Source organism: Streptomyces rhizoryzae (assembly GCF_023155275.1).
In the GTDB taxonomy this organism is placed as follows: domain Bacteria; phylum Actinomycetota; class Actinomycetes; order Streptomycetales; family Streptomycetaceae; genus Streptomyces; species Streptomyces rhizoryzae.
In genome coordinates this window covers 57,231-103,595 of the sequence record NZ_JALMUV010000028.1, presented here as the reverse complement: position 1 = coordinate 103,595, position 46,365 = coordinate 57,231, and the positions used below count along the sequence as shown (strand labels likewise).

At 74.9% G+C, this 46,365-nt stretch carries 39 protein-coding genes (1 of these 39 cut by a window edge); 26 read left to right on the top strand and 13 right to left on the bottom strand.

Annotation, left to right across the window (positions count from 1 at the left end; translation table 11 throughout):
• The first annotated feature begins 721 nt into the window (after window positions 1–721).
• The 5 genes from MUU72_RS21950 to MUU72_RS21930 all read left to right on the top strand — a co-directional run bounded on the left by MUU72_RS21950 (window position 722) and on the right by MUU72_RS21930 (window position 5,958).
• Window positions 722–1,561: an ABC transporter permease gene (locus MUU72_RS21950; RefSeq protein WP_248015058.1), complete on the top strand. Its 840-nt coding sequence runs from the start codon at window positions 722–724 to the stop codon at window positions 1,559–1,561.
• Window positions 1,534–2,478 carry an ABC transporter ATP-binding protein gene (locus tag MUU72_RS21945; RefSeq protein ID WP_248015057.1) on the top strand — a complete coding sequence of 315 codons (945 nt, stop codon included), beginning with the start codon at window positions 1,534–1,536 and terminating at the stop codon, window positions 2,476–2,478. The genes MUU72_RS21950 and MUU72_RS21945 overlap by 28 nt, the downstream gene beginning before the upstream one ends.
• Entirely contained in the window at window positions 2,475–3,572 is a 1,098-nt protein-coding gene (locus MUU72_RS21940) for an ABC transporter substrate-binding protein (protein ID WP_248015056.1), read from the top strand. The genes MUU72_RS21945 and MUU72_RS21940 overlap by 4 nt, the downstream gene beginning before the upstream one ends.
• A 1-nt stretch (window position 3,573) precedes the next feature.
• Window positions 3,574–4,779: an LLM class flavin-dependent oxidoreductase gene (locus tag MUU72_RS21935; protein WP_248015055.1), complete on the top strand. Its 1,206-nt coding sequence runs from the start codon at window positions 3,574–3,576 to the stop codon at window positions 4,777–4,779.
• Window positions 4,780–4,845: 66 nt separating this feature from the next.
• Window positions 4,846–5,958 carry an NAD(P)-binding domain-containing protein gene (locus tag MUU72_RS21930; RefSeq protein WP_248015054.1) on the top strand — a complete coding sequence of 371 codons (1,113 nt, stop codon included), beginning with the start codon at window positions 4,846–4,848 and terminating at the stop codon, window positions 5,956–5,958.
• An 85-nt stretch (window positions 5,959–6,043) separates the two neighbouring features.
• Here the strand turns inward: MUU72_RS21930 and MUU72_RS21925 are convergent, their stop codons facing one another.
• Entirely contained in the window at window positions 6,044–6,814 is a 771-nt protein-coding gene (locus tag MUU72_RS21925; RefSeq protein WP_248015053.1) for a GntR family transcriptional regulator, read from the bottom strand.
• Window positions 6,815–7,380: 566 nt separating this feature from the next.
• Window positions 7,381–8,694 carry an MFS transporter gene (locus MUU72_RS21920; protein ID WP_248015052.1) on the bottom strand — a complete coding sequence of 438 codons (1,314 nt, stop codon included), beginning with the start codon at window positions 8,692–8,694 and terminating at the stop codon, window positions 7,381–7,383.
• Window positions 8,695–8,902: 208 nt separating this feature from the next.
• Between MUU72_RS21920 and MUU72_RS21915 the strand changes: the two genes are divergently transcribed.
• From MUU72_RS21915 to MUU72_RS21900, 4 genes are all read left to right on the top strand, one after another.
• Window positions 8,903–9,700 carry a (Fe-S)-binding protein gene (locus MUU72_RS21915; RefSeq protein ID WP_248015051.1) on the top strand — a complete coding sequence of 266 codons (798 nt, stop codon included), beginning with the start codon at window positions 8,903–8,905 and terminating at the stop codon, window positions 9,698–9,700.
• The gene (locus MUU72_RS21910) at window positions 9,697–11,196 is read left to right on the top strand and encodes a lactate utilization protein B (RefSeq protein WP_248015050.1); all 1,500 of its coding nucleotides are present in this window, start codon (window positions 9,697–9,699) and stop codon (window positions 11,194–11,196) included. Before MUU72_RS21915 ends, MUU72_RS21910 begins: the two co-directional genes overlap by 4 nt.
• On the top strand, window positions 11,193–11,849 hold the full coding sequence (locus MUU72_RS21905; RefSeq protein WP_248015049.1) for a LutC/YkgG family protein: 657 nt from the start codon (window positions 11,193–11,195) through the stop codon (window positions 11,847–11,849). The genes MUU72_RS21910 and MUU72_RS21905 overlap by 4 nt, the downstream gene beginning before the upstream one ends.
• Window positions 11,850–11,983: 134 nt before the next feature.
• A complete protein-coding gene (locus tag MUU72_RS21900; RefSeq protein WP_248015048.1) occupies window positions 11,984–13,162 on the top strand; it encodes an SGNH/GDSL hydrolase family protein in 1,179 nt (392 codons plus the stop codon).
• A 191-nt stretch (window positions 13,163–13,353) separates the two neighbouring features.
• On the opposite strand, the gene MUU72_RS21895 is transcribed toward MUU72_RS21900, so the two are convergent.
• Window positions 13,354–15,201 carry an ABC transporter ATP-binding protein gene (locus MUU72_RS21895; RefSeq protein ID WP_248015047.1) on the bottom strand — a complete coding sequence of 616 codons (1,848 nt, stop codon included), beginning with the start codon at window positions 15,199–15,201 and terminating at the stop codon, window positions 13,354–13,356.
• Between the two features lie 157 nt (window positions 15,202–15,358).
• Between MUU72_RS21895 and MUU72_RS21890 the strand changes: the two genes are divergently transcribed.
• On the top strand, window positions 15,359–15,823 hold the full coding sequence (locus MUU72_RS21890; protein ID WP_248015046.1) for a MarR family winged helix-turn-helix transcriptional regulator: 465 nt from the start codon (window positions 15,359–15,361) through the stop codon (window positions 15,821–15,823).
• A gap of 50 nt (window positions 15,824–15,873) precedes the next feature.
• Window positions 15,874–18,828, top strand: coding sequence for an FAD-binding and (Fe-S)-binding domain-containing protein (locus MUU72_RS21885; RefSeq protein WP_248015045.1), 2,955 nt, complete (start codon window positions 15,874–15,876; stop codon window positions 18,826–18,828).
• 13 nt (window positions 18,829–18,841) lie between these two features.
• Here MUU72_RS21885 and MUU72_RS21880 read toward each other — a convergent pair whose 3' ends face one another.
• The gene (locus tag MUU72_RS21880) at window positions 18,842–20,239 is read right to left on the bottom strand and encodes an alpha-amylase (protein WP_248015044.1); all 1,398 of its coding nucleotides are present in this window, start codon (window positions 20,237–20,239) and stop codon (window positions 18,842–18,844) included.
• 326 nt (window positions 20,240–20,565) lie between these two features.
• On the opposite strand from MUU72_RS21880, the gene MUU72_RS21875 reads away from it, so the two are divergent.
• Window positions 20,566–21,999: a Gfo/Idh/MocA family protein gene (locus MUU72_RS21875; RefSeq protein WP_248015043.1), complete on the top strand. Its 1,434-nt coding sequence runs from the start codon at window positions 20,566–20,568 to the stop codon at window positions 21,997–21,999.
• Window positions 22,000–22,137: 138 nt separating this feature from the next.
• Here MUU72_RS21875 and MUU72_RS21870 read toward each other — a convergent pair whose 3' ends face one another.
• Entirely contained in the window at window positions 22,138–23,541 is a 1,404-nt protein-coding gene (locus tag MUU72_RS21870) for a cation:dicarboxylate symporter family transporter (protein WP_248015042.1), read from the bottom strand.
• Window positions 23,542–23,679: 138 nt separating this feature from the next.
• Window positions 23,680–24,429 carry a hypothetical protein gene (locus MUU72_RS21865; RefSeq protein ID WP_248015041.1) on the bottom strand — a complete coding sequence of 250 codons (750 nt, stop codon included), beginning with the start codon at window positions 24,427–24,429 and terminating at the stop codon, window positions 23,680–23,682.
• 398 nt (window positions 24,430–24,827) lie between these two features.
• Between MUU72_RS21865 and MUU72_RS21860 the strand changes: the two genes are divergently transcribed.
• Window positions 24,828–26,876: an ABC transporter transmembrane domain-containing protein gene (locus MUU72_RS21860; protein WP_248015040.1), complete on the top strand. Its 2,049-nt coding sequence runs from the start codon at window positions 24,828–24,830 to the stop codon at window positions 26,874–26,876.
• Entirely contained in the window at window positions 26,873–28,657 is a 1,785-nt protein-coding gene (locus MUU72_RS21855) for an ABC transporter ATP-binding protein (RefSeq protein ID WP_248015039.1), read from the top strand. Before MUU72_RS21860 ends, MUU72_RS21855 begins: the two co-directional genes overlap by 4 nt.
• Window positions 28,658–28,869: 212 nt before the next feature.
• Here the strand turns inward: MUU72_RS21855 and MUU72_RS21850 are convergent, their stop codons facing one another.
• Window positions 28,870–29,661 carry a metal-dependent hydrolase gene (locus MUU72_RS21850; RefSeq protein WP_248015038.1) on the bottom strand — a complete coding sequence of 264 codons (792 nt, stop codon included), beginning with the start codon at window positions 29,659–29,661 and terminating at the stop codon, window positions 28,870–28,872.
• A 271-nt stretch (window positions 29,662–29,932) separates the two neighbouring features.
• On the opposite strand from MUU72_RS21850, the gene MUU72_RS21845 reads away from it, so the two are divergent.
• The 3 genes from MUU72_RS21845 (at window position 29,933) to MUU72_RS21835 (ending at window position 33,735) form a co-directional block, all read left to right on the top strand.
• Window positions 29,933–32,446, top strand: a complete 2,514-nt coding sequence (locus MUU72_RS21845) for a DEAD/DEAH box helicase (protein ID WP_248015037.1) — start codon at window positions 29,933–29,935, stop codon at window positions 32,444–32,446.
• A 52-nt stretch (window positions 32,447–32,498) separates the two neighbouring features.
• Entirely contained in the window at window positions 32,499–33,416 is a 918-nt protein-coding gene (locus MUU72_RS21840) for an acyl-CoA thioesterase (RefSeq protein ID WP_248015036.1), read from the top strand.
• Window positions 33,417–33,489: 73 nt separating this feature from the next.
• Window positions 33,490–33,735 carry a hypothetical protein gene (locus MUU72_RS21835; RefSeq protein ID WP_248015035.1) on the top strand — a complete coding sequence of 82 codons (246 nt, stop codon included), beginning with the start codon at window positions 33,490–33,492 and terminating at the stop codon, window positions 33,733–33,735.
• Between the two features lie 37 nt (window positions 33,736–33,772).
• Here MUU72_RS21835 and MUU72_RS21830 read toward each other — a convergent pair whose 3' ends face one another.
• Both MUU72_RS21830 and MUU72_RS21825 read right to left on the bottom strand, forming a co-directional pair.
• Window positions 33,773–34,678, bottom strand: a complete 906-nt coding sequence (locus tag MUU72_RS21830) for a DUF6397 family protein (protein ID WP_248015034.1) — start codon at window positions 34,676–34,678, stop codon at window positions 33,773–33,775.
• A 73-nt stretch (window positions 34,679–34,751) separates the two neighbouring features.
• Entirely contained in the window at window positions 34,752–35,171 is a 420-nt protein-coding gene (locus MUU72_RS21825; protein WP_248015033.1) for a roadblock/LC7 domain-containing protein, read from the bottom strand.
• A 166-nt stretch (window positions 35,172–35,337) separates the two neighbouring features.
• On the opposite strand from MUU72_RS21825, the gene MUU72_RS21820 reads away from it, so the two are divergent.
• Window positions 35,338–35,766, top strand: a complete 429-nt coding sequence (locus tag MUU72_RS21820) for a PPOX class F420-dependent oxidoreductase (protein ID WP_248015032.1) — start codon at window positions 35,338–35,340, stop codon at window positions 35,764–35,766.
• Between the two features lie 43 nt (window positions 35,767–35,809).
• On the opposite strand, the gene MUU72_RS21815 is transcribed toward MUU72_RS21820, so the two are convergent.
• A complete protein-coding gene (locus MUU72_RS21815) occupies window positions 35,810–36,424 on the bottom strand; it encodes a GTP-binding protein (protein WP_248015031.1) in 615 nt (204 codons plus the stop codon).
• A gap of 257 nt (window positions 36,425–36,681) precedes the next feature.
• Here MUU72_RS21815 and MUU72_RS21810 point away from each other — a divergent pair, with 257 nt between their 5' ends.
• Together MUU72_RS21810 and MUU72_RS21805 are read left to right on the top strand one after the other, a co-directional pair.
• The gene (locus MUU72_RS21810; RefSeq protein WP_248015030.1) at window positions 36,682–38,169 is read left to right on the top strand and encodes a purine-cytosine permease family protein; all 1,488 of its coding nucleotides are present in this window, start codon (window positions 36,682–36,684) and stop codon (window positions 38,167–38,169) included.
• Window positions 38,166–38,777, top strand: coding sequence for a class I SAM-dependent methyltransferase (locus tag MUU72_RS21805; protein WP_248015029.1), 612 nt, complete (start codon window positions 38,166–38,168; stop codon window positions 38,775–38,777). The genes MUU72_RS21810 and MUU72_RS21805 overlap by 4 nt, the downstream gene beginning before the upstream one ends.
• Before the next feature lie 24 nt (window positions 38,778–38,801).
• Here the strand turns inward: MUU72_RS21805 and MUU72_RS21800 are convergent, their stop codons facing one another.
• Window positions 38,802–39,719: an oxygenase MpaB family protein gene (locus MUU72_RS21800; protein WP_248015028.1), complete on the bottom strand. Its 918-nt coding sequence runs from the start codon at window positions 39,717–39,719 to the stop codon at window positions 38,802–38,804.
• Between the two features lie 92 nt (window positions 39,720–39,811).
• Between MUU72_RS21800 and MUU72_RS21795 the strand changes: the two genes are divergently transcribed.
• Together MUU72_RS21795 and MUU72_RS21790 are read left to right on the top strand one after the other, a co-directional pair.
• Window positions 39,812–40,135: a hypothetical protein gene (locus MUU72_RS21795; protein ID WP_248015027.1), complete on the top strand. Its 324-nt coding sequence runs from the start codon at window positions 39,812–39,814 to the stop codon at window positions 40,133–40,135.
• A gap of 137 nt (window positions 40,136–40,272) precedes the next feature.
• Window positions 40,273–41,079 (top strand): hypothetical protein, encoded by an 807-nt coding sequence (locus tag MUU72_RS21790; RefSeq protein ID WP_248015026.1) that lies wholly within the window; start codon window positions 40,273–40,275, stop codon window positions 41,077–41,079.
• Window positions 41,080–41,152: 73 nt separating this feature from the next.
• Here MUU72_RS21790 and MUU72_RS21785 read toward each other — a convergent pair whose 3' ends face one another.
• Window positions 41,153–41,335 carry a tail-anchor membrane protein gene (locus MUU72_RS21785; protein WP_248015025.1) on the bottom strand — a complete coding sequence of 61 codons (183 nt, stop codon included), beginning with the start codon at window positions 41,333–41,335 and terminating at the stop codon, window positions 41,153–41,155.
• A 433-nt stretch (window positions 41,336–41,768) separates the two neighbouring features.
• Here MUU72_RS21785 and MUU72_RS21780 point away from each other — a divergent pair, with 433 nt between their 5' ends.
• Window positions 41,769–42,560, top strand: coding sequence for a YceI family protein (locus tag MUU72_RS21780; RefSeq protein ID WP_282504428.1), 792 nt, complete (start codon window positions 41,769–41,771; stop codon window positions 42,558–42,560).
• Window positions 42,561–42,586: 26 nt separating this feature from the next.
• A complete protein-coding gene (gene mmuM, locus MUU72_RS21775) occupies window positions 42,587–43,522 on the top strand; it encodes a homocysteine S-methyltransferase (RefSeq protein ID WP_248015023.1) in 936 nt (311 codons plus the stop codon).
• A 160-nt stretch (window positions 43,523–43,682) separates the two neighbouring features.
• On the opposite strand, the gene MUU72_RS21770 is transcribed toward mmuM, so the two are convergent.
• Entirely contained in the window at window positions 43,683–44,558 is an 876-nt protein-coding gene (locus MUU72_RS21770) for a septum formation family protein (protein WP_248015022.1), read from the bottom strand.
• 184 nt (window positions 44,559–44,742) lie between these two features.
• On the opposite strand from MUU72_RS21770, the gene MUU72_RS21765 reads away from it, so the two are divergent.
• Window positions 44,743–45,711, top strand: a complete 969-nt coding sequence (locus tag MUU72_RS21765) for an acetylxylan esterase (RefSeq protein ID WP_248015021.1) — start codon at window positions 44,743–44,745, stop codon at window positions 45,709–45,711.
• A gap of 175 nt (window positions 45,712–45,886) precedes the next feature.
• Window positions 45,887–46,365: the beginning of a xylulokinase gene (gene xylB, locus MUU72_RS21760; protein ID WP_248015020.1), read on the top strand. Its footprint extends 952 nt past the window's final position; only the first 479 of its 1,431 coding nucleotides appear in the window; it begins with the start codon at window positions 45,887–45,889; its stop codon lies off the right edge, out of view.

The following is a 46,365-nucleotide window of genomic DNA, read 5'->3' as shown; positions in this document are numbered from 1 at the left end:
GGTGGGAGGGGCGGGCCGGTCGGAGGGAAGGGAGTGCCGGGGCGGAGAGGTGGGGTGTGGAGGGCGGCTGGGGTGCGTCATGGCTGGTCAATGCTGTGGCAACAAAGGTCCAGCAGCCGAGACGGGGGTTTGACCGGGTCGGCGCCCGGCATTACGTTCGGCGGCATGTCTACGTCAGCCCTGCTCACCACGCGCGGTCACATCGACCTGCTGCGGGTGGCGTCTGCCGCGTGTCGCCGCGGCGGGCGCCGCTGTTGCTGACGTTCGGTTCCCCGCCCGCGAACGGCCGCGTTCGCGGAGCCGCGTTGCTGTCCTGATCTGCCGTGGGGCCGGTGGGGCCGCCGCCTCCGTTCCCACGTGAGTCCGGTGTGAGTCCGGCATGAGTCCGGCTTCCTTCCGGCGTAGGGCCGGTGTTGGTCCTGCGTGGGTTCGGCTTCGGTCAGGCGTGAACTGGCCTCCCTGCGGCGTTGGTTCGGCGTGGGTTCGGCTTCCTTTCGGCATTGCGGCATCGGTCGCTGTTGGCTCAGGGCCGGTTTCGGTCAGCGGGTCCGGGCGGGTTTCTGTCGTTCGGTGCGGGTTTCGGTGCGGGTTTCGGTGCGGGCTCGGGGCTGTTGGCGGTTCTGGGCTCGGGGGCTCGTTTCTTCGGTGTGGTTGTTGGCGGTTCGGGTGGCCGGGTGGCTGTCCGGGTGGTTCGGGGCCGGGGTGTGTGGGGTTGTGAGCGATGAGTGGTGAGCGGGTTGTGGTGGCGGGCGGGGGCGTGGAGTTGGCCCGCGTGGTGCCGGTGTCGGCGCGGCGGGGAGTGGTGCCGCGGTGGGTGCGGCGGGCGGTGGCGCCGGTCGGGCTGGTCGTGCTCTGGCAGGTGCTGAGCGCCGGCGGCGTGCTGCCGGCGGATCTGCTGGCGTCGCCGGTGACCATCGCGACGACGGGCGGCGGGCTGGTCGCGGACGGGACACTGCCGTCGGCGATGGGGGTGTCGTTGCAGCGGGTCCTGGTGGGGTTGGTGCTGGGCGGGGTCGCCGGGACCGTGCTGGCGCTGGTGTCGGGGCTGTCGCGGCTGGGTGAGGACCTGGTCGACGCGACCGTGCAGATGCTGCGGTCCGTTCCGTGGGTGGGGGTGATCCCGCTCTTCATCATCTGGCTGGGCATCGGCGAGGCCCCGAAGATCGCGCTGATCGCCGTCGGGGTCGCCTTTCACCTGTATCTGAACGTGTACGCGGGGATCCGGGGGGTCGACGCGCAGCTGGTGGAGGCCGGGAACGCGCTGGGGCTGGGGCGGTGGGGGCTGGTGCGGTACGTGGTGCTGCCCGGTGCGCTGCCGGGCGCCATGACCGGGCTGCGGTACGCGCTGGCGACCTCCTGGCTGGCGCTCGTCTTCGGGGAGCAGGTCAACGCCGATGACGGGCTCGGGTTCCTGATGAACCAGGCGCGGGAGTTCTTCCGCACCGATGTGATCGTCGTCTGCCTGGTGGTCTACGCGCTGCTCGGGCTGCTCGCCGATTTCCTTGTCCGCACTCTCGAAAGGCTGTTGCTGCAGTGGCGACCGACGTTCACGGGGCAGTGAGCCCCACCCCCTCCCCCGCGACGGCAACCACCACCGCACCCGCACCCGCAACGGCAACAACCGCAACGGCACCGGAGCCGGCGTCGGCGGGGGCCGCGGCCGGCGGGGCCGGTTCCGGGGCAGCCGGCTCCGGTGGGCTCGCGGTGCGGGTCGACGGGCTGGTGCGCGACTTCGCCGGCCGGCGGGTGCTCGATGCGCTGCAACTCGACATCAGGGCCGGGGAGTTCGTGGCGCTGCTGGGGCGCAGCGGATGCGGGAAGTCCACCCTGCTGCGGGTGCTGGCCGGGCTCGACCGGGAGATCGCGGGCGAGGTGCTGGTGCCCCGGCGGAAGGCGGTGGCGTTCCAGGCACCCCGGCTCATGCCGTGGCTGCGGGTCTGGCGCAATGTGCTGCTGGGCCTCCCCGGGCGGCCCCGGCGCGCCGTCGCGGCCCGGGCGCTGGCCGAGGTCGGGCTCGGGCACCGGGCGGACGCCTGGCCGAAGACGCTCTCCGGCGGCGAGGCGCAACGGGCTTCGCTGGCGCGGGCCCTGGTGCGCGACCCGGACCTGCTGCTGCTCGACGAACCGTTCGGCGCGCTGGACGCGCTGACCCGGATCACCGCCCAGCGGCTGGTGGCCCGGCTGTGGCAGGAGCGGGGCTGCGCGGTGCTGCTGGTCACCCATGACGTGGAGGAGGCGCTGCTGCTGGCCGACCGCGTGCTGGTGATGGAGGGCGGCCGGATCGCGTACGAGACGGCGGTGGAACTGCCCCGGCCGCGGGACGTCACCGACCCGCGGTGGGCGGAGCTGCGCGCCCGGCTGCTCGGCCGGCTCGGGGTGGCCGGGGACGGCACCGGTGCCGCGCCGGACCTCCCGCACCGGGCCCCCTCCGCACCGAAGACCCCCCGATACCAGGACACGAGGACGGACACCGTATGAGAGCGCTGCGTTCCACCGGACAGGCGGCCGGGCGGCGACGGCGGCGGGCACCCGGCCGGGTCGCACTGCCCCTGGCCCTGGCCCTGCCGCTGGCCCTGCTGCTGACGGGCTGCGGCGGTGCGTCGCGGGCCGACGGGGCCGGCGGCGGGATCGGCGGGCACACCGACGGGAAGGGCGCGCTGACGCTCAACGTCGGCGACCAGAAGGGCGGTTCGGAGGCGATGCTGCGGGCGGCGGGCGAGCTGGCGGGCCTGCCGTACCGGATCAGGTGGTCGACGTTCACCTCGGGGCCGCCGCTGCTGGAGGCGATCAACGCGGGGGCGGTGGACGTGGGCGCGGTCGGCAACACCCCGCCGGTCTTCGCGGGGGCCGCGCGCTCGAAGATCAAGGTGATCGCGGCGTCCCACAGCCGGTCGGACGGTGAGGCGATCCTGGTGAAGAAGGACTCGCCGCTGACGTCCCCGGCGCAGCTGAAGGGCGCCTCGATCGCGGTGGCGCAGGGCAGTTCGGCGAACTACCAGCTGCTCGCGTCACTGAAGGCGGCGGGGCTGTCGCCGTCGGACGTCAAGCTCAGCTACCTCCAGCCGGCCGACGCGCTGGCCGCGTTCACCCGGGGGAAGGTCGATGCCTGGGCGGTGTGGGACCCGTACACCTCGCAGGCGCTGGACCAGGCCGGCGCCCGGGTGTTGACGACCGGTCAGGGACTGGTGAACGGGCTGAGCTTCCAGGTCGCCGCGCCCGCCGCGCTGGACGACACCGAGAAGGCCGCGGCGCTGAAGGACTACACGGACCGGCTGCGGCGGGCCCAGGACTGGGTGTTCCGGCACCCGGCGGACTGGGCGACGGTGTGGTCGAAGGCGACCGGGCTGCCACAGAAGGTGGCGCTGGACGCGGTGCGGCGCACCCGGGGGACGGCGGTGCCGGTCGCGGTGGACAAGGAGGCGGTCGCCTCCGAGCAGCGGATCGTGGACGCCTTCGCCGCGCTGAAGCTGATTCCGCGTTCGTTCGACTTCGGGGAGTTGGTCGATCCCCGGTTCAACGGCGGTCTGCCGCCCTCGGGGACGGCGCCGCGCAGCTATGGAAAGGGCCTGTGACATGTCCGTACACCTGCATTGGTTCCTGCCGACCGGCGGGGACGGCCGGACGCTCGTCGACCGGCACGCCTACACCGACGGCGGGATCCGCCGGGACCGGATCACCCCGGTGAGCGGGGTGCGCGCGCCGGACGTGGAGTATCTGGCGCAGATCGCCAAGGCGGCCGAGCAGCTGGGGTTCGAGGCGGTGCTCACGCCGACCGGGACGTGGTGCGAGGACGCCTGGCTGACGACGATGGCGCTGACCCAGGTCACCGAGCGGCTGAAGTTCCTGGTGGCGTTCCGGCCGGGGGTGGTCTCGCCGGTGCTGGCCGCGCAGATGGCGGCCACCTACCAGCGGATCTCGCGGGGGCGGCTGTTGCTGAACGTGGTGACCGGCGGCGACTCGACCGAGCAGAAGCGCTTCGGGGACCATCTCGGCCACGATCAGCGGTATGCCCGCACGGACGAGTTCCTCCAGGTCGTGCGGGGCGTGTGGAGCGGGCAGCCGTTCGACTTCCGCGGTGCGCACTACCAGGTCGAGGGCGGGCTGACGGCGCTGCCGCCGGACCCGCTGCCGGAGATCTTCTTCGGCGGGTCGTCGGCGGCGGCCGGACCGGTGGCGGCCCGGAACGTCGATGTCTATCTGACCTGGGGCGAGCCGCCGGAGCAGGTCCGGCGGAAGATCGACTGGATCCGGGGGCTGGCGGAGCGGGAGGGGCGGACGGTCCGGTTCGGGATCCGGCTGCACACCATCTCCCGGGACGCGTCGAAGGAGGCGTGGGCGACGGCGGACCGGCTGCTGGCCGACCTCGATCCGGAGACGGTGGCCGCCGCCCAGCAGGCGCTGGGCCGGAGCGAGTCGGTGGGGCAGCAGCGGATGCTGGCGCTGCACGGCGGCTCCCGGGACAAGCTGGAGATCGCGCCCAACCTGTGGGCGGGGGTGGGGCTGGTGCGCGGCGGCGCCGGTACCGCGCTGGTCGGCAGCCACGCGGAGGTCGCGGACCGGATCGAGGAGTACCACGCGCTGGGCGTCGAGCACTTCGTGCTCTCCGGCTATCCGCACCTGGAGGAGGCGTACTGGTTCGGGGAGGGGGTCCGCCCCGAGCTGGCCGCGCGCGGGCTGCTGGACGCCGGGCGGCCGCCGCTGGCCGGGGTGCCGGCGGCGAACGGGCGGCCGGCCTCGGCACCCGGCGGGGCGCCGCTGCTGGTGGCCGGCGGACGCTGAGCGGGGGCCGCGGACGGGGTGGGGCCGGGCGGGAAGATTCCGGCCCCACCCCGAGTTAGTAGAAACATGAACTACATCGGGGTGCGCGAGGTCGAGGTCGCGGTGGTCGGCGCCGGCCAGGCCGGGCTGGCCGCCGCCTTCCATCTGCGGCGCACCGGCTACCGCCCGGACGCGGACTTCGTCGTCCTGGACCACTCCCCCGCGCCCGGCGGCGCCTGGCAGTTCCGGTGGCCGACCCTGACCTACGAGCGGGTCCACGGGATGCACGCCCTGCCGGGCATGGCGCTGACCGGCGCCGATCCGGCGCGCCCGTCGGCCGAGGTGATCGGCGGGTACTTCGCGGCGTACGAGCGGCGGTTCGGCCTGCGGGTGCACCGGCCGGTGGACGTGACCGCGGTCCGGGACGCCGGCGGCGGACGGCTGGCGGTGGAGACCTCGCGGGGCACGTACGCGGCGCGGGCGGTGATCAACGCGACCGGGACCTGGGACCGGCCCTTCCTGCCGCGCTTCCCTGGGCAGGAGGGCTTCCGCGGGCGGCAGTTGCACAGTGCCCGGTACCGCGGCCCGGAGGAGTTCCGCGGCGCCCGGGTGGTGGTGGTCGGGGGCGGGACGTCGGCGGTGCAGCAGCTGCTGGAGATCGCGCCGGTCGCGGCGGCGACGACCTGGGTGACCCGGCGGCCGCCGGCCTTCCGCACGGGGCCGTTCGGCGCGCAGGAGGGGCGGGCCGCCGTCGCACGGGTGGCGGAGCGGGTCCGGCAGGGCCTGCCGCCGCGCAGTGTGGTGAGCGTGACCGGGCTGACGATGACCGAGGAGGTCCGGCGGGCCCGGGAGAGCGGTGTGCTGACCCGGCTGCCGCTGTTCGACCGGATCACCCCGGACGGGGTGGCCTGGGACGACGGGCGGGCGGTGACGGCCGACGTACTGCTGTACGCGACCGGCTTCCGGGCCGCGCTCGGCCACCTCGCACCGCTGCGGCTGCGCGAGCCGGGCGGCGGCATCCGGATGGCCGGGACCCGCGCGGTCCGCGACCCCCGGGTGCACCTCGTCGGCTACGGGCCGTCCGCCAGCACCATCGGCGCCGACCGGGCCGGGCGGGCCGCGGTCCGGGAGATCCGGCAGCTGCTGGCCGGGACGCCGGCGGACCCGGCGGACGGGCGCGCGGCGGTGCCCGCCCCGTAGGCCGCGGCGACCGGCAGCGGGCGCTTGTCGGACAAGGGCGGGGGACGGTGGGCGCACGGCACCGGCGCCCCGGGCGGCGCGCCGCTCAGCGCGCCTGCCAGACCGGGAGGGCGGGGGCGCCGGGCGGCAGCATGTGCTTGGCGGCGAGCAGCGGGGTCCGGTCCAGCCGGACGACCTGGGTGACCAGCACCCCGGGGGTCTCGGCGGGGCGGCCCAGCTGGGCGCCGCGCTGCCGGCCGAGGGTGGTGGCCACGATGGTGCTGCTGCCGGTGAGCGGCAGTCCGCGCCCGGCGTCCAGCAGCAGGCGGAGCATGGACGCGGTCCGGGCGGCGGGCCCGTCGAGCGCCTCGGCGGCCTCCGGCAGCAGCTCCACCAGCGTCTCGTCGGCGGCCCACTCCTGGGTGAGGCAGGCCGGGAGGCCGCCGATCTCTATCACGCTCTCCCAGAAGCGGACCTCGCCGCCGGCCGGCAGGACCAGGTGCTGGGTGGAGAAGTCGGTGGGCTCCTCGCGGGTCCGGGCCACCGGCACGGTCACCACCTGCCGGCCCTCGCCGAGCAGCAGCTCCACCGGTTTGAGGAACTCGAAGCCGCGCGGCGGCGGATGGTGGCTGACCGTCCGCCCCACCCCGCGCCGGACGGTGATCACGCCGTCCTCCTGGAGCAGGATCAGCGCCTCGCGCAGGGCGGGGCGGCTGACGCCCAGTTCGGCGGCGAGCCGGGGCTCGGTGGGGAGGGTGGAGCCGGGCGGGTAGGTGCCGGCGCGGATGGCCTCCACCATCCGCTCGTACAGCGCGACGACGGGCCGCCGCTGCGGCCGGCCGGGCGGCGTCGCCCGGACCTGTTGTCTGCCAGCCATCTCCGTCTCCGGGGGGTGCGGTCCGACCGCGTGCGCGGGCGCCCGTGGCGGGCGCGTACGGCCAGTTTCCCATCACCCAGGGCCCGGTGGCGGGCTGCCCCCGCATCCGGCGCGCGGCGCGGGCCCGCCCGGCCGGACCGGGGAGCGGGCCGGCCGGCCGCGCCTTGTCCGACAGCGACCCGCCGGCCCGGTCGGCCAGCCGCAGGGGAACAGGCGAACGCCGGAGCGACCGTTCGCCGGAAAGCGTGATCGATCCCGGAACCGCTTCCCCGCGCACCCCGCGACGGGTGATGCTTACGGGGCGCAAGCGACGGGCTGCAGACCGTTACGGCGCCTCCGGTCGACATCCTTTGCTGGGCCGGAGAGTTGGTCCCACACGCAATTCACCAGGAGACAGAGCCAGATGAACATCCTCACCAGCCTGCTTGCCGGCATCGTCCACCTCGTGGGCTGGCTCGTCTGACGCACGCACGGCACCACGGGCGCCGCTCCTCCTCGTCCCAGGAGGAGCGGCGCCTTCCGTACGTGTCGGCGGCCGACGCCCGCGCCCCGTACGGCCGTTGCGGCTACTTCTCCAGCGGGCGGCGGGCGGTCTCCGGGAGCCTGAGGTAGACGACGAGGGAGATCAGGCAGAGCACCGCGACGTACCACGGGAAGAGGTCCGCGTGCCCGGCCTGCTTGAACCACGTGCCGACGTACGGGGCGGTACCGCCGAAGAGGGCGACGGTCAGGGAGTACGGGAAGCCGATCCCGGCGGCGCGGACCCGGGCCGGGAAGATCTCCGCGTTCACCGCGGCGGCGACCGAGGTGTAGCCGGTGAGCAGCACCATGCCGGCGCACTGCACCAGCAGCAGCGAGACGAACGCGTCGGTGACCAGGTGGAGCAGCGGGACGGCCAGTACGGCGAAGCCCAGCGCGAAGGTGATCAGCAGCGGTTTGCGACCGACGCGGTCGGAGAGCAGGCCGCCCAGCGGCTGGAGCAGGGCGAAGAAGGCCAGCGACAGGGTGCCGGCGGTGAGCGCGTCGCCCTTGTCGAACCCGGCGTTGACCTGGGCGTACGTGGGGAGGTAGGTGGTCCAGGTGTAGTAGGCGAGGGTGCCGCCCGCGGTGATGCCGCAGATCAGCAGCGACTGCCGGGGGTGGCGGCGCAGCGCCTCGAACAGGCCGGGGCGGGCGGCCGGCCCCTCCTCGCCGGCGGCCTCGGGCAGCGTCTCCCGGGCACCGCTGCGGATCCACAGGCCCAGCAGGCTCAGCGCCGCACCGACGAGGAACGCCACCCGCCAGCCCCACTGCCCCATCTGCCGCTCGGTGAGCAGCGCGGCGAGCAGCGCCCCGGTACCGGAGGCCAGCAGCTGGCCGAGGGTGGTGGAGACGTACTGGAAGCTGGAGAACAGGCCGCGGCGGCCCTCTCCGGCGGACTCCACCAGGAAGGTGGTGGACGCGGCGAACTCGCCGCCCACCGAAAGCCCTTGCACCAGGCGGGCCAGGACCAGCACGAGCGGGGCGAGGACGCCGGTGGCCGCGTAGGTGGGGGTGAGCGCCACCAGCAGACTGCCGCCGCCCATCAGCAGGATGGTCAGGGTCAGCGCGGCGCGCCGGCCGCGCCGGTCGGCGACCGCGCCCATCAGCAGCCCGCCGACCGGGCGCATGAAGAAGCCGACCGCGAAGACCGCGAACGTGGAGAGCAGCGGCACCAGGGAGTTGCCGGCGCCCTTGGGGAAGACCTGGTCGGCGAAGTAGACCGCCAGGAAGGAATAGGCGTACCAGTCGTACCACTCGACGGCGTTGCCGACGGAGGCGGCGGCCAGCTGCCGCAGCTGGGACGGCGGACGGTCACCACCGGGTGTCCGGTCCTCGGTTATGGGCTGTGCGCTCGACATGGTCTGGAAGCTCCCGGTCCTTCTCCTCGGCCTGCCGCTGGGGCAGGATGGCCCGACAAGTGATCATGTACCGGTGAGGCGGGCGGCACCAGGGGTCGGCACGGCCGGATCGCCGCCGTAAAGCCGCCGCAAGGCGGGCGCAACACGGCGGCAACACGGTGGCAACACCCCTGGGGAGCCGGCCCGGAGAGAGCGAGGAGAGGGGACCGTGCGGGTAGCACTGTTCGTCACCTGCATCAATGACACGCTCCGGCCCCGGACCGGGCAGGCGGTGGTGACCCTGCTGGAGCGGCTCGGCGTCGAGGTCGCCTTCCCGCAGGAGCAGAGCTGCTGCGGCCAGCCGCAGTACAACACCGGCTACCGGCACGCCGCCGAGCCCCTGGTGCGCCGCTTCGACCGGGCGTTCCGGGATTACGACTACGTGGTGACGCCGTCCGGTTCGTGTGCCGCGATGGTGCGCGACAACTTCCCGCGGATCGGGGCGCGGGCGCGCGCCGAGGGGCGCGGCACGGAGCTGGCGCAGGCCGCGGAGCGGGCCGTGCCCAAGACCTACGAGCTGACGGAGTTCCTGGTGGACGTGTTGCGGGTGACGGATGTCGGCGCGTACTACCCGCACACCGTCACGTACCACCCGACCTGCCACGGGCTGCGGATGCTGGGGCTGGGCGACCGGCCGCGGCGGCTGCTGGAGCACGTCCGGGGGCTGACCCTGCGGGAGCTGCCGGGGGCCGAGGAGTGCTGCGGCTTCGGCGGGACGTTCGCGGTGAAGAACCCGGCGGTGTCGGCCGCGATGGGCGCCGACAAGGTGCGCGCGGTGACCGGGACGGGCGCCGAGGCGGTGTGCACGGTGGACAACTCCTGTCTGCTGCACATCGGCGGGATGCTGGTCCGGCAGGGCTCGCGGGTCCGGCCGGTGCACCTCGCGGAGATCCTGGCCGCCACGGAGGCGGACGCGGCGGCGGGGGGCCTGAGTACGGGCGCCGGGGCGGAAGGGGGCGGGCGATGAGCCGCAGTTTCCTCGGGATGCCGGCGTTCCCCCGGGCCTCGGCCGCCACCACCCGCGACACCCGGCTGCGCGCCAACCTCACGCACGCCACCCACACCATCCGCGACAAGCGGGCCGCGGCGGTGGCCGAGCTCGACGACTGGGCGCAGCTGCGGGCCGCCGGCGCCGCGATCAAGGACCGGACGCTGCGCCACCTCGACCACTACCTGGAGCGGCTGGAGGAGTCGGTGACCGCGGCGGGCGGCCGGGTGCACTGGGCGGCGGACGCCGCGGAGGCCAACCGCATCGTGACCCGCCTGGTCCGCGAGACCGGCGAGCGCGAGGTCGTCAAGGTCAAGTCGATGGCGACGCAGGAGACCGGGCTGAACGAGGCGCTCGCGCAGGCCGGGATCCGGGCGTACGAGACGGACCTGGCGGAGCTGATCGTGCAGCTCGGCGACGATCTGCCGTCGCACATCCTGGTGCCGGCGATCCACCGCAACCGGGCCGAGATCCGCGACATCTTCCGCCGGGAGATGGGGAAGTGGGGCCGTCCGGCGCCCGAGGGGCTCTCCGACTCCCCCGCCGAACTCGCCGAGGCGGCCCGGCGCCACCTGCGGGAGAAGTTCCTGACCGCGAAGGTGGGGATCTCGGGCGCCAACTTCATGGTCGCCGACACCGGCACGCTGGTGGTCGTGGAGTCCGAGGGCAACGGCCGGATGTGCCTGACCCTGCCGGAGACCCTGATCTCCGTGGTCGGCATCGAGAAGATCGTGCCGAGCTGGCAGGACCTGGAGGTCTTCCTCCAGCTGCTGCCGCGCTCCTCCACCGCCGAGCGGATGAACCCGTACACCACCACCTGGACCGGGACGACGGACGGCGACGGGCCGCGGACCTTCCACCTGGTGCTGCTGGACAACGGGCGCACCGACACCCTGGCGGACACCGTGGGCCGGCAGGCGCTGCGCTGCATCCGCTGCTCGGCGTGCCTGAACGTCTGCCCCGTCTACGAGCGGGCCGGCGGGCACGCGTACGGATCGCCCTACCCCGGGCCGATCGGCGCCATCCTCACCCCGCAACTCCGCGGCTTGGCAGGCCCGTTGGAGGAGTCGCTGCCGTACGCCTCGTCGCTGTGCGGGGCGTGCTACGAGGTGTGCCCGGTGGCCATCGACATCCCCGAGGTGCTGGTGCACCTGCGGGAGCGGGTGGTGCAGGGCGGCCCGGTCACCCGGGGCGGGGCCCGGGTGGTGCTGAAACCGGCGAAGGGGCATGCCGCGGAGCGGGCCGCGATGCGCGCCGCGGCCTGGGCGTTCGACCACCCCGGCGCGCTGCGCGGCGGGATGCGGCTGGCGGCGCGGACCCGGCGGCTGCACCCGCGGCGGCTGCCGGGGCCGGGGCGCGCCTGGTCCGACACCCGCGCGCTGCCGGCGGTGCCCGCCGAGTCGTTCCGCGACTGGTGGCGGCGCACCCGGGACGGATCCGGGTCGGGGAACGGAAGCACGGGAGGCGTTACGTGAGCAGCAGGGACGTGGTGTTGGCGCGGGTGCGCCGGGCGCTGGCCGATGTGCCGCGCGGCGAGGGGCCCTACGATCCGCCGGTCCCCCGGGACTACCAGCGGGTGCACGGCTCCCGGACGCCGGAGGAGACCCTGGAGCTGCTGGCGGAGAACCTCGCGGACTACCGCGCGGTGGTGCACCGCTGCGGGCCCGGGGAGCTGCCGGCGCTGATCGGCCGGCTGCTGGCGGCGCGCGGGGCGCGGACGGTGGTGGTGCCGCCCGGGCTGGATCCGCGCTGGCTGTCGGCCGCCGGGGCCGCCGCGGTACCGGACCGGGCCGAGGGCACCGCACGTGAACTGGACGCGGTGGACAGCGTGGTGACGGGGTGTGCGCTGGCGATCGCGGAGACCGGGACGCTGGTGCTGGACGGCGGCCCGGATCAGGGGCGGCGCCGGATCACGCTCGTCCCCGACCACCACATCTGCGTGGTGCGGGTGCCCGCGCAGGTCGTCGGGTCGGTCCCCGAGGCGCTCCCCCGGCTCGCCCCGGAGCGCCCGCTGACCTGGATCTCCGGCCCGTCCGCCACCAGCGACATCGAACTGGACCGGGTGGAGGGGGTGCACGGGCCGCGGACGCTGGAGGTGGTGCTGCTGGCGGAGGACGGCGCGGGGTGAGCCGCGGAGGGTGACCCCGGCGGTGGTAGGCATCCGGTGGGTACCACCCGCAGGTGTCTGGGTGCCCCTCGCGCGGCTCGGCAGACTCCTGGTCATCAGCCACCGAGCAGATGACCGAGAGGCAGGCAGCACCCATGAGCACCGATCCCCACTCCGTTTCCTGGCAGGCCGGTTGGGCCGCCGCCGTGCAGCGGCCCAGCGCGGGCTTCCACAAGAACTGGGCCGAGGAGGGCTTCGACGGCCAGACCGTGCGGCAGCGCGTCCGGGTCACCGGGGCGGGCACCCTGGCGCGGATCAAGCTGTCGAACCGCTACGGCACCGCGCCGCTGGAGGTGTCGGGCGCGAGCCTGGCGCGAGCCGGCCAGGGCGCGGCGGTGGCCGCCGGTTCGGTGCGCCGGCTGGCCTTCGGCGGGGCGGAGTCGGTGCGGATCCCGGCGGGCGGTGAGGTCTACAGCGACGCCACGGAGCTGACCGCGGCCGCGTCCGACACGCTGACCGTGTCGCTGTACTTCGCCCGGCCGACCGGCCCGGCGACGTTCCACGCCCAGGCGTGGGCCACCGCGTACCGGGCGGCCGGCGAGCAGCTGGGCGAGGCCGATCCGGCGGTGTTCGGGGAGACCACGGTGTCGTGGTACTACCTCGCCGCGGTGGAACTGGCGGACGGCGGGCCGGTGGCGCGGGACACCGTGGTGCTCTTCGGCGACTCGATCATCGACGGCTTCGGCTCGACCGTCGACGCCGACCGGCGCCCCTCGGACGCGCTGGCCGACCACCTGGCCGCCGCGGGCCGTCCGCTGCGGGTCCTGAACGCCGGGATCGGCGGCAATCTGCTGCTGAGCGACTCGCCGTGGTTCGGCGAGCGGGCCGGGGCGCGGTTCCGGCGGGACGTGCTGGACGTGCCCGGCGTGCGGTCGGTGGTGGTGCTGGTGGGGCTGAACGACATCGGGTTCAGCGAGGTGGACCTGCCCACCTACAAGCCCGCCCCGGACCGCACGACCGAGGAACTCCTCGCGGGCTACCGGGACATGATCGACCGGGCGCACGCGGCCGGGGTGCGGATCATCGGGGGGACGATCCTGCCGTTCAAGGGGTCGGAATACCACACCCCGGCGGCGGAGGCGAAGCGCCGGGCGGTCAACGCGTGGATCCGGACCTCGGGCGCGTTCGACGCGGTGGCCGACTTCGCGGCGGTGATGGCCGACCCGGACGACCCGGACGCGCTGGCGCCCGCGTACGACAGCGGGGACCGCAAGCACCCGGGCGACGACGGGTACCGGGTGATGGCCGGGGCGATCGACCCGGCCGCGCTCTGACACCGCCGGCCCCCACGCAACGAGCAAGGGGGCGACCCGGATGCGCCAGGAACCCGCCACGGCACGGTCCCGGCCCCGGGGGGGGCCGGCTGTGGTGCGCCACTCGCCGGAGCGCTGACGCGGTTCTCGTACGCGCGGCGGTGCTTGCGCCGGGCCGGGAGCACCGGGATGGCCTGGGTGTCAGCCGCCGGTCACACCAGGACGCCGGGGGCGTGGCCGTCGCCGGCCGTCCCGCCGTCCGGTTCGGCGGGGGTGCGCCGGGCGTCGCGGCGGACCAGGGCGGCGTAGCGGCCGCCGGCGGCCAGCAGTTCGCGGTGGGTGCCGCGTTCGGCGATCCGGCCGCCGTCCAGCACCACGATCTGGTCGGCGTCCCGGACGGTGGACAGGCGGTGCGCGATGGTGAGGGTGGTGCGGCCCGCGGAGAGCGCGTCGATGGCCCGCTGGACGGCGTGTTCGGTGCGGGTGTCCAGGGCGCTGGTGGCCTCGTCGAGGACCAGCACCGGCGGGTCGCGCAGGATGGTCCGGGCGATCGCCAGGCGCTGCTTCTCGCCGCCGGAGAAGCGGTAGCCGCGTTCGCCGACGAGGGTGTCGTAGCCGTCGGGCAGGGCCGCGATGTGGTCGTGGATCTGGGCGATCCGGGCGGCGCGCTCGATCTCCTCGTCGGTGGCGTCGGGTTTGGCGAAGCGGAGGTTCTCGGCGACCGAGGCGTGGAAGAGGTAGGTCTCCTGGGAGACCACGCCGACCGCGCGGGCGAGGGTGTCGAAGTCCAGGTCGCGCACGTCGGTGCCGTCGAGGGTGACCCGGCCGCCGGTGGCGTCGTACAGCCGCGGGACGAGGTAGCTCAGGGTGGTCTTGCCGCTGCCGGTGGAGCCGACGACGGCGAGGCTGCTGCCGGCCGGGACGGTCAGGTCGATGCCGTCGAGGGTGGGGGCGGCGTCGGGGTCGTAGCCGAACGAGACGTTCTCGAAGCGGATCTCGCCGCGCGGGGCGGGCAGCCGGACCGGTTCGGCGGGCTCGGTGAGGCCGACCGGCAGGTCGAGGTACTCGAAGATGCGCTGGAAGAGCGCCAGGGAGGTCTGCATCTGGACGCCGGTGGTCAGCAGGGAGACGGTGGGGCGGAGCAGGCCCTGCTGGAGGGTGACGAAGGCGACGAGGGTGCCGAGGGAGAAGACCGGGCCGCCGAGCTGGAGGACCAGGCCGGCCGCCCAGTAGACCAGTGCGGGCATGGCGGCCATGACGATGCCGATGGTGGCCATCCGCCAGCGGCCGGCCATGTTGGCGCGCACCTCCAGGTCGACCAGCTGCTCGGACTCCGCGGCGAAGCGCTTGGTCAGCGAGTCGGCGCGGCCCATGGTGCGGCCGAGCAGGACGCCGCTGACCGAGAGGGACTCGGTGACCATCGCGGACATCGCGGCCATCTGCTTCTGGCGCTTGGTGGTGATCTTCTTGCGTTCGTTGCCGACCCGGCGGCTGATCCACACGAAGAGCGGGAGCAGCAGCAGCGAGACCGCGGTCAGCCGCCAGTCGAGGGCGATCATGGCGACGACGGTGGCGGTGACCGAGGTGAGGTTGGAGACCAGGGAGGTGGCGGTGGAGGTGACGGTCGCCTGCATGCCGCCGATGTCGTTGGCGATCCGGGACTGGACCTCGCCGGTGCGGGTGCGGGTGAAGAACGCCAGCGGCATCCGCTGGAGCTTGGCGTAGACGGCGGTGCGCAGGTCGTGCATCACGCGCTGGCCGACGGTGGTGGAGATCAGGGTCTGGAGCACGCCGAAGACGCTGGTGGTGACGGCGGTGGCGATCATGCCGAGGGCGAGCAGGGTCAGCAGCCCGGTCCGGCGGCCGGGGATGGCGTCGTCCAGGATCGCGCGGAGCAGGAACGGGGAGGCCACCGAGACCAGCGAGGAGGCGGCGACGAGCAGGCCGACCAGGGCCAGCCGGCCGCGGTAGGGGCGGAACAGCGCGAGGATCCGCCGGAGCTGGACCGGGGCGTCGGGGTCCTTGGGGGGCGGGGTCCAGTTCGGTTCTTCGGGACGCATGGGCTCCTTCGGGGGAGGCGGTCGGGCCGCGGGCGCGCGGGGCGCGGCGGCCGGGCGGGCGCCCGGCCCGGACGGCCGGGCCGGCGGCGAAAACTTTTCCGAGCCTAGCCCATAGTTACCTAGACTCACAATGAATCTTGTCCTGTATCGTGAGGGCATGCCCTCCCCCGTCCCGCCGGCCGGTGCCCCGGACGCCAACGTCGCCGAGCAGCTGGTGCGGCTGACCCGCCGGATGCAGCGCGCCCAGAAGCGCCACATGGCCCACCTCGACATCGCCTTCACCCCGGCCCAGTCCCGGCTGCTCCGGATCGTCGGCCACTGCCGCAGTACGCCGCCGCGGATGGCCGACCTGGCCGAGCGGCTGGAGGTGGTGCCCCGGGCGGTGACGACCCTGGTGGACGCCCTGGAGGCGAACGGCACGGTCCGCCGGGTGCCCGACCCCGCCAACCGCCGGGTGGTGCGGATCGAGCTGACCGACACCGGCCGGTCGTCGCTGCGCGCGCTGCGCGGCGCGCGCCGGGCCGCCGCGGAGGAGATCCTGGCACCACTGACCGCCGATCAGCGCGCGCAGCTCGGCGGCCTGCTGTCCACCCTGGTCGACGGGCCGGGGGAAGCGCACTGACCTGACGCGCCGGCCGGCCGGGCCTGTCGCGCCGTCAACCGGAGGTGACCGTGCCCCTGCTGGAGCCCACACCCGAGGCCCTGCGGCCCCGCGCCACCGCCCCCGCGCCGGACCGGGTGCCCGCGCACCTGGCGGCCGGCACCCCCGAGCCGCTGCGCGGCGACCTGCTCGCCCTGCTCGGCCCGGACAAGGTCCTGCACACCGTCTCCGACCTGGTCCGCTACGCCTCCGACGCCAGCCCGTACCGCTTCCTGCCGCAGGTCGTGGTGGTCGCCGAGAGCGTCGACGACATCACCGCGGTGTTCCGCTACGCCCGCGCGCACGGCCGCCACGTCGTCTTCCGGGCCGCCGGGACCTCCCTCAACGGCCAGGCGCAGGGCGAGGACATCCTCGTCGACGTCCGCCGGCACTGGTCCGGTGTCGAGGTGCTGGACGGCGGTGCCCGGGCCCGCATCCGGCCCGGCACCACCGTGCTGCGGGCCAACGCCGCGCTGGCCCGGCACGGCCGGGTGCTCGGCCCCGACCCGGCCAGCGCGGTGGCCTGCACTCTCGGCGGGGTGGTCGCCAACAACGCGTCCGGGATGACCGCCGGCACCACCCGCAACTCCTACCGGACCCTGGCCTCGCTCACCGCCGTCCTGCCGTCCGGCACCGTCGTGGACACCGCGCACCCGGACGCCGACGCCCGGCTCGCCCGCGCCGAACCGGCGCTCTGCACCGGCCTGCTGGCCCTCAAGGCGGAGATCGAGGCCGACCCGGAGCTGGTCGCCCGGATCCGCGCCAAGTACACGCTCAAGAACACCAACGGCTACCGCCTGGACGCCTTCCTCGACGGGCGGACACCGGTCGGGATCCTGCGCGGGCTGCTGGTCGGCTCCCAGGGCACCCTCGGCTTCCTCGCCGAGACGGTCTTCGACACCCTGCCGCTGGACCGGCGGACCTCCACCGCGCTGCTGTTCTTCCCCACCCTGGCCGCCGCGGCCGCCGCCGTCCCCCGCTTCACCGCGGCCGGCGCGCGGGCGGTGGAGCTGATGGACGGCAACACCCTGCGCGCCTCGGTGCGGGTGCCCGGGGTGCCCGCCGACTGGGCCGGACTGCCGAAGGACACCGCGGCCCTGCTGGTGGAGTTCCGGGCCCCCGACGAGGCGGCACTGGACGCCTGCGAGGAGGCCGCGGCGGCGGTGCTGGCGGAGCTCCCGCTGACCGCCCCGGTGCCGTCGGTCCGCAACGCCTTCACCCGGGACCCGGCCGTGACCGCCGGCTACTGGCGGGCCCGCAAGGCGTTCGTCACCGCGGTCGGCGGCTCCCGTCCCCCGGGCACCACCCTGATCACCGAGGACTTCGCGGTCCCGCCGGCCCGCCTCGCCGACGCCTGCACCGCGCTGCTGGAGCTCCAGCGGCGGCACGGTTTCGACGCCGCGGTGGCCGGCCACGCCGCGCACGGCAACCTCCACTTCCTGCTCGCCTTCGACGCCGCCGACCCGGACGACGTGGCCCGCTACGCCGCGTTCATGGACGACTTCTGCCGGCTGACCGTCGAGCGCTTCGACGGCTCGCTGAAGGCCGAGCACGCCACCGGCCGGAACATCGCGCCGTTCCTGGAGCTGGAATGGGGCCGCCGGGCCACCGCGCTGATGTGGCGGATCAAGGAGACCCTGGACCCGCAGGGGATCCTGGCCCCGCGGGTCGTCCTCGACGACGATCCCCGCGCGCACCTGCGCGGGCTGAAGACGATCCCCCGGGTCGAGGCGGTCGCCGACCCGTGCATCGAGTGCGGCTTCTGCGAACCGACCTGCCCCAGCGGGGACCTGACCACCACGCCCCGCCAGCGGATCGTGCTGCGCCGCGAACTGCACCGCCAGCCGTCCCGCTCCCCGGTCGCCGACGCTCTGCTCGGCGCCTACGGCTACGCCGCCGTGGACACCTGCGCGGGCGACTCCACCTGCAAGCTCGCCTGCCCGGTGGGGATCGACACCGGCGCCCTGATGAAGGACTTCCGGCACCGGCGGCACTCCCCGCGCGAGGAGCGGATCGCCGCGCGCGCCGCCCGGCACTTCACCGTGGTGGAGCGCGCGGCCCGGCTGGCGGTGGCCGCCGCGGAGCGCCTCGACGACCGCCTGCTGACCCGGCTGACCGGCGCCGCCCGCGCCGCCGTCCGCCCCGACCTCGTGCCCCGCTGGCTGCCCGGGCTCCCCGGCCCCGCGGCCCGCCGGCTGCCCGCGACGCCCCGGACCGGCGCGACCGCCGTGTACTACCCGGCCTGCGTCAACCGCGTCTTCGGCGAACCGGCCGGGCACCGCGGCCCGTCCCTCCCCGAGGCGGTGGTGGCACTCGGCCGGCGGGCCGGCCGCCCGGTGTGGCTGCCGCCGGACGCCACCGGCACCTGCTGCGCCACCATCTGGCACTCCAAGGGCTACGAGCGGGGCAACCGCCTGATGGCCCACCGCATCGTCGAGGCGGCCTGGGGCTGGACCGCGGGCGGCCGGCTGCCGCTGGTCGTGGACGCCTCCTCGTGCGCCCTGGGGCTGTCCCGCGAGGTGGTGCCGTACCTCACCCCGTTCCACCGCGAGCTGCACGCCGCCCTGACCGTCGTGGACTCCGTCGTCTGGGCGGCGGACCTCCTGCCCCACCTGGAGGTCCGCCGCACCCTGGGCTCCGCCGTCCTGCATCCGACGTGCGCCACGCAGCACCTGGCGGACGAGGCGGAGCTGCGGCGGGTGGCCGGGGCGTGCGCCCGCGAGGTGGTCGTCCCGGACGACGCCGGCTGCTGCGGCTTCGCCGGGGACCGCGGTCTGCTGCACCCCGAACTCACCGAGGCGGCCACCGCCAAGGAGGCCGCCGAGGTCACCGCCCGCCCCTTCGACGCCCACCTCTCCGCCAACCGCATGTGCGAGATCGCCCTGGACCACGCCACGCGGGGCCGGGGCTACGTCTCGGCCCTGCTGGCGCTGGAGTGGGCGACCCGCCCGGAGCCCGGCGGCCCGTCCGGCCCGTCCGGCGGGTGAGGACGCGCGGGCGTCAGCGCGGGAGGTGCAGCGCGACCGCGCCGTGCGCGGGCACCGTGATCCGCGCCGAACCGTCCGCGCCGACCACCACCTCGTGCCCGCCGCACGCCGCCGGGTCCGCCGCGACCACATCGCAGTACGTCCCGCCCGGCAGCGGCGTCGTGAACGTCCGGCTCACCGGCCCGTCCCCGGCGTTGAGCGCCACGAACCCCGCGGACCCGCGCCCGAAGGCGATCGCCGAACCCCCGTCGTCCCACCAGTTGTTCAGCTCGGCCGCCCCCACCGCGTTGCGGAACCCCACCATCCCGGTGATCTCCCGCTTGGCGTGCTCCCCGGTCCAGCCGGAGCTGCCGGACGGCGGCGGACCGGCGTCCTTGTCGGTCCACGCGTAACCGGAGTAGACGTTCGGCGACCCGTACGGCGAGGCCAGCATGAAGACGTTGGCGAGGGTGTAGGCCGCGCCGTCCTTGTAGGTCAGCGTCGAGCCGTTGCGCTCGGTGTCCCAGTTGTCGACGAACGTCCGGGCCTTGTCGCCGGGCAGTTTGCCGTCCGCGACGGCCTTGAGCCGGGCGAGGTCGCCGCTGCCGAACGCGCTCTTGAGCTGGGTGCCGTAGCGGAACTCGTCCACGTCACCCATGCCGGTGTACTCCTCCGGACGCACCGCCTCGCCGTCGCCGTGGATGACTTCCTGGACCCAGTAGCCGGGGTCCTTCATCTTGCCCTTGATCGCGGCGAGATCGGCCGCGGCGATGTGCTTGGCCGCGTCGATCCGGAAGCCGTCCGCGCCCAGCGACCGCAGGTCGTCGAGGTAGCGGGCGAGGGTGGTGCGGACGTAGTCGCTGCCGGTGTCGAGGTCGGCGAGGCCGACCAGTTCGCAGTTCTGCACCTCGTCGCGGTCGGTGTAGTCGGAGATCTGCCGGCGGCAGCCGTGGAAGTCCCAGTCCTGGTAGTAACCGGGGTAGGTGTACTTGGTGTAGCGGGTGCCGCCGGTGCCGGTGCCGGACCCGGCCGCCATGTGGTTGACGACCGCGTCGGCGATCACCTTGACGCCGGCCGCGTGGCAGGCGCGGGCCATCGCGGCGAACGCCGCCCGGTCGCCCAGCCGCCCGGCGATCCTGTAGCTGACCGGCTGGTACGACGTCCACCACTGGTCGCCCTGGATGTGCTCGGAGGCGGGTGAGACCTCCACGTAGCCGTAGCCGGCCGGGCCCAGCTGGTCGGTGCAGGCCCGGGCGACATCGGCGTAGGTCCGCTCGAAGAGGGTGGCGGTGACGGTCCGTTCGCCGGGCGGGGCGGCCTGCGCGGGCCAGGGGGCGAACGCGGCCAGGCCGGCCGCGGCCAGGATCCCGGTCAGCGTCCGGCCCGGCACGCGGGGACGGCGCCGCGCCGAACGGCTGCTTCGTCGCTGCATTGTTGCGGCTCCTTCGTCATGGGGCGCGAGGACCGCGCCCACGGGAGCAGCCACGCGCCAGGCCGCCATGGGGGGGTTCCGCACCGGAGCCTGCCGTTTCGTGCGTGAACACGTCAAGACTTTCCGCAAGGGTTTTCAGGCTCTTGCGAAAGCGGCTGCCGGGAGCGCGCCGCGCCGCGGTCCGATGCGCACCGCGGTGTACGAAGAGTCCACGTACGCGCACCGGGAGTCCAACGGGCCCTCTTGTGCCCCGGGCCACCCAACCGTCAGGGTCCTCACCGAGGTTCACGACTGTCCCGCGTACGATCCGCTCCCTTGGAGGACCGATGCACGAGGCACTTCCGCAGAACCAGGGAACCGACGAAACCGGCCCGAGCCGCCGGTCGGTCCTGTGGACCGCCGGCGCGGCGGGCGCCGGGCTGGGGCTCACCGGGCTCGGCACGGGCCGGGCCGCCGCGGCCGGACCCGGCTCCAAGGACGCCGCCGGCACCGCCGGCGCGGCTCCCGAGCGCAAGGGCAAGACCATGATCGGGGTACCGTTCGAGCCGCGCGGCACCGTCCGCATCGGCATGATCGGCCTCGGCAACCGCGGCAGCGGCATGATCGACCTGTTCCTGGCGATGCCGCAGGTGCGGGTGGTGGCGCTGTGCGACCCGGTCAAGGAGAAGGCCGCCCGGGCCGCGGCGAAGGTCACCAAGGCCGGGCAGCCCGCGCCCGCCGTCTACACCAACGGCGACCACGACTTCGAAAACCTCTGCAAGCGCACCGACATCGACTTCGTCTACGCGGCGACGCCCTGGGACTGGCACTTCGAGATGGCCAGGACGGCCATGCTCAACGGCAAGCACGTCGGCACCGAGTGTCCGCTGGCGCTGCGCCTGGAGCAGCTGTGGGAGCTGGTCGACCTCTCGGAACGGACCCGCAGACACTGCCTCCAGCTGGAGAACTGCTGCTACGGCAGGAACGAGATGCGGGTGCTGCGGATGGCGCACGCCGGCCTCTTCGGCGAACTGCTGCACGGCGCCGGGGCGTACATCCACGACCTGCGGGGCCTGATGTTCGACCCGGAGTACTACGAGGGGCCCTGGCGGCGGCTGTGGCACACCCGGCTGCGCGGCGACCTCTACCCCAACCACGGCTTCGGGCCGGTCGCCAACTACATGGACCTCAACCGCGGCGACCGGGCGGTGCGGATCGCCAGCTTCGGCACGCCGGCGCTGGGCCTGGCCGCGTACCGCAAGGAGCACATGCCGGCGGGCGACCCCAGCTGGAAGGAGTCCTACATCGAGAGCGACCGGACGATCAGCCTGGTGCAGACCGCCAAGGGCCGGGTGATCCGCCTGGAGCACGACGTCTCCACCCCGCACCCGTACAGCCGGATCAACAGCCTCGGCGGTACCAAGGGCCTCTTCGAGGACTACCCGGAGCGGATCTACCTGGAGCCGGACCGGCACGACGACGAGTGGGGCGACTTCGGCGCGTACGCGGAGTGGGACCACTGGCTGTGGAAGGAGCACGCCAACCCGCCCGGCGGCCACGGCGGGATGGACTACATGCTGGTCTACCGGCTGACCCAGTGCCTGCGGCTGGGCCTGGTGCCGGACTTCGACGTCTACGACGCCGCGACCTGGTCCGCGCCGGTGGCGCTGAGCGACCGCTCGATCAAGGCCAAGGGCGCACCGCAGGAGTTCCCGGACTTCACCCGGGGGCAGTGGCGGAAGGCGCGGTCCGGGATGGACTCGGAGAAGCCGCGGGAGTAGCGGGGGCGCGGCCCGTCCGCGCGCTCCCCGGGCCCCGGTGGCCGGCCGTCCGCCACCGGGGCCCGGGGGCCCTCACACCGTGCCGGGCGTCCTCGTGCCCGGGCGTCCGGCGCCCCGGGTGCCGCCGTCACCCGGGGCTCACTTCTCGCCGGGCGCGACACGGGTGCCGCCGGACTCCTCCTCGCGGCCGGCGGGGGCGGTCTCCGGCTGCGCAGCGGGCGGGGTCTCCGGCTGCGGGGCGGGGGCGGATGGGACCTCGCCGGCCAGCACCTTCTTCGCCGTCACGCGGTCCAGCGCCCCCTCCCAGCGGGACACCGCGAAGACCGCGACGCAGTTGCCGAGCAGGTTGGTGGCCACCCGCATGGAGTCCATGATGCGGTCGACGCCGAGCAGCAGCGCCACCGCGGCGGCCGGGATGACCCCCAGGGCGGAGGCGGTCGCGGACAGCGCCAGGAACGCCGAACCGGGCACGCCCGCCATGCCCTTGCTGGTCAGCATCAGCACCAGCACGACGGTGATCTGCTGGCCGGGCGAGAGGTGCACGCCGACCGCCTGGGCGATGAAGAGCGTGCCGATGGACAGGTAGATGGAGGCGCCGTCGAGGTTGAAGGAGTAGCCGGTGGGCAGCACCAGGCCCACCGCGTCGTCCCGGCAGCCGGCGGCCCGCAGCTTCTGCATCATCCGCGGCATCACCGTCTCGCTGGAGCCGGTGCCCAGCGCCAGCAGCAGCTCCTCGCGGGTGTAGCGGACGAACTTCCACAGGCTCAGCCCGGTCACCGCCTTCAGGGCCAGCCCCAGCAGCACCAGGAAGGCCAGCGCGACCCCGTAGCAGACCAGGATCAGCTTGCCGTACGTGGCCATCGCGCCCAGCCCGTACTGGCCGACGAGGTGGGCGGTGGCACCGAAGACCGCGAGCGGGGCGAGCTTCATGAGGTAGCCGACGATGGTGAAGACCACGTCCTGGGCCTGCTCGATCAGCGGCAGCAGCTGGGGGACCCGCCGCTGCCCCAGGTGCAGCAGCGCCGCGCCCACCAGGCAGGCCAGGACCAGCACTTGGAGCAGCGCGTTCTCCGCGAAGGCGCCGACCGCGCTGTTCGGCAGCGCCTCCAGGATGAACTGGGCGGCGGACGGCAGCTTGCCGCCCCCCGTCTTCGCGTCCACCGCGCTCTTGTCGAGCGAGGCGGGATCGACGTGCATCCCGGCGCCGGGGGCGAAGACATTGCCCGCCAGCAGGCCGACGACCAGCGCGACGCTGGTCGCGACCTCGAACCAGATCAGCGCCTTGACGCCGATCCGGCCGAACGACTTCAGGTCGCCCGCCTTGGTGATCCCGGCGACGACGACGCAGAAGACCAGCGGGGAGATCACCGCCTTGATGAGGCGGACGAAGCCGTCGCCCAGCGGCTGGAGCGAGGTGCCCGCCTGCGGCCAGAGGCGGCCGACCAGGACACCGAGCAGCAGGGCGAGCAGGACCTGGGCGAACAGGCTGGTGCGCAGCAGACGCCCGGCGCGGCGGACGGGGTTTCCGGTGGCGTGCGGCACGGGCACTCCTCCATGGACGGATTTTGAAATACGGAAGTGGACTTCCGCGGTCCGCCACTATGGCGGGTCGGTGTTTCCGCACGAAAGGGTCCGGCACAACTTCCGCGCAAATCTTGGAGCTTGATCCAAGATCCGGGGTCAGCCCGCCAGGTGCGCCTGGTCCCCCATCACCACGACCGGGTGGCGCGCCGGATCGAGCGCCCGCAGCAGCGCCGCCATCGCGGGCTTCGCCACGCTCACGCAGGCCGACGTCCCGCTGCCGTGGTCGAGGTGCAGCCACACCCCGCCGCCCTTGGCCTGCCCCAGGGGGCGCGTCGGGTCCAGCGGGGAGGTCCCCGGAACCCGGTTGTAGTCGATCGCCACCACGTAGTCGAAGTCGTGGCGGGTGGTGCGCGACCAGTACGAGGGCGGGGTGAAGGCCGCGGAGTGGGTGTACGGGAGCCGGGACCCGGGATCGGGGAGCACACCGCCCGCGTCGGTCAGCGCGAACACCCCGATGGGGCTGCGCTGGTCGCCCTCGTGGTGGTCCGCGGTCCAGCCGCGCCGCCCGTTGTGCGCCGGCCAGCTGCCCTGCGGCCGCCAGCCGTTGGCGCCCTTGTCGTACAGCGTCACCGTGGCGTCCGGGGAGTCCGCCCCGGCACCCCGCACCACGACGGCCTGGCGGGCGTCGGCCGGGACGCGCGACCGCAGTGCGGGGCCGACCCCCGCGAGCTCCCCGGGGCGGGCGCCGGCCGGGCCACCGGGACGCTCCCGGCCCCCGGCGGAGCGCTTGCCGTCCTTGCCGTCCGCACCGCCGGCCCCGCAGCCCGCCAGCACGGCCGCCGCCGTCACCGCCGCCACGGCCACCGCCGCCGTCCGTGCCCTCCGCACACCACCCGCTGTCCGCATACCTCCATGCTGCCACCGCCCGCTGACAGCGCTTCACCCCCCGCCCCGCCCGGCGCGCCCCACCGGCCGCCGACCACGTCCCGTCGCCCCAACGGGCCGCTCCAGGCGGCCCGTTACCGGTCTCCGCCCCCACCCGGCCGGTCCTCACCGCCCGCACGCTCCCCCTCCCTGCCCACCACGGAGAACTCACCGCATCTACCGGCCTTCTGCGGAAAAACCGTTTGAAGCCGGACCGCCCGGCGCGCGAACCTGCCCTGTGCCCCGGTCCGCGACCGGACCTGCCTCCGGCAGCCACGGGCCACTTCGCCCTGCCCTGCCCTGCTCTGGCCTGACCTGACCGGCATCCCCCCGCCCCCACCCCCACTCCCCCACCCGTCGCGACAACACCCCTGGATGTCATGCGTATTCGCGATCTCCCCCATCCCGACCCCGGCGTCCCGGACGTCCGCACGGGCGGCAGATTCCTCGTGTGGCTGTGCCGGCAGCAGCGCGGCGGCCAGGCCAAGGCCCTGGGCTGGGGGCTGCTGCACACCGGCGCGACCGCCGCGTTCCCCCTCCCGGTGGGCCTCGCCGTGCAGGCCGCGGTGGACGGCCGCCCGTCCCGGCTGCTCCTGGCCGGCGGGCTGCTCGCCCTCCTCGGCGCGCTGGTCGCGCTCGGCGACGTCATGCTGCACCGCGCGGCGGTCACCAACTGGATCGTCGCGGTGGCCCGGATGCAGCAGCTGCTGGCCCGCAAAACGGCGGACCTGGGCGGGGCGCTGACCCGGCGGGTGGCCGCCGGCGAGGTGGTCGCCGTCAGCACCGGCGACCTCGAACGGATCGGATGGTTCGTCGAGACCCTCTCCCGCTCCGGTGCCGCCCTGGCCGCGGCGGGCGCCGTCTGCCTGGCCCTGATCGGCTACGAGCCGCACCTGGGCCTGCTGGTCGTCCTCGGCCTGCCCGTGCTGGCGCTGGCCGCCGTGCCGCTGCTGCCGGCCGCCACCCGCCGCGCCGACGAGCAGCGCGACAAGGCCGGGCGCGCCACCGAACTCGCCTCCGACACCGTCGCCGGCCTCCGCGTCCTGCGCGGTATCGGCGGGGAGGAGCTCTTCCTCCGCCGCTACCGCAGCGCCTCCCAGGAGGTCCGCCGGGCCGCCGTGCGCAGCGCCCGCATGTGGTCGCTGATCTCCGCCGTCCAGGTCGCCCTGCCCGGCCTCCTGCTGATCGCGGTGGTCTGGTACGGGGTCCGACTGACCGCCGACCACCGGATCACCGTCGGCGAACTCGTCACCATCTACGGTGCGGTGGCCTTCCTGCTGTACCCGCTCCGGCAGATCGAGGAGATCACGATGGCCTGGTCCTTCGCCCGGCCGTCGGCAACGCGCACGGCCCGGGTACTGGCGCTGACCCGCCCCGCGGGCGGCCGGCTCGCACCGCCGGAACCGCCCTCCGGCGACCTCCACGACCCGGTCAGCGGGCTGACCGCGCGGGCCGGCCGGCTCACGGCCGTGGTCTGCGGCGACCCGGACGCGGCCGGCCGGCTCGCCGAACGCCTCGGCGGCCACCCCCCGCACACCGGCGGGGACGGGGACGGGTGCGGGGACAGGGGCGGGGACCGGGCCGCGGACGGGCCGGAGTCCGGCCGGCCGCTCTCCGTCGAACTGGGCGGCACACCGCTGGACGACCTGCCGCGGGAGACGGCCCGGGCGGCCGTCCTCGTCCAGGACAAGGACCCGGTGCTGCTCTCCGGCACCGTCGGCGCGCTCCTCGACGTGCCCGCCTCCGGCCGGGTGGCCGCCGCCGAGGCGCTGGCCGCCGCCCAGTGCGGCGACGTCCTGGCCGCGCTGGCCCGCGCCACCGCCGCGGACTGCGGCGACCCGATGCGCGCCCACCTCACCGAACGCGGCCGGTCCCTCTCCGGCGGCCAGCGCCAGCGGCTGGCGCTGGCCCGTTCGCTGGTCGCCGACCCCGGCGTGCTGGTCCTGGACGAGCCGACCAGCGCCGTCGACGCGCATACCGAGGCCCGGATCGCCGATGGCCTGCGGACGCTCCGATCCGGCCGCACCACGGTGGTCCTCACCTCCAGCCCACTGCTGCTGGACCGCGCCGACGAGGTGGTGTTCCTCCAGGACGGCAAGGTCGCCGGCGCGGCCCCGCACCGCGAACTCCTGCGCACCCACCCCGAATACCGCGCCGTCGTCACCCGCCGCCCGGACCCCGAACCCGGCACACGGGAAGCGAACACGCCCGAGGCAGGGACACCGCGAGCCGGTACGCCTGGGGAGGGGACACCGGAAGCCTGCACGTCCGAAGCCGGAACAGCGCGAACCGGAACGCCCGAGGCCCGCCCACCTGAGGGCGGAACGCCCCAGGCCCCAACGCCGGAACCCGGCCCGCCCGCCCCCGGCGCCCCGGAATCCGCCCCGCCCGAGGCCGGCGCCGGCCACACCGTCAAGGAGACCGCATGATCGGCCTGGCCCCGCCGGAGCACGACCCCGGCGCCCCGCGCACCACCGCGACGCTGCCGGTCGGCACCCCGGCGACGGTGCGCGCCTACGCCGCCGGGCTGATCCGCCGCCACCGCCGGGACTTCACCGTCCTGGTCACCGTCAACGCCGCGGCGGTCATCGCCTCGATGGCCGGGCCCTACCTCCTCGGCGGCTTGGTCGAGGACCTGGCGGCGGGCCGCGGACGGGACATCCACCTGGGCCGCACCCTCGCCCTGTTCGCGCTGGCGCTGGCCGTCCAGACGGTCTTCGTCCGCATGGTGCGGCTGCGCGGCGCGATGCTCGGCGAGCAGATGCTGGCGGACCTGCGCGAGGACTTCCTCGTCCGGTCGGTGGCGCTGCCACCGGGCGTCCTGGAGCGGGCCGGCACCGGCGACCTGCTGTCCCGGATCACCACCGACATCGACCGGCTGGCCGAGGCGATGCGGGAGGCCGTACCGGAGCTGGCGATCGGGGTGGTCTGGGCCGGGCTGCTGCTCGGCGGGCTCGCCGTGACCGCGCCGCCGCTCGCGCTGTCCGTGGTCGTCGCGGTGCCGGTGCTGTTCCTGGGCTGCCGGTGGTACTTCCGGCGCGCCCCCGCCGCCTACCGCTCCGAGGCCGCCGGCTATGCCGCGGTCTCCGCCGTCCTCGCCGAGTCGGTGGACGCCGGCCGCACCATCGAGGCGCACCGCACCGGCGCCCGCCGGACCGCCCTCTCCGAGCGCCGGATCCGGGAGTGGACCCAATGGGAGCGCTACACCCTCTTCCTGCGCTCGGTGCTCTTCCCGGTCATCAACGTCAGCCACCGGCTGGTCCTCGGCACGGTGGTACTGCTCGGCGGGGTCCTGGTGATGAACGGCCGCCTCACGCCGGGGCAGTTGACGACCGGGGTGCTGCTCGCGCAGATGCTGACCGAGCCGGTCAACCTCGTCCTGCGGTGGTACGACGAGCTCCAGGTGGCCCAGGTCTCGCTGGCCCGGCTGGTCGGCATCCGCGAGATCGCACCGGAGGCCGCCGACCCGTCGGTCGCCCCGGACGGCCGGGAGGTCCGCGCCGCGGACGTCAGCTTCGGCTACCGCGCCGGTGTCGACGTGCTGCGCGAGGTCTCGCTGCGCGTCCGCCCGGGCAGCCGGGTGGCACTGGTCGGCCCGTCGGGCGCGGGGAAGTCCACCCTGGGCCGGCTGCTGGCGGGCATCTACGCGCCGCGCGCCGGGTCGGTGTCGCTGGGCGGAGCGGAGCTGTCCGCGATGCCCGCCGAGCGCGTCCGGGAGCACGTCGCGCTGGTCAACCAGGAGCACCACGTCTTCGTCGGGACGCTGCGGGACAACCTGCTGCTGGCCCGCACCGGCGCGGCGGACGCGGCCCTGTGGGCGGCGCTGGGCGCGGTGGACGCCGACGCCTGGGCGCGCGCCCTGCCCGACGGACTGGACACCGAGGTCGGCTCCGGCGGCACCGCGCTGAGTCCGGCGCAGGCGCAGCAGATCGCGCTGGCCCGGCTGGTCCTGGCCGATCCGCACACCGTCGTACTGGACGAGGCGACCTCGCTGCTGGACCCGCGCGCCGCCCGGGACGTGGAGCGGTCGCTGGGCACCGTCCTGGACGGCCGGACGGTCATCGCCATCGCCCACCGCCTGCACACCGCGCACGACGCCGATGTCATCGCGGTCGTCGAGGACGGCCGGATCACCGAACTGGGCAGCCACCGCGAACTGGTCGCGGCCGGCGGCGCCTACGCGGCCCTGTGGCGCTCCTGGCACGGCTGAGCCCCCGGTCACCGGCGCCCGGCCGGACCCGGACCGCACCGCCGCGCCGCCGCCCGGACCGGCGCCGCCCGAACGCACGGTGGCGCCCGAACGCACAGTGGCGCGCCAACGCACGGTGGCGCGCCGCGCCGCCCGAGGAGCGCCGGGTCCGTAGCCGGGCAACGGCCCGGCCACCGGCACCGCCGTCGGCACCGACACCGGCCCGGCAGGACTCAGAGGTACCCCAGCGCCCCCAGCGCACCCACGCCACCCAGCAGCATGAACGCCGGCATCAGCACCTTCAGCTCCACCCAGCTGCCGGCCCGGAAGCGCATCGGCTTCGGCGTGCCCAGCGCGTACCAGCGCTTCCGGCCTATCGGGATGGGCCACAGGATCGGGCAGCCGGAGACCGTCAGGGCGTCGCCGATGTCGTGCACCAGCGCACCCAGCATGATCGGCAGGCCCAGCCAGAGGTACTGCTCCCCCGGTCCGCTGAACAGCCAGTCGGCGCCACCGCCCGGCGCGTCCATCACCCCGGCCAGGATCCACGCCGCCGCCGCGCCGAGCAGCCACACCAGCACGTCGCTGGAGACCCGCGCCGCCCGCCACAGCAGGCCCTCGATCGCCAGCACCATGTGGACGAAGAGGATCCCGAGCACCGCCCAGCGGCCGCCCACCATGGCCAGCAGCGACATCCCGCCGCCCACCAGCACCGCCCACAGCCAGGTGTGGGTCAGCGTCCGGTGGCCGCCCGCCCGGTGCGAGTCGCCGCGCATCTTCGTCGCCTTGTAGACGGCGTGCGAGAGCGTGTCGACCACGTCGCACAGCCCGCGCGACAGCGGCCCGAAGGCGCGCGAGATGGTGGCGGCCTTGTGGTCGAGGTCCGGCGCCAGCGCCGCGCCGGCACAGATCAGCGCACCGCTGACCAGCACCGGCCAGGGCATCGGGGAGCCGGCCTGGGCCGCCGCCGCTCCCACCCCCAGCCACGCCGCGGCTCCGGACAGCGAATGCGCCGGTCCCATCATGGTCGTTCCCCACCCCTTGTTCTGCGCTTCTGTCGTCCGGTCGGCGACACAGCGTAGCGTTAGATGATCTCCGCCCGGGGAACGGGTGGCGGGCGGCCGCCAGGGCGGCGGACGGGGCGGGCACCCTGCGCGCCCGGCCGTGCGCGGCGGGTGCGGACGCCTGGCGGGCGGGGCCGCGGGGCGGGTCCGTCCGGTCGCCGTTGGTCTCCGGTTGATCTCCATCCGGAGCACCGGTTCCCGGATCCGGGCCGAAGGCAGGCAGTATGGGGGCGTGACCCTCATCGATCATCTCCCGAACGACGCCGACCCCGACGCCCTTTTCGAAGCCTTTTCGGGCTGGGCCGAACAGCAGGGCATCTCGCTCTACCCTGCCCAGGAGGAGGCGCTGATCGAAGTGGTCTCGGGGGCGAACGTCATCCTGTCCACCCCCACCGGTTCCGGAAAGAGCCTGGTGGCGGCCGGTGCGCACTTCACCGCGCTGGCCAAGGACCAGGTCACCTTCTACACCGCGCCCATCAAGGCGCTGGTCTCGGAGAAGTTCTTCGACCTGTGCAAGCTCTTCGGCACCGAGAACGTCGGGATGCTCACGGGCGACGCCTCGGTCAACTCCGACGCGCCGGTGATCTGCTGCACGGCCGAGGTGCTCGCCTCGATAGCGCTGCGTGACGGCAAATACGCCGACATCGGCCAGGTCGTGATGGACGAGTTCCACTTCTACGCCGAACCGGACCGGGGCTGGGCCTGGCAGATCCCGCTGCTGGAGCTGCCGCAGGCCCAGTTCGTCCTGATGTCGGCGACGCTCGGCGACGTCTCCCGCTTCGAGGAGGACCTCACCCGGCGCACCGGCCGCCCGACGGCCGTGGTCCGCTCCGCGACCCGGCCCGTGCCGCTGTCGTACGAGTACCGCACCACGCCGCTGACGGAGACGCTGACCGAGCTGCTGGATACCCGGCAGTCGCCGGTCTACATCGTGCACTTCACCCAGGCCGCCGCCGTGGAGCGGGCGCAGGCGCTGATGAGCATCAACATGTGCACCCGCGCCGAGAAGGACGAGATCGCCAAGCTGATCGGGAACTTCCGCTTCACCACGAAATTCGGGCGGAATCTCTCGCGGTACGTCCGGCACGGCATCGGCGTGCACCACGCCGGCATGCTGCCCAAGTACCGCCGGCTGGTGGAGAAGCTCGCGCAGGCCGGTCTGCTCAAGGTCATCTGCGGTACCGACACCCTCGGCGTCGGCGTGAACGTCCCCATCCGCACGGTGCTGTTCACCGCGCTGACCAAGTACGACGGCAGCCGGGTGCGGACCCTGCGGGCGCGGGAGTTCCACCAGATCGCCGGGCGCGCCGGGCGGGCCGGCTTCGACACCGCCGGCTTCGTGGTGGCCCAGGCCCCCGAGCACGTCATCGAGAACGAGAAGGCGCTGGCGAAGGCCGGCGACGACCCCAAGAAGCGCCGCAAGGTCGTCCGCAAGAAGGCCCCGGAGGGCTTCGTCAACTGGAACGAGAACACCTTCGAGAAGCTCATCGCCTCCGACCCCGAGCCGCTGACCTCCCGCTTCCGGGTGACGCACGCGATGCTGCTGTCGGTGATCGCACGGCCCGGCAACGCCTTCGAGGCGATGCGGCGGCTGCTGGAGGACAACCACGAGCCGCGCCGGAACCAGCTGCGGCACATCCGGCGGGCGATCGCGATCTACCGCTCCCTCGTGGACGGCGGCATCGTCGAGCGGCTGCCGGAGCCGGACGCGGAGGGCCGGATCGTCCGCCTGACCGTCGACCTCCAGCAGGACTTCGCGCTCAACCAGCCGCTGTCGACGTTCGCGCTGGCCGCCTTCGACCTCCTGGACCCCGAGTCGCCCTCCTACGCCCTGGACATGGTCTCGGTCGTGGAGTCCACCCTCGACGACCCCCGGCAGATCCTGGCCGCCCAGCAGAACAAGGCGCGGGGCGAGGCGGTCGCGCAGATGAAGGCGGACGGCGTCGAGTACGAGGAGCGCATGGAGCGCCTCATGGACGTCGAGTACCCCAAGCCGCTGGACGAGCTGCTGTCGCACGCCTACGGCCTCTACCGCAAGAGCCACCCGTGGGTCGGCGACCACCCGCTCTCCCCGAAGTCGGTCATCCGCGACATGTACGAACGCGCCATGACCTTCACGGAGTTCACCTCCCACTACGAGCTGGCGCGCACCGAGGGCATCGTCCTGCGCTACCTCGCCGGCGCGTACAAGGCGCTGGACCACACCGTCCCCGACGACCTGAAGTCCGAGGACTTCCAGGACATCGTCGCCTGGCTGGGCGAGATGGTCCGCCAGGTCGACTCCAGTCTGCTGGACGAGTGGGAGCAGCTGGCCAACCCGGAGGAGGAGACCGCGGAGGAGGCGGCGGAGCGCGCCGACCAGGTCCGGCCGGTCACCGCCAACGCCCGCGCCTTCCGCGTCCTGGTCCGCAACGCCCTCTTCCGCCGCGTGGAACTGGCGGCGCTGGACAAGGTCGAGGAGCTCGGCGAGCTGGACGCCGAGTCCGGCTGGGACGCGGACGCCTGGGGCGAGGCGATGGACGCGTACTGGGAGGAGTACGAGGACCTGGGCACCGGGCCGGACGCCCGCGGCCCGAAGCTCCTGCGGATCGAGGAGGACCCGGAGCACGGGCTGTGGAAGGTCCGGCAGACCTTCGCGGATCCGAACGGCGACCACGACTGGGGCATCTCGGCCGAGGTGGACCTGGCCGCCTCCGACGAGGAGGGCCGCGCGGTGGTGCGGGTCACCGATGTGGGGCAGTTGTGAGGCGGCGGCTTCGCCCGAGGCCGCCGAAGGAGACGACGGAGGGCCACCGGCCATGACGAATCCGGCGGAGAAACTGGTCGATCTGCTGGACCTCGAACAGATCGAGGTGAACATCTTCCGGGGCCGCAGCCCCCAGGAGAGCCTCCAGCGGGTCTTCGGCGGGCAGGTCGCCGGGCAGGCGCTGGTGGCCGCCGGGCGGACCACCGAAGGGGACCGCCCGGTCCACTCGCTGCACGCGTACTTCCTGCGCCCGGGCCGCCCGGGCGTGCCGATCGTGTACCAGGTCGAGCGGGTCCGCGACGGGCGGTCCTTCACCACCCGCCGGGTCGTCGCCGTCCAGCAGGGCCGTACGATCTTCAATCTCACCGCCTCCTTCCACAAGCCGGAGCCCGGCTTCGAACACCAACTGCCGATGCGCGGCGAGGTGCCCGCACCGGAGGACCTGCCGAACGTCGCGGAAGAGGTCCGCGCCCACCTGGGCGGCCTCCCCGAGGCGCTGGAGCGGATGGCCCGCCGCCAGCCGTTCGACATCCGCTACGTCGAGCGGCTGCGCTGGACCCCCGAGGAGATCGAGGGCGCGGAGCCGCGCAGCGCGGTCTGGATGCGCGCCGTCGGCCCCCTGGGCGACGACCCGCTGGTCCACACCTGCGCCCTGACCTACGCCAGTGACATGACCCTCCTCGACGCCGTCCGCATCCCGATCGAGCCGCTGTGGGGCCCGCGCGGCTTCGACATGGCCTCCCTCGACCACGCCATGTGGTTCCACCGCCCCTTCCGTGCCGACGAGTGGTTCCTGTACGACCAGGAGTCGCCGATCGCCACCGGCGGCCGCGGCCTGGCCCGCGGACGCATCTACGACCGCGAGGGCCGGCTCCTGGTCTCGGTCGTCCAGGAAGGGCTCCTGCGCCCCATCGAACCGGGCCACAGCCTGGAGAAGCCGTACGCCGGGGACACCGCCGAAACGGCCTGACCCGGCACGCCGCCGCCCTGCGCGCACCTCCCCGTGACGGGCGGCGGCCGGCGCCCCGTCCTACGCTCAGCCCATGGACTTCACTCTCACCAGGGGCGAGGAGGCCGTGGTGCGCCACCTCGCCGCCCTCGACCGGGCCGGCGCCCCGCCCACCGACGACGACCTCGCGGACGTGCTGGGCGAGGAGGTGCGCCCGCTGCTCCAGTCGCTGCTGGAGAAGGGCTGGCTCGTCGTCGACGACCAGCGCACCCTGACCCTGTCGACGATCGCCCGGGCCGCCGTCTCCGCCCGCACGGACGCCGAGGGCCCCCGGCCCTGAGGGCGGCGGGCGCGCCGAACGCCGGCCGGCCCCGCCGCTATGCGCGAGCCGGGACGCCGCCGGGCCGGTCCCGCTGCCACGCCGGGCTGTTGCGGGCCTCGGGGACATGGCCGGCGCGCCGGCCGACCGGGGGCGCAGGCGCCGGGCGGAGCCGGTCCGGCGCCTCGCGGCGGGCCGTTTCCAGCGCGCGGGAGAGGTTGACGCGGTACCAGAGCACCTCGTCGAACTCCTCGGCGGTCAGGACGCGTTCGAACGATTCCCGGGCCGCCGGCGTCGCGGTGAGGGCGGTGGCGAGGGTGGGCCGGAGCCGGCGCAGCAGGGCGCGCTCCCGCACGTCCTCGGCGACCGAGGCCCGTTCCTCCGGCGGCAGGACGGCGGCGATCACCGCGGCCGTCTCCCAGGGGTCGTCGGCCTGGCCCATGAGCTGGGCGATCCGGCGGCTGCGCCACTGGCGGCCCCGCCAGTCCTGCCCGCCGCTGAGCATCACCCGCATCGCGGGCGGGGTGTCGCCCCGCAGCAACTCCGGTTCGCGGTCGGCGAATGCGGTGATCTCCGAGGCGAGGTAGAGCCACACCACGGCCCCGAAGCGGTTCACGTAGAAGCGGACGGGCGCCACGCAGCCGGCCCGGGTGAGCCGGAGCGCCCGGCCGGGCCCGATCCCCAGCATCGCCGCCGCCTCATTGGTGGTGACGGTGCGGACGCGCTCCCGCAGGGCCTCGGGGAAGCCCCGTTCGGCCTGGAGCCGGGCGACCTCCTCAGCCGGCACCCGGCGCCGGGCGGGCGGTCCGGCGCGGCCCGGCCGGCGGTCGGGCGCGGCCGGGACGGTCCGTACCTCTTCGAGCTGGACGGCGAGCTCGAACTCGCCGGTGCGCAGCTCCAGTTGGCGTGCGGCGTGCCCCGTCGAGAGCGTCCGCCGTCCATCGCTCAGCACTGTCACGGTCATGGTGTTCCCCCTGCAACTCGATCACCGTCGATCACTGACGGTTACGACCATAGCCGCAGGCTGTGACAGCGCGTCAACGGCCGCCGTGCGCCTGTGGATAACTCTCCGGCCGGCGGGCCGCGACGCCGAGGTGCTCGCCGACGCGGTTGACCAACAGCGTCATCTCGTACGCGATCTGTCCCATGTCGGCGTCGGCGCCGGCCAGCACGCACAGGCAGCTGCCGTCCCCCGCCGCCGTCACGAACAGCACCCCGTCGTCGAACTCGACCATGGTCTGGCGCACCCGCCCGACCCGGAAGTGGAGTGCCGATCCCTTCGCCAGGCTGTGCAGTCCGGAGGCGACCGCCGCGAGGTGCTCGGCGTCCTCCCGCTCCAGCCCCTGGCTCGCGCCGGTCACCAGCCCGTCGTTGGACAGCACCAGGGCGTGCCGTACTTCTTCCACCCGTTTGGTCAGGTCGTCCAGCAGCCAGTCGAGTCCGCTGCTCAGTGCCATGCCGCTTCCTCCCCGTATCCCCGTCCGCACGCCCGGCCGGACGGCAGTTGGCAGCCCGTCGGCGGGCTGCCGTGCCAGCCTGTCCCACCTCCGCCGTCTCGGCAAGCGGCTCCGCACCCCGGCGTGCCACCCGCCGCGGCGTCCGGCCCGCGGCGAGGATGGCGGCATGGCACAGGGAATGACGAAGGACGCGTGGCAGGCGTTCCTTTCCGAGGGGACCCGTACCGGAAAAGTTGCGACGGTACGGTCCGACGGCAGTCCACACCTCGCCCCGGTGTGGTTCCTCCTGGACGGCGACGAGCTGGTGTTCACCACGGGCGAGGGCACCGTCAAGGGCCGCAACCTCGCCCGCGACGGCCGGGTGGCGCTGTGCGTCGACGACGAGCGGCCGCCGTTCTCGTTCGTCGTCGTGCACGGCCGGGCGGAGCTGAGCGGCGACCCGGCGAGCGTCCGGCACTGGGCGACCCGGATCGGCGCCCGCTACATGGGCGAGGACCGCGCCGAGGAGTACGGCGCGCGCAACGGCGTCCCCGGTGAACTGGTGGTGCGGGTGCGGATCGACAAGGTGGTCGCGGTCGCCGGCGTCGCCGCCTGAGCCGCCGGACGGGCCTGCCCGGCATCCGGGCCGGCGGCCCCGGTCAGCCCACCGGGGACGGCTGCCGGGCGGTGTGCAGCCGCCCGGCGTGCTCGACCAGCCGCACCAGCACCTCCTTGCCCGAGTCGCGGTCCCGCGCGTCGCACAGCACGACGGGCGTGCCGCGCTCCAGGTCCAGGGCGCGGGCGACCTCGTCCGCCCCGTAGGAGCGGGAGCCGGGGAAGCAGTTGACGGCCACCACGAACGGCAGGGCGCGGCGCTCGAAGTAGTCGACGGCCGGGAAGCACTCCGGCAGCCGCCGGGTGTCGGCCAGCACCACCGCGCCCAGCGCGCCCTCCGACAGGTCGTCCCACAGGAACCAGAAGCGGTCCTGGCCCGGGGTGCCGAAGAGGTACAGGGAGAGCCCGCTCCGGATGGTGATGCGGCCGAAATCCATCGCCACCGTGGTGGTGGTCTTGCCCTCCACTCCCCCGGTGTCGTCGACCGCCTCGCCCACCTCGCTGAGCCGTTCCTCGGTGCGCAGCGGGCGGATCTCGCTCACCGCGCCCACCAGGGTGGTCTTGCCCGCCCCGAAGCCGCCCGCCACTAACACCTTGAGCGCCACGTCGGCGGGGCGGGCCGGGACGGCGTCCCGGGAGGTCCCTTGTACGGCGTTCATCGGCCGTCTCCTTCAGGGTGCGGGGCCCGCGGGGCGCGGGTGCGGTTCCAGGGCACAGCGAGGGGACCGGAGGCGGCACCGGGTGCCGTCCGGAAATCCATGGCGAGGACCGTACCGTCCGCTGATCGCGATGTCCCCGGATTCGGGAAAGCCGCCCCGGACCCGCGCGTTGGGGCGGTTTCCGGCCACCGCACGCCCCCGCCCGGCGGCCGCACATCCGTTCCCCGGGGCCGCCTGCCGTGCGGAATGATGTGCGCATGACGCAGCAGCAGGCACGGGCCCCGCGGCGGCCCGCCACGTCCACCGGGGCGCCCGCGACCGGCGTGGAGCGCCACGGCATCGAGCCGGTGCCGGACTCCGAGTGCTACGGCACGCCCCGGTCCCTGTTCTGGCCGTGGGCCGCCTCCGGGCTGTCGCTGCTGGGCATCGCCTACGGGATCTACGTGATGGGCCTGGGTCTCAATGCCTGGCAGGCGGTGCTCACCGGGGCGGTGGGCTACGTGCTGTCGTTCGTCCTGGTCGGCCTGGTGTCGGTGGCCGGCGCGCGGACCGGGGCGCCCACCATGGCCCTGGGGCGGACGGTGTTCGGCCGGCAGGGCAACAAGCTGCCTGCGGTGTTCGGTTACGTCTCCAACGTCGGCTGGGAGACGGTCCTGGTCGCGCTGTCCTCCCTGGGCGGGGCCGCCATCCTGGCGCGGGTCTCGCCGGAGGTGTTCGCCCGGCCCGGCGGGCGCGCGCCGACCACCGGGGCGCAGGCCCTGTGCTTCGCCGTGACCGCGGTCTCGGTGGTGGTCGTGGGCCTCTACGGGCACGCGCTGCTGATGAAGGTGCAGAAGTACCTGACCGCCGCCATCACCGTGATGACCGCCGCCTACCTGGTGCTGATGGCCGGGCGGATCCACCCCGCGGCGCTGTTCCAGGGGCGGCCGGGCGGCCTCGGCGCGGCCATCGGGGGCGTGGTCTTCGCGATGACCCTGCTGGGCCTGGGGTGGGTCAACTGCGGGGCGGACTACAGCCGTTACCTCCCCCGGGACACCAGCGGGCGCGCCATCACCGGCTGGACGACGCTGGGCGGGGTGCTGGCCCCGCTGGTGCTGCTGGTCTTCGGCGTGCTGCTGAACGCCGGCGACCCCGCGCTGGCCGCCGCGGCCGCCGCCGACCCGGTGGGCGCGCTCGCCGCGGCCCTGCCGACCTGGTTCCTGGTGCCCTATCTGCTCACCGCCATCGGGGGCTTCGCCTCCGGTGCGATCATGGACATCTACAGTTCGGGGATGGCGCTGCTGGCCCTGGGCCTGCCCGTCCGCCGGCCGCTGGCGGTGCTGGTGGACGGGGCGCTGATGGCGCTGGGCGGCTGGTACGTGCTGTTCGTCTCGCCCGGTTTCTTCGCCACCTTCCAGGCGTTCCTGTCCGTCGTCGGCGTGGCGATGGCCGCGTGGACGGCGGTCTTCCTGGTGGCGCGGTGGCGCGAGCACCGCACCGGTTCCGGGCCGGACGCGGCGGTGCCCGCCGTGAGGTGGCCCGCGGTCCTCTCGCTCGCCGCCGCCACCGCCACCGGGCTCGGACTGGTCACCTCCGCCGACCCCCATATCGCCCGCGTCACCGGCTTCCTGCTGACGGACCGGGCCGCGCACGGCACCCTGGGTGCCATGAACCTCGGTGTGGTGGCCGCCCTGCTCGTCGCGGGCGTCCTGTACGCCGCCACCGCCCCGCTGTCCCGCCCCACCACCCGCGAAGGAGACCGATGACCGGTCCGCAGACCAGCAAGCCGGACGAGGTCCGGGCGTTCTTCGGCCCCCGCGCCGCCGGCTGGGACGCCAAGTTCCCCGACGACGGGCCCGCCTACGCCGCCGGGGTGGCCGCGCTCGGGCTGCGGGAGGGCCAGCGGGTACTGGACGCCGGCTGCGGCACCGGACGCGCCCTTCCGGCCCTCAGAACGGCCGTGGGAGCGCACGGGACGGTCCTGGGCGCCGATCTCACCCCGGAGATGCTGGCGGCCGCCGTACGCGCCGGCCGCGGCGCCTGCGCGGCCCTGCTGCGCGCCGACGTGACCCGGCTGCCGCTGCCCCCGGCCGCCCTGGACGCCGTGTTCGCCGCCGGCCTGATCTCCCACCTGCCGGACTCGGCGGCCGGACTGGCGGAACTGGCCCGGGTGGTCCGCCCCGGCGGCCGGCTCGCGCTCTTCCACCCCGTCGGGCGGGCCGCCCTCGCCGCGCGCAAGGGCCACCCGCTCACCCCGGGCGACCTGCGGGCGGAGCCCAACCTCCGGCCCCTGCTGGCCACCGCCGGCTGGGACCTCGTGCGGTACGTCGACGAGGACGCCCGCTATCTGGCGGTGGCGGTCCGCCGGGGCTGAGGCGCCCGCCGGACCGCCGTCCCGTCAGAACGCCGCCGCCTCCCCCTCGGCGGGGGCACTGCCGTCCACCGGGTGCACGGGGCAGGCACCCAGCCGCCGGGGCACGGGGAAGGTGCCCAGCTCCGCGACGCGGTAGCCGTTCGGGTAGCCCTTGACCTCCGGGTTCTGGCGGGCGTAGTGGGGGCTGCGGCGGGGCGGGAGCAGCCGGACGGCCTTGGCACGCAGCTTCAGGGCGGTGTGCACGGCCGTCCGCACCGCGGGCCGCGGCCGGTCGTAGCGGAAGGCGTCCAGCAGCGCGTCGTCCAGGAGGGCCAGGCTCGCGCCGCGCACCACCGGGGCGAGCGGGCCGTACCAGCCCGCCATCAGCTCCAGGGAGGCGTCGGCGACCCGGCGCGCCCCCGGGTCGAAGCCGAAGTGCGCCGCCTCGTAGGAGTCCAGGCACTCCTCGAACTCCTGGTAGGTGCGCGGGATGTCGCTGATCCCCAGGTGGCGGCCGAGGGTGCCGTAGTAGGCGGCCATGGCACGCTTCTCGTGGCTGCTCAGCCGCCGCCAGCCGTACCGGTCGAGCCAGCGGATCGGGACGGCCACGAAGGTGGACAGGACGTAGCGCATGTCGTCGTTGCTGATGTCGTAGCTGCGGTGCATGCGGTTGATGCGGCGGATCGCGGTCCGGCCGTCCTCGCTGCCGAAGCCGTGCTCCACGACGGTGTCCAGGAGGAGGACGGTGTCGTCGTAGCGCTTCTGCGGGCGGTCGGTGAGTTCGGCGGTCTCGGCCAGCAGCCGGCCGATGCTGGGCACCGCGTAGGTGCGGTACAGCGCCAGTTCCAGGGCCCTGGTGACGTCCCAGGGGAATTCGTGGGTGACGGTGATGCGGTAGATCCGCAAGAAGTCGCGCTCCGGGTCGAGCCGCCGGATCTCCCTGAGCCAGTCGTAGCGCCGCACCTGCTGTCCGTCCCTTCGTCGCCCGAAGTTCCAACTCTACGGCCCGCGGGCACACTTCTACGACGGTGACGGGCGAGTGACCGGGGGTCGGGATGGCCGGATTCCTGCGCGAGATGGCCGGGGCGCTGCACCCCGGCAGACGGACCGGAGGCAGACGGAGCGCGGTGTTCCACCGCACGGCGCGGCCGGCCGCGGGCCGTCCGCACAACCTCTTCGAGGCGGCGGCCTGTTACGTGGCGGCGGGCGCCGAGGAGGACGAGGAGCGGGGCGCGCAGGCGGCGGCGTGGGTGTCGCCCGAGGCGCTGGCCTTCGGCATCAACGAACTGGCCTGCCGGGCGGTGCTCGCGCTGGCGCGGGAGCGCCGCCGGACGCCCCGGGAGGTCGCCCACGAGCTGCTCGGGCTGCCGCTGCCGTGACCGCGGGGCGGGGGCCGGCCCCCGCCCCCGGGCCGCCCGGGAAGGGCATCGCCGCAGCGCAGCGCTGGTGACAAGGCCGCTCCCGGCCAATTAAGGTGCGCGGCGACGTTGCGGACCGTGATGGAGGGAGGCCCGGCGTGCCGGCAACCGGGAGCGCCGACGAGCAGAGGGACGACCAGGCGGCCGACCAGCTGTTCGTGCTGACGGCGGTACTGCTGACGCCCGCGCAGTTCCCGAGCGTGCTCGGCGACGACTACCCCGAGGTGTGCGCGGGCCTCGGCCTCGAACCGTACGCGGAGGGCTACGGGCTGGTCCTCGGCCAGGACGGCACCGGGGCGCGCTGGACGGTGGCCACCGAGGACGTGTCGCTGGTGGCCTGCGCGATCGCGGCCTGGGACTGCGGCATGGAGTACGACCTGTCGCCGGACGGGGAGAGCATCGTGGCGGCGCTGCCGGGCTGGCCGTTGGCGCTGGCGGTGTCGGCCCCCGGGGTGCCGCAACCGCACGACCCCGAACCGCAGGAGGGCGACCGCGCGCCGCTGGCGCCGCCGGACGCCCAGGGCTGGGGGCCCGCCCAGCGGCGGCTCGGCGCGGACGAGATAGCGCTCCAGTGGGCGGCCTGGCGGGCCCAGGTGGAGGACGACGAGGTCACCTTCGCCGCGCCCGGCGAGGAGCGGCACCGGGGCGTGCGGCGGGTGCTGGCGGAGGCCCGCGGGTACGTCGCCGACCCGCCGCCGCCCGGCCGGGTGCGGTCGTCGTTCGCCGCGGGCGAGGCCCGCACGCTGCGGGTCGACGGCCCGGGGTGGAGCATGGTGGCGCGCACCGACGACATCGCCTTCGTCCTGCTGGACGAGGAGCCGGGGCAGGTGCACCCGGTGGGCCGGGGCCCCGAACTGCCGGGACTGCTGGCCTCGCTGGACGGGCTGGCGGCCCGCCCCGTCTGACCCCCTCCCCCTCCTGGCCGGCCCAGGGCGGGACGGCGGCCCGGCTCCGGGCGGGCCGCCGGCGCCCCGCGGCTCAGCGGCCGAGCTGCTTGCGGCGGACCCGGCGCAGCCGGCGCCGCTGGGAGGGGTCGAGGGTGAGATACGCGGCGGCCGGGATCCCGACCATGACCAGCACGGCCGCCCAGAACGGCAGCAGCCACAGCAGGAGCACTCCCACCGCGACACCGCCGATCGCGACCTTCGCCTGAGTGGACATCCGTCACGTCCCTTCCGCGGCGACCGCCGCCCTTGCGTCCGTAACCCATTGAACGCCGCTTCGCCGCCGGAGGTTCCCTGACCGCGCCGTTCGTGGGGTACCCGCGGCCGCTCCACGCGCCGGTGATCAAACGTGAGCAGTACCGTCCCGCGGCTTCCCCGCCGCGGTCGGCCCCGCTCCGCTCACCGGACTCGCCCGCTGTGCGGCGGCGCCCCTGCCCGCGGACCCGCCCCGGCTCGGGCAGGTCGCCTTCCGGCGCCCGGACGGCGGCCCCGTACCGGACGCCCTGGGGTGGCACCCGGCGCCCTCGCGTTCCTGCTCGGCGACCCGGCGGCGCGCGCCCAGGGGATGCGGACGGAGGCGCTCGCCCCGGGACACACCGCCACGTACGCCGCACAGCCCCCAGCCGCCCCTCCCCCGGGGAGCGGGCGCGCTGGACCTGTGCGTCAACGATCCCGTCGGACTGCCGATGGCCGGCGTGGACGTCTCGGTCCGGACCGCGGACGGCCGGGAGGCGACGCAGCACCGGACCGACCCCAACGGCCGGCTGACGGTGACCCTGCCGCCCGGCGGCTACCGCCTGGTGGTCACCTCCGACGGCTTCGAACCGGCCCGGTTCGAGGTCGCGGTGGTGGCCGGTGAACGGACCGCCCCGCGCCCGGTCACCCTGGAACTGGCCCCCGCCCTCCCGCTGCCCGTCGCCGGGCACTGGCGGATCGACCCCGACCACACCGCGATCCGGTTCACCGCCCGGCACATCGGCCTGACCGACATCCACGGCCGGTTCAACCACTTCGAGGGCGGACTGTGGATCGGTGAGCGGATGGCCGACTCCCGGGTCGAGGTGGCCATCGACGCGGCGAGCATCGACACCGGGGTGCGGATGCGGGACGAGCACCTGCGGTCCGCGGAATTCCTGGACGTCGCCCGCTACCCCCACCTCCAGTTCACCGGGGAGCGGTTCGTCCACAAGGGAGGCAGCCGCTGGACCGTCCAGGGCGTCCTCCAGCTGCACGGCGTCAGCCGCACCGTCCAGCTGGACACCCGCTATCTGGGCATCGGCACCGGGATCGCCGGCGAGACCCGCACCGCCTGCCGCGCCGTCACCGAACTGCACCGCGAGGACTCCACCCTGGACTGGCGGAAGATGCTCGCCAGGGGCATCGCCGCGATCGGCGCTACGATCCGCATCGAGCTGGACATCCAGGCCGTCCGGCACGAGTAACCGCCGTCCAGGAGAGGTCCGCCGCCATGACCGGCCCGTCGCCCCAGCCGCCCGTGCCACCGCTCGCCGAGGCGCTCGCCGCCGGGCCGGTCGTCCTCGACGGCGGGCTCTCCAACCAGTTGGAGGCCGCCGGGCACGACCTGGGCGACGCCCTGTGGTCGGCCCGGCTGCTCGCCGAGGAACCGGAAGCCGTGGTGCGGGCCCACCTGGCGTACTACGAGGCCGGCGCCCAGGTGGCCATCACCGCCAGCTACCAGGCCACGTTCGAGGGGTTCGCGCGGCGCAGCACCGGCCCGGAGGAGACCGCCGCACTGCTCCGCCGCAGCGTCACCCTGGCCCGTGAGGCGGCCTCCCGGGCCCGCGCGGACGGGGTCCCCGGCCCGCTGTACGTGGCGGCGTCGGCGGGGCCGTACGGCGCGATGCTGGCCGACGGCTCGGAGTACCGCGGGCGGTACGGCCGGTCGGTGGACGAGCTGGAGCGCTTCCACCGGCCGCGCCTGGAGGTCCTGGCCGCCGCCCGCCCGGACGTCCTCGCCCTGGAGACGGTGCCGGACGCCGACGAGGCGCGGGCCCTGCTGCGCGCGGTCCGCGGCCTCGGCGTCCCGGCCTACCTGTCGTACAGCGTCGCCGGGGACCGCACCCGCGCCGGGCAGCCGCTCGACGAGGCGTTCGGGTATGCGGCGGACGCCGACGAGGTGATCGCGGTCGGGGTCAACTGCTGCGCACCGGACGACGCGGACCGGGCGGTGCGGATCGCGGCCCGGGTCACCGGCAAGCCCGTGGTGGTCTATCCCAACAGCGGCGAGCGCTGGGACGCCACCGCGCGGGCCTGGTGCGGCAGCCCGGCGTTCCGCGCGGACCGGGTGGCCGGCTGGGTCGCGGACGGTGCCCGGCTGATCGGCGGCTGCTGCCGGGTCGGCCCGGACGCCATCGCCGAACTGGCCGCCGCTCTCGGCCGCTGACGGCCCGCCGGCCCACGGGAACGCCCCCCGCGCCCCCTGGCCGGAGGTCCCGGACGGCAGACCGGGGTGAACGGGCCGGCGGGGCGCGCCCGTTCACCGGGCGGCGCCGCCCCCGAGCGCCGCCCCCGGCGCCCCGCGCCGCCCCGCTGCCCGGACCGGCTCAGGACAGCGGCCGGGTCAGCTTCCTGCTGCCGGTGCTGTCGGCGGTCAGGCTGCACACCACGGACCGGATGCCCAGCTTGTAGCCGCTGACGCTGGGGAACTGCACATAGGTGCCCTCAGCGGTGCCGGCCGGCTGCTTGGACGCCTTGTCCTGGAGTTCCGAGGCGCACAGCGCGGACGCCTTGTCCTTGATCTCGTTCTGGGCCGTCAGACCGCGCGGCAGGGTGTAGACGAAGACGACCTCGGCGTCGTGCGGGCCCCGGCAGGACGCGGCGTTGGTGTTGCCACCGCTGCCACCGGGCGGGAGGTCGTAGCAGTCGCCGGCCCGCAGCTCGTAGAAGGGCACCGTGCGGCCGCTGGGCGAGGCTCCGCCGGTCCCCGGGCCGGTGGGCGTCGCGGAGGGCGCGGGGTCCGCGGAGAAGGACGGGGACGGCGACGCGGAGCCGGACGGCGAGGAGCTCGCGCTCGCGGCGGGCCGGGCCTGGTCACCGCCACCGCCGTCGCCATTGCTCCATATCAGGACACCGATGACGACGGCCAGCACGAGCACCCCGGCGCCGATGATCAGCGCGATGGCGGTGCCGTTGCCGCCCCCGGAGGGCGGCGCCGGCGGCTGCTGCCAGCCACCGGGGGCACCGCCCGGTCCACCGGACCCGGGCGGGCCGAAACCCCCGCCGGCGGGCGGCCCGTAGGGGCCGGCGGGCTGCGGACCGGACGGGCCCGCCGCCGGGCCGTACCCACCCGGTCCGTAACCGCCCTGTCCCGGCGGCTGCCGGCCGCTCGGACCGTAACCGTCCGGCGGCCCGAATCCGCCACCGCCCGGGGGCGGCGGGGGCGGCGGCTGGTTGGACGGCGGAGGCGGGGGAAAGCTCATGGCGGCTGTTCGCTTCTTCGCTGTGGGGTCAAGGACGCGGTGACCGGTCTGGACCGTTCCGGGATGAATCCTCCACCCCGCGGGCACCGTTGGCGGCCCGGCCGGGGCGGACGGCCCCGGTCCTGATCGCCCGGACAGACCCTAACGTGCGCGACGTGTACGCCTCACTGCCCGGAGGTGCCCCGTGTTCACCGACCTGCCCCTGGACGACCTGCGCCGTTACCGCCCCCCGCTCCCCGAACCGCCCGGCTTCGACGCCTTCTGGCGCCGCACCCTCGACGAGGCCCGCGCCGTCCCCCTCGACGCCCGGTTCACCGCCACCGACACCGGGCTGGCCCGGCTGCACACCGACGACGTGGAGTTCTCCGGGTTCGGCGGGCACCGGATCCGCGGCTGGTTCCTCCGCCCCCGCCCGGCCGACGGCCCGCTGCCGTGCGTGGTGCAGTACCTCGGCTACGGCGGCGGCCGGCTGCTGCCGCACGACTGGCTGCTCTGGCCGTCCGCCGGATACGCCACCCTCGTCATGGACGCCCGCGGCCAGAGCGGCCCCGACCGCCCCGGCGACACCCCCGACCCGGTGGCCGCCGCCCACCCCGGCGTCCCCGGGAAGCTCACCCAGGGCCTGCTCGACCCCGACACCTACTACTACCGGCGGCTCTACACCGACGCCGTACGGGCCGTGGAGGCCGCCCGCGGCCACCCCGCGGTGGACCCGGAGCGCGTCGCCGTCGCCGGCGGCAGCCAGGGCGGCGCCCTCGCCCTCGCCGCGGCGGGCCTGGTCCCCGGCCTGGCGGGCGCGCTGATCGACGTCCCGTTCCTGACCCACATCCGGCGCGCCCTGGATGTCACCGACGAGGGCCCCTACGGCGAACTGGTCCGCTACTTCGCCGGGCAGCGCGGCCACATCGACACCGCCCTGCACACCCTGGACCACTTCGACGGGCTGAACTTCGCCGCCCGCGCCACCGCCCCCGCGCTCTTCGGCACCGCGCTGCGCGACGCGATCGTCCCGCCGTCCACCGGCTTCGCCGCCCACCACCACTACGCGGGCGCCAAGCGGCTGGAGGTCTGGCGGTTCAACGGCCACGAGGGCGGCGGCGGCGCCCAGCGGAGCGCCGAGATCCGCTTCCTCCGCGAGGTGTTCGGCACCTGACCCGGGTCCGGCCGGACGTACCGCACCGCCCGTCCGGACCGCCCCGCGCGTGTCGTCCACAGGCCGCCCGCGGCACACCCCGCGCGCATTACGATGCGGCAGCGCGCGGGGCCCGAAGCGGCCGGGAGCCCCCGAGCGCGAGGCACGGACCGCCGGCCGCCGAGGGAGGTGCTCCATGGGCGCGCAGTCGGCCGGCCCCCTGGTCGTCGGCGTGGACAGCTCCACGCAGTCCACCAAGACCCTGGTCGTGGACGCGGAGACCGGCCGGGTGGTGGCCCGCGGCCAGGCCCCGCACCCGGTCGGCGGCGGACCGGGCAAGGAGAGCGACCCCCGGCACTGGTGGCGGGCGCTCGGCGAGGCCCTGGCGCAGTGCGGCCCGGCCGCCCGCCAGGCGTCCGCGGTCTCCGTCGCCGGCCAGCAGCACGGGCTGGTCACCCTCGACGCTGCCGGGGAGCCGGTCCGCCCGGCGCTGCTGTGGAACGACGTCCGCCCGGCCCCGGAGAGCGCCCGCCTGATCGCCGCGGGCGGCGGCCCGCGGGCCTGGGCGGAGCGCGTGGGGAGCGTGCCCGGCCCGGCGTTCACGATCGCCAAATGGGCCTGGCTGCGCGCCCACGAGCCCGCGGCGGCGGCCGCCACCGCCGCCGTCCGGCTGCC

Excerpts from the sequence above, each read along its gene's own strand:
- MUU72_RS21860 (WP_248015040.1), top strand. The coding sequence starts at position 24,828 with ATGCGTATTCGCGATCTCCCCCATCCCGACCCCGGCGTCCCGGACGTC.
- MUU72_RS21810 (WP_248015030.1), top strand. The coding sequence starts at position 36,682 with ATGACGCAGCAGCAGGCACGGGCCCCGCGGCGGCCCGCCACGTCCACC.
- MUU72_RS21770 (WP_248015022.1), bottom strand. The coding sequence starts at position 44,558 with ATGAGCTTTCCCCCGCCTCCGCCGTCCAACCAGCCGCCGCCCCCGCCG.
- MUU72_RS21820 (WP_248015032.1), top strand. The coding sequence starts at position 35,338 with ATGGCACAGGGAATGACGAAGGACGCGTGGCAGGCGTTCCTTTCCGAG.
- MUU72_RS21875 (WP_248015043.1), top strand. The coding sequence starts at position 20,566 with ATGCACGAGGCACTTCCGCAGAACCAGGGAACCGACGAAACCGGCCCG.
- MUU72_RS21920 (WP_248015052.1), bottom strand. The coding sequence starts at position 8,694 with ATGTCGAGCGCACAGCCCATAACCGAGGACCGGACACCCGGTGGTGAC.
- MUU72_RS21880 (WP_248015044.1), bottom strand. The coding sequence starts at position 20,239 with ATGCAGCGACGAAGCAGCCGTTCGGCGCGGCGCCGTCCCCGCGTGCCG.
- MUU72_RS21950 (WP_248015058.1), top strand. The coding sequence starts at position 722 with ATGAGTGGTGAGCGGGTTGTGGTGGCGGGCGGGGGCGTGGAGTTGGCC.
- MUU72_RS21910 (WP_248015050.1), top strand. The coding sequence starts at position 9,697 with ATGAGCCGCAGTTTCCTCGGGATGCCGGCGTTCCCCCGGGCCTCGGCC.
- MUU72_RS21925 (WP_248015053.1), bottom strand. The coding sequence starts at position 6,814 with ATGGCTGGCAGACAACAGGTCCGGGCGACGCCGCCCGGCCGGCCGCAG.
- MUU72_RS21835 (WP_248015035.1), top strand. The coding sequence starts at position 33,490 with ATGGACTTCACTCTCACCAGGGGCGAGGAGGCCGTGGTGCGCCACCTC.
- MUU72_RS21890 (WP_248015046.1), top strand. The coding sequence starts at position 15,359 with ATGCCCTCCCCCGTCCCGCCGGCCGGTGCCCCGGACGCCAACGTCGCC.
- MUU72_RS21825 (WP_248015033.1), bottom strand. The coding sequence starts at position 35,171 with ATGGCACTGAGCAGCGGACTCGACTGGCTGCTGGACGACCTGACCAAA.
- MUU72_RS21815 (WP_248015031.1), bottom strand. The coding sequence starts at position 36,424 with ATGAACGCCGTACAAGGGACCTCCCGGGACGCCGTCCCGGCCCGCCCC.
- mmuM (WP_248015023.1), top strand. The coding sequence starts at position 42,587 with ATGACCGGCCCGTCGCCCCAGCCGCCCGTGCCACCGCTCGCCGAGGCG.
- MUU72_RS21785 (WP_248015025.1), bottom strand. The coding sequence starts at position 41,335 with ATGTCCACTCAGGCGAAGGTCGCGATCGGCGGTGTCGCGGTGGGAGTG.
- MUU72_RS21830 (WP_248015034.1), bottom strand. The coding sequence starts at position 34,678 with ATGACCGTGACAGTGCTGAGCGATGGACGGCGGACGCTCTCGACGGGG.
- MUU72_RS21795 (WP_248015027.1), top strand. The coding sequence starts at position 39,812 with ATGGCCGGATTCCTGCGCGAGATGGCCGGGGCGCTGCACCCCGGCAGA.
- MUU72_RS21855 (WP_248015039.1), top strand. The coding sequence starts at position 26,873 with ATGATCGGCCTGGCCCCGCCGGAGCACGACCCCGGCGCCCCGCGCACC.
- MUU72_RS21900 (WP_248015048.1), top strand. The coding sequence starts at position 11,984 with ATGAGCACCGATCCCCACTCCGTTTCCTGGCAGGCCGGTTGGGCCGCC.
- MUU72_RS21930 (WP_248015054.1), top strand. The coding sequence starts at position 4,846 with ATGAACTACATCGGGGTGCGCGAGGTCGAGGTCGCGGTGGTCGGCGCC.
- MUU72_RS21840 (WP_248015036.1), top strand. The coding sequence starts at position 32,499 with ATGACGAATCCGGCGGAGAAACTGGTCGATCTGCTGGACCTCGAACAG.
- MUU72_RS21805 (WP_248015029.1), top strand. The coding sequence starts at position 38,166 with ATGACCGGTCCGCAGACCAGCAAGCCGGACGAGGTCCGGGCGTTCTTC.
- MUU72_RS21865 (WP_248015041.1), bottom strand. The coding sequence starts at position 24,429 with ATGCGGACAGCGGGTGGTGTGCGGAGGGCACGGACGGCGGCGGTGGCC.
- MUU72_RS21940 (WP_248015056.1), top strand. The coding sequence starts at position 2,475 with ATGAGAGCGCTGCGTTCCACCGGACAGGCGGCCGGGCGGCGACGGCGG.
- MUU72_RS21895 (WP_248015047.1), bottom strand. The coding sequence starts at position 15,201 with ATGCGTCCCGAAGAACCGAACTGGACCCCGCCCCCCAAGGACCCCGAC.
- MUU72_RS21935 (WP_248015055.1), top strand. The coding sequence starts at position 3,574 with ATGTCCGTACACCTGCATTGGTTCCTGCCGACCGGCGGGGACGGCCGG.
- MUU72_RS21850 (WP_248015038.1), bottom strand. The coding sequence starts at position 29,661 with ATGATGGGACCGGCGCATTCGCTGTCCGGAGCCGCGGCGTGGCTGGGG.